The sequence below is a fragment of the Luteibacter sp. HA06 genome, assembly GCF_054061215.1.
Window position 1 is genome coordinate 4447501 of the sequence record NZ_JBSSDZ010000001.1, and the last position, 57454, is coordinate 4504954.

Consider the following 57454-nt stretch of genomic DNA (forward strand, 5'->3'; position numbering starts at 1 on the left):
GATGATCGTCGGCCACAACCATCCGGCCGTGCGCGAGGCCGTCGAACGGGCGATCCGTAACGGCCTGTCGTTCGGTACGCCCTGCCCGGCCGAGGTGACCATGGCCGAGACGATCGTCTCGCTCATTCCTTCGGTGGACATGGTGCGCATGGTCAATTCGGGCACGGAGGCCACGATGTCCGCGATCCGTCTGGCCCGTGGCGCGACCGGCCGCTCGAAGATCGTCAAGTTCGAAGGCTGCTACCACGGCCACGGGGACAGCTTCCTGGTGAAGGCAGGCTCGGGCGCACTCACCTTCGGCGTACCGACATCACCTGGCGTGCCCAAGGCCTCGGCCGACCTGACACTCACCCTGCCCTACAACGACATCGACGCTGCACGACTGCTCTTCAGCCAGGAGGGTAAGGAGATCGCCGGCCTGATCATCGAGCCGGTCGCCGGCAACATGAACTGCATTCCGCCGAAAGAGGGCTACCTGCAGGCGCTGCGCGAACTGTGCACTGAGCATGGCGTGCTGCTCATCTTCGACGAGGTGATGACCGGCTTCCGCGTGGCCCTCGGCGGCGCGCAGGCCTACTACGGCATCACCCCGGACCTGACCTGCTTCGGCAAGATCATCGGCGGCGGCATGCCGGTCGGTGCCTACGGCGGCCGACGGGACCTGATGGAACAGATCGCACCCTCGGGCCCGATCTACCAGGCCGGCACGCTGTCGGGTAACCCGGTGGCCATGGCCGCTGGTCTTGCCATGCTGCAGCTGATCCAGGCGCCTGACTTCTACGACGACCTGACAGCGCGAACCGTGCGCCTGACCGACGGCATCCTCGCCGAAGCGAACAAGGCTGGCGTCCCTTTCAGCGTGAATCGAGTGGGCGGCATGTTCGGCCTGTTTTTCACCGGGGAGACGGTGGAGACCTACGCGCAGGCGACGACGGCGGATGTCGCCGCGTTCAATCGCTTCTTCCACGGCATGCTGGAGCGAGGCGTGTATCTTGCGCCGTCGGCGTTCGAGGCGGGCTTCGTTTCGAGCGCCCACGATGATGACGTCATCGCCGCGACCGTGAAGACCGCGGGCGAGGTGTTTGCCTCGCTCTGAACGCAAAAGGCGAGGTCCCCGCTGATTCGGGGACCTCGCCATGCTGCCGTACTCTGAGCCGACCGGACTGTTACCAGCTCAAACCCGCGCCGACGCCAATCGTGCTTTCCGATCCGGACGACGACGCCCCGATCGATACGCTCGCCCGGTTCTCGTGGAACGCGCGCTGATAGCCCAGGGCGATGGCCGACTGGCCGCTGTAGTTGCCCGCACCCATGCCCACACGATTTTCGCCGGCAAGCCCCGACGTATTCATGCTCATCTGTGACAAGGCGGTCCCCATCGCGCCCACGCGATCGAGCCGCTGGTTGACCTGGTGGAACTGGTCATCCACGTGGGTGCGGAGCGAATCGAAGTCCGCGCGTGAGACGGAATTGCCCAGCTTGCTGTCGGTGTAAGCATTGGCTTTCGAGAGTGTCTGCTGATCCCCGTTGTCCGCGTAGGACTTGGCGGTGGCAAGGGCCTGGTCGACCTGGCTGACATTCGCCGCATCCGTGGGTGCCGATCCCGCGGCGACATTGACGACGCGACGCTGGTTACCCGCCGAACCGACCGACACCGTATTGGCCTGGTCGGCCACGGCATTGGCGCCGAGCGCCACGCTGTTCTGCGCCGTGGCCGAAGCGCCCTGCCCGATCGCGGTGGCGGACGCGGCCGTGACACTGGTATCCGCGCCGACTGCGACCGCGTTTGTCGCCGCGGCACTGATCGTCGCATTACTGCCGACCGCGGTACTGCCGTCGGCACCGATGGTGGCGTTGTGACCCACGGCGGTGTCCCGTGGATCGGTCGCCATGCTTCCGCCACCCACCGCCAGCCCATTGCCACCGCCCGAGGGCACGTTGCTACCGCCGTTGCCAGGCTGGCCACCACCCAGCTGCGACCGGATGTCCGCGATGCTCTGCAATGCGCCGCTCAGCGCTCCATCGACAGCCGTGAACGCATCGCCCGCGTTGCGATACGTCATGCCCTGCATGGCGTAGCTCGGCGGGACGAAACCAGCGAGACCGAGGCCGGCGCCGCCACCAAACGCGCCGGCCAGTGCGGCATTTACCGCGGAGTCGCCGACACTCACCTGCCCGATGGCTGCATTGAGCTGGCCGACATTCACCGCGTCGGTATCGAGTGTGCCCGCGCCTACATTGACGATCTGCCTGGTGAAGGCCGGCGTGTGCTCGCCATAGCGGTTCGGCACCGTCCCATCACCACCGACCGACACGGCGTAATTGCGGTCCGTGCTGGAGTCCGTGCCGAGGGCAACGCTGTGCTCGGTGAAATCGGCGACGGTTGCGTAATGACCCAGCGCCACCGAGTTATCGCCCTTCGCCAGAGCCAGGTCGCCAATGGCGATGCTGTTCACTCCATAAGCCCACGTGGACGAACGACTATCACCGCCGATAGCAATGGAGTTGGTACCGGTGGCCGCCGCGTTGTAGCCGATCGCGGTGTTGTTGGCCTCCTGCGCATAGGCGTTGTAGCCGACCGCAATGCTGGCGTTACCGGCGGCGTACGCGTACGAACCGATCGCCGTCGCGTTGTCGTTCGCCGCGCGTGCGGCCGCACCGATCGCCGTCGCCTGATAGCCGGATGCGATCGTCTGGTCATAGACGCCGGGAAACGGCTGGGCGAGGCCACCAATGGCGACGGCGCTCTCGCCACTCGCGGACGCCACGTTGCCGATCGCCGTGGTGTTGTCGCCGTTGGCCTGCGCTTCGTTGCCAAGCGTCACGGCGCCAAAGCCGTAGCTGCCCGCCGTTGCTCCGATTGCAATCGCGCTATCGCCCTGCGCCTGCGCGCTGCCACCGATGGCCATCGCGAGATTGCCCGCCGCCGTCGTGACCTGATCGGAGACGGGGGTGCCGCCGCTGTCGACGGCCTGGCCACCGATGGCGATGGCGCCTGCGTTGCCCGCGGTAGATCCCGTTCCCAGCGCCAGCGCATTGGTGCCCGATGCGGACGCGCCGTAGCCCACCGCTGTCGCGAAGTCGCCAGCGGTGTTGGCGGACTGGCCGACAGCAAGGCTGCCGACACCCTGGGCAATCGCTCCCGTGCCAACCGCGGTGCTACCGGCGTCGAACGCGACGGCGCCCGAGCCGATTGCCGTAGCGTCATCGCTACTTGCCAGGGCATTGGCGCCGATAGCGATGCTGTGGAAACCGTCAGCGTAGGCATCATCACTGCCATCGGCCGGACCGTTTGACGCGAAGTAGTTGGAGGTGGTGATGTTCTGCGCGCGAAGCACGCTGTGCGCGGCATCGACACGCGGTGCGACGGCGAGCGGTGCCGCGACGGACTGACCGGCAAAGGCGGCCGCGCACGCGGCGGCAAGCGCGGTGCTCAGGAGCGGGTTCTTGATCAAACGATTCATGGATGTCTCCGGAAAGGGCAAGGATCAGGGGGCGATGAAGCTCGCCTGCACACTGAGGTTCTGGGCGTCTTTCACGCCGAGCACGCGCACGAAATACGTTCCGGCGGCCGGACGTGCGAGCACGACCGACTCGGCGTTGCCGGCGTGGGCGGACTGGTAGTCGTAGCTGCTGTCGGACGGACGCGCGCCGAGCTTCACCTGCAACGTCACGTCGCCACTGCCGCCGAACGTGCGGATGACCAGACTGCGTGCGCCTGCCGGAACGGGAATCTGGTACCAGGCAGAGGTTCCGGCGAAGCTGTTGAGCCCGTTGAGCAGGCCACCATTCGCCAGCGTCGCGGTGTAGCTGTCGCCGAGCACGGCCAGCTGCACGGCAGCAGCCGCGTCGACGATCCCGGCGCCCGCAAGCGTCGCCGCGGGCGTCGGCACCTTCGGCCGATGCGCAGTCTGCTTCAGCGCCGCGAGCACCTGGGCAGGCGTCATCAGCGGCTGGGATGAGGCAAGGCGTGCGCTTTGCATCAGCGCGACGGTGCCGGCCACGTGTGGGGTTGCCTGCGACGTACCGGCGTAACCGCCATACGTCGGTTCACCCACCACGGTGGTGCCCGCGTTGAGCGCCTGGTAGACGAAGCCCGCGGTCACGGTGGCACCGCTGCTGGCATCTCCTGCGTATACGCCGCCGCCGGGTGCGGCGATGGCGACGATCGAACCGTAGTTCGAATAGAACGCCAGCTTGCTGGTGATGCCGACGGACGCGACAGCGATGGCGCCCGGGCAACTGGCAGGAGAGAAGTTGACGGCATCCGCCGCCGAGTTGCCTGCGGCCACGACGACCACCGTGCCGCGCGCATTGGCGAGCGCGATTGCCTGCGACTGCGGATCGTCCGCCGTGCATGCGCCTTCACCGCCCAGGCTCATGTTGATGATCTGTGCCGGATGCGTGTTGTCCGGCACCCCATCGACGTGGCCGCCGGCCGCCCAGACGATGCCGTCCGCGATGTCGCTGCTGTAGCCACCACAATGGCCGAGCACGCGGACGGGCAGCACCTTCGCACGATACGCCACGCCCGACACACCGACCGTGTTGTTGGTCAGCTCGGAGATGGTGCCGCTGACATGCGTGCCATGCCACGAACTGGCTTCGGGCTGGCAGCTGTCGACCCACGGTTCTTCGGTGGTCCAGTCGCCGGTATCCCAGCCACCGGGCACGCGACTGTCGTCCGCGCGACCGGAGACGAAGGGATCGCTGATGAAGTCGTAGCCAGCATCGGCAAGCGAGGTATCCAGATCGGGATGAGCCGTGATGCCGGTATCGACCACGGCCACGGTGATGCCTGTGCCATCGGCGAGCGACCACGCGTTGGCGACATTGGCACCGCCGTAGTTCGGGACCATGTCCGGCGTATCGGGCGTGCCATCCGGTCCGCGAAGATGCCACTGGTCCTTCAGGTAATACGGGTCATCCGGCACGAAGGCGTCAGTGGCACGGATGTCCTTCACCGCGTGCAGCATGCGGTCCGGCACGATGCTCTTCACCGAAGGATCGGCTTTCATGCTTGCGACGAAGGCGGCGGACTCGGTGGCATCAAGCTTGCGCGACAGCTTCAGCACGCGCGCGCCGATGGCAAGGCGACGCAGGTCCCTGACCGAAGGCGACGCGACACGCGAACCGTTTCCTGCCTTGAAGGTAATGCGGCTGAGCGCAAGCGACGCTGCCTGCGAGGAGACCGCGGCGTTCGTCTGTGCGGACGCTCCGTCGCGGTAGGTCACGATGTAGCGGTCGCCGTCTTGCGCGGCGAAGACCGGTGCGGAAGCGGCGATGGCGAAGACGCCGAGCAGGCGCATGGATAGGCAATGCATGGTGCGGTTGCTCCCCGTTGATGGATAGTTGGGCGCCTGTGCGGTCCCCTTCGCGTCCCTGTCCCCGTGACCGGTCGTGCCGGTCTTACAGCGCTGTGTCGAACGGATGTCAGATCCGTGTCGAGGGCCGACGTTATGCCAAAGCGTTCGTGCGATCACGCACCGTCACTGTCGAAACCTGTCGAAAACTCACCGACAGTTTTGGTGCGTGTATTGCGTTGAGGCCTGCGCTATACATCCCCGAACGGGCAGACAGATCGGAAGAAAACAGGGTGCTGAAGACCTATCGAAAAGCGGCCATCGCCTGGCTGCGAAACGTGCCCGGGCAGGATGAAACCGCGCGCGGAAACGGCATGGCGTTACAACTGCTGCTGATCATGATCGGCGTGACGATCCCGCTGATATGGCCCTACCGCATGGCCCTGGTGACCAATCCGCTCAACTCGGCCGACCTGCTTGACCTGGCGAGCGATTCGGTCGTCGTCATCGCGGCGTGGACCGGCGTGATCCAGATCCGCCGCGGCTTCGTGCATCGGGCAACGCGCATCTTCGTCGGTACGATGCTGGTCGCCCTGGGGGTCACATATATCGAACGCGGCCTCATGAGCTCGATGCTCGACCAGACCTACGTCGTGCTGACGATTGTGCTCGGTGGACTTATCCTGGGCCGTACCGCGTTGTGGTGGCTCTACGCGGCCCTCATCACGTTGTTCATTGCCGGTGGCGCGGTCGATGTTGCCCGGTTCGTTGCCAAGGGGGTGCATCACCCGCTGATGGGTGCCATCAACGTCCTTCCATTGTCGCTCAGCTACCTTGCCATAACGCTGGTAATCGACCAGTGCGTGTCGACGCTGCGCGGCAGCGTCGAGAGCGCCGAACAGCGCGAGTTGCGTCTTGGCGAAATCAATCGGGTACTCGAGGAAGAGATCGCGGCACACGGCAAATCGCGCGAGCAGCTGATCCATGCGCAGAAGGTGGAGGCCGTGGGCCGGCTCGCGGGCGGTGTCGCGCACGACTTCAACAACATCCTCAGCGTGATCGCCGGCTATGCGGAGGCTCGCGAGGACACCGATGACCCTGCCGTGCTTCGCTCGGCACTGTACGGCGTGGCCGCGGCAGCGAGGCGAGGTGGCGCGATCAGCCGCAAGTTGCTCAGTTTCGGTCGCCGCGATGTTTCGCGGAGTGAACTGATCGACCTCAAGCGCGCGCTCCGCGAAGTGAAGCACGTGCTGCGCCAGCTGTTCAGTCACGCCACCACACTGGTGGTCGAGGTCGACGAGGGAGCACGCTTCATTCGTTTCGATCCAGACCAGCTCGAACTGATGATCCTCAACATCGCAGCGAACGCGCGTGATGCAATGCAGGCTGACGGCATCTTCGAGATCCGGGTGCGCAGCGCCTCCGACGTCGGTCGAGTGCGTATCGAATTCCGCGACAATGGCCACGGCATGCCCGAAAGCGTGAAGCACGAGGTCTTCGAACCGTTCTTCACTACCAAGCCCTCAGACTCCGGCAGCGGCCTCGGCCTGGCCGTCGTACGGGACCTGGTGCAGGCTTTCGGTGGAGACGTGGACGTACGCAGCACGGAAGGCAGTGGCACGACGATCGGCATCGAACTGCCCGGTGCATCCGTGCTCGAAGGAGACGCGCTGCGTCACCAACCCATCGTGCACACCCTGCTCGTCGAGGACGAAGATGTGCTGCGCGAGATGTGGCGCCGGCGGCTGGAAGCGGACGGCTTTCTCGTCATCGAGGCGGGCAGCCGCGCGCAGGCACTGCGCATGACGATGGAGGCGGGCCACTCGCTGCATCTGGTCGTGACCGACCTCCGCCTGGGCGACAACGACCCCGCGACCTGGCTACAGGAACTGCGTGCGTGCCTTCCCGATGTCCCCGTGCTCGTCGTCTCGTCGCACTTTCCCGCGACGGTACGCCAATCGCACGATGTCGCCATCCTCAACAAGCCATGCTCGCCAGATACCCTCGTTTCCGAGGCACGCCGCTTGCTGGATGCCTCGCGTCGGACGGTGGCGGAACCGGTGTCACATGGTGAAAACGTAGCCACTTCCACGCACGGCGCTTAGCGGAAGCACAAGGCCCGAGGCGGTACCAACCTTGCTGCGAAGCCGATAGACCAGCACTTCCAGCCGGTGAGGATCGAACAGCTCGTCGCCGCCCAGCGCGGCGATGAGCGCGTCGCGTGTCACCGGCTCGCCTGGCAGCTCGAGCAGGGCGCGCAGCATGCATCGTTCATGGGCTTTCAGCGGTATCGACGTCCCATTTGGCGCCAGCAGGCACCAGCCCTGGTTATCCAGCTGCCAGGTTGGCGAGGACAACGGTGCATGAGGTGAGGGGCGTGGTTCGGGCCGAAGGCGCCGCATCAGGCTGCGCAGGGTCGCTGCCAACTCGGACATCACGACCGGTTTGGACAGATAGGCGTCCGCGCCGTTGCTCAGGCCGCGGACGCGATCCGCTTCGGCATGACGGCCGGAGAGCATCACGATGCCGACGCGGGAATTCAGGTGCAGTCGCTCGGCAATCGTGAAGCCGTCGCCATCCGGCAGGCCGACGTCGAGTACCACGATATCCGGCTGGTCTTCCTGCAGGACACGTTGCAACTGCCCGGCCGTGCCCAGCGCCGTGACGCGAAAACCGAAGTCACGCAATCCTGGCGCGACCAACTGGTCCCGCAGCACCTCGTCGTCTTCGACGAGGGCGATGTGTGGCTGTCTGGCGTCCTGCGTTGTTCGAGAGCGACCGCTTCCCGGCGGATCCTGGTGTGGCGTGAGCATGAGGGACATCATTCAAGCCAGGAAGAACTTGCGATGTTTCATATCAGGTAAACAGGAGGATGGGAAGGAACTCGTACTCCAAAAGAAATGCAACGCGCCGAATGACGGCAAGTTCGTTACGGGAGCCGCTTCAGCGGCGACAGGCAGATTGCGTCAAACCCATCGCCGGCACAGCCGGCTCCCACACGAAGCTCAGGCGACTTTCGTTTCCTGGGCGAATGCCGCGAGGGACGCGTGCAGCCTTTCGAGGCCTTCGGCGGTTTCTTCGTCGGTGATGGTCAGCGGCGGCACGATGCGCAGCACATCCGGCCCAGCCTGCAGGATCAGCAGGCCATGGGCGGCGGCGAGATCGAGGATTTCACCAGCGCGACCCTTGTGCGCGTCGTCCAGCACGGCACCGATCATCAGGCCGCGGCCACGGATTTCCGAGAACAGGTGGAACTCGTGGTTGAGCTTGTTCAGGCCATTGCGGATGTCGTTGGCCTGACGCTCGACGTTGAGCATGACCGCCGGCGAGGCGATCTTGGCCAGCGCCACGCGAGCGACCGCCGCGGCCATCGGGTTGCCGCCGAATGTGGTGCCATGGGAGCCGAACTGCATCACCTCGGACACCTTCGGGCCGACCAGCATGGCGCCGATCGGGAAGCCGGCACCGAGTGCCTTCGCAAGAGTGACGATGTCGGGCGTGACGTGGTCGTGCGTATGCGCGAAGAGCGTGCCCGTGCGGCCCATGCCGCACTGGATTTCGTCGAGGACCATGAGCGCGTCGTGTGCGTCGCACAGTTCGCGCACCTTCTTCAGGAAACCCTGCTCCGCCGGCATGACGCCGCCCTCGCCCTGGATGGGCTCGAGCATCACCGCAGCGACATCGCCGTGGGCCATGGCCTCTTCGAGCGCCGCGGTGTCGTTGAACGGCACGTAGCGGAATCCGCCGGGCAGCGGCTCATAGCCTTCCTGGTACTTCGGCTGGGCTGTCGCGGTGACCGAGGCCAGCGTGCGGCCGTGGAAGGAGCCCTTGAAGGTGATGATGACGCGCTTCTCGGGAGGACGCCCCAGCGAGGAAGCCCACTTGCGGACCAGCTTGATCGCGGCCTCGTTGGCCTCGGTGCCGGAGTTGCACAGGAAGACGCGCTCGGCGAACGGCGCCAGCTCGACGATTTCCTGGGCCAGCCGCAGCGGCGGCTCGGAATAGAAGACGTTGCTGGCATGCCAGAGCTTGTTCGCCTGGCCGACGAGGGCGGCGACAAGGTCCGGATCCTGGTGACCCAGCGCATTCACGGCGATACCGGCACCGAAATCGATGTAATCGCGACCTTCGGTATCCCAGACGCGGGAGCCTTTCCCGTGATCGAGGATGACATCGCGTGGGCGGTATACGGACAGCCAGTAACGCTTGCCCAAGCCAACGAGATCGGAGGGTTCGACGGGGTGCGACGACATGGTACGGACTCCTGTAAGTACGGATGGAATCGCACGGTACGCTCAGAGGTCCGACATCGATCCGAAGGGGTCATCGTATAAGGCGCGGGCCGCGCCGACAACGCGTGGCGCGGTGCGGCATGTACAGCCGCTGCAACGATTTGTTACACCCCGCTACACCGCCTGAACGCCCCGCCCGGAACGACGTGCCGGAAATTCCTTGCGAATCAAAGGAAGGCTCCCGTGGCACGGCGCTTGCTGCCGTATTGGGTAAGGCCCTGTGAAGCCGCGATGTTCGTTGCCCGACGACCCTGCCAAGCCGGACGACGAATGGGAACTCCCGGTCCCCAGAGGGCCGGGAGTTTTCTTTACGTCGCGTGTCGGCGAGGGCCGAACCCGCTCAGCGCAGCTGATCGAGTGCGAGCTGGTGCTTTTTGCAAAGGCGGTACACCGTCACGCGGGAGACGCGCAGGCGCCGTGCGCACTCGCTGATATTGAAGGCGCTCGCGCGCAGGCAATCGACGATCGCCTCGCGTTCGGCGGAGGTGCGGGCGCTGCCCAGGCTATCCCGGTCCGTGCCAGGGAGGTCGGCGATCAGCTCCAGGTCTTCCGGCGTAATCAGCGCATCGTCGGCGATGACGGCTGCGCGCTGCACACGATTCATCAATTCACGCACATTGCCCGGCCAGGCGAAGGCGTTCATCGCCTTGCGGGCCGCCGAGCTGAAGGCCCGGGCGCGCGTGCCATAGCTTTCGCGGAAGGTGTCGAGGAAATATTGGGCGAGCAGCTCGATGTCGCCATTGCGCTCGCGCAGTGGCGGCATGCGCAGCCGGAGGACGTTGAGGCGGTAGAACAGGTCCTCGCGGAACCGCCCCTGCGAAACGGCTTTCTCCAGGTCCACGTGGGTGGCGGCCAGGACCCGCACGTCCACCTTGATGGACTGGCAGCTGCCGATGCGCTCGATCGTGCCTTCCTGGAGCACCCTCAGAAGGTTGGTCTGGGCGTCGAGCGGCAGGTCGCCGATCTCGTCCAGGAAGACCGTGCCGCCGTCGGCGGATTCGAAGTGGCCGATGCGCCGCGCCGTGGCCCCGGTGAAGGAACCCCGTTCATGGCCGAAGAGTTCGGACTGGACGAGGTTGGCCGGCAGCGCCCCGCAGTTGATCGCCGCGAAGGGGCGCTCGTGCCGGGCGGACAGCTGGTGCAGGGCGCGGGCCGCCATCTCCTTGCCGGTACCAGTTTCGCCGGTGATCAGCAGGGGCAGTTCGACCGGCGCGAATTTCCGGATGTTTAAAGACAGCGTCCGAATGGCCGGGCTGTCGCCTGTCAGGACGCTCGGGCGGGTGTCGGCGGGCAGCGGGGCATCGCCCGGCACCCGTTGCAGTGCCTGGCGTAGCGCGCTGAACGAAGACACCCCTTCGATGATCTCCAGGGCCAGCGGCAAGGCCTGGCGGATCAGGGGTTCATGGGCGGGCGTACGTGAGCCGGTCAGCCCGATCCAGGCGATGCCCGGATGGTTTTCCCGCAACTGATGAAGGATGCGTACGGCCGCCAGCGCACTCGCCCGCAGGTCGACCACGGCGATCGCCGCGTCACCGCATTCTGGTAGTGCTTCGTTCTGGCTGGCCGGATCGGCAACCAAGGTGCGCCAGCCCGCCCGGAGCAGCCCAAAGTGTTCTTCAACGCTCGGCCTGCCTACCCAGACGACACAACGCCCCGACATTTCCCCGCGCGACATGCCTGCTCCTCACCCGTTACGTGGCCTGCTGCCGGCTTCGCGGATTCACTCCTGGACCCGCCGCCGGCACCCCCTGCAGGCCGGCAAGCCCCACATCGTCGCGCGTGTGTCAGACGACAGCGACGTGGATCGAAGTTATACCGGCGTGCCGGATGCGGCCATACACCAAACGGGCTAGCCTCCGGAGCCATACGGGTGCATCGACGCGCTAGCTACAGAAACAGATCCGGTAGTAGCGGCTGGCCAGGTGCCACGGCGTAGCGATCGAAATCGGTGACGCCCTCTTCGCGCAGCACGTCTTCGTCGATGTAGAAACGCCCGGTGTAATCACGCGAGGGGCGTGTAAGGACAGCGTGCGCCGCGTCCGCGACGATGTCAGGCGTCCGGCAATTTTCGGCACGAACGCCGTCGATCATGGCAATGGCTGCCGTGGCGATCACTGTTTTCGGCCACAGCGCGTTAACGGCGATGCCAAGTGATTTGAACTCGGGCGCCATGCCCAGCACGCACAGGCTCATACCGAACTTGGCAATGGTGTACGCGACATGTGGTTCATACCAGGCGGGATCGATGCTCGGCGGCGGCGAAAGCATGAGCACCTGAGGGTTCTCGGCCTTCTTCAGGAAAGGCAGGCAGGCCTGGGTGGTCAGGAAGGTGCCGCGCGTGTTGACCTGATGCATGAGGTCGAAGCGCTTCATCGGCGTGTTCTCAACGCCTGCCAGCCAGATCGCGCTGGCATTGTTCACCACGATATCGATGCCGCCAAAGCGTTCCGCGGCCGTGGCTGCGGCCATCTTCACTTCGGACTCTTCGCGGATATCCACCTTCAGTGGCAGGGCATGACCACCCGCTGCTTCGATCTCGGCGGCCGCACTGTGGATCGTGCCGGGCAGCTTCGGATTGGCGACGCTGCTCTTCGCGGCAATCACGATGTTGGCGCCGTCGCGCGCTGCGCGCAGGGCGATGGCCAGCCCGATGCCGCGGGACGCCCCGGTGATGAAGAGCGTCTTCCCTGCAAGTGACGTCATGGCAAATCCTTAAGGGCGCTGGAAGCGCGGGAGGATGTCACGCAATTCGGCGAGCCGCTCGAGTGGGTCGTCGAGCTCGAGCATATGCTGGCACTCGTTCGGATCCAGCGGCAGCAATTCGGAAAGGCGGAAGCCCACCCAGCTGGCATCGTCGGAACGGGTGGCAACGTCGTAGCGCCACGGCGGCTGCATCTGGTCGACGAGGCGTTCGAGGATGGTGGCGAGCAGGCCGAACTCCGGCGGCACCGGGGAAATCTCTTCCGCACGCCACGTGGCGATGTCGCCGCGAACCTGCCCATCGGAACGAATGCGCGTACGACTGACGCGGAAGCGCAAACCGCCCTCGGCGACGATACCGAGCAGGCCGTCGTCACCCGTGTGGAAGTCCGTAATCGTCGCCAGCGTGCCGACTGCCGCGGGCACGGCCGGTTGCCCGGCTTCGTTGCCTTCGAGAATCATGCAGACGCCGAAGGGTCGCCCCGTGCGTGCGCATTCGCGAACGAGGTCGATGTACCTCGGCTCGAAAATGCGCAACTGCAGCTGACCGCCCGGGAAAAGGACGTTCGACAGGGGAAACAGCGGGAAGTCTTGTCCGGGCGTCGTGGCAGCCATGCCCGCCAGTCTAACCTGCGTGCAGTGCGGTAAAAAAGCGCCTTGGTGCACCTTCGAAGCCACCGTTCGACATGAAGACGACATGGTCGCCCTCTTGCGCGTCGGCAGCGAGCGCCGCAACCAGCGCGTCGACGGTGGGCACGGCCGTGCCCCGGCCGTCGAGCGACGCCGTGACGCGCGCCGCGTCCCACGCAAGCTCCGGACGATGCAGGAAAACCACGCGATCGGCGTCGGCCAGCGACGGTGCCAGCGCATCCGCGTGCGCGCCCAGGCGCATCGAGTTGGAACGCGGCTCGAGGGCGACGACGATGCGCGCACTGCCGACCTTTGCGCGCAGGCCGGCCAGGGTCGTGGCGATCGCCGTCGGATGATGTGCGAAGTCATCGTAAACGGTCACGCCGCGCGCTTCGCCGATGACTTCCATGCGACGACGCACGCTGGTGAAGCTGGCGAACGCCGGCAGTAGCGCTACCGGATCGGCGCCCGCCGCGGTGGCCGCCGCAAGCGCGGCCAGTCCGTTCATCACATTGTGCCGGCCCAGCGAATTCCAGCGGATCTCGCCGAGTACGTGGTCGCCGCGAAGCACACGGAAGTGCGAACCGTCGGCAGCGATCAGCTCCGCGCGCCAGTCGCCCTTGTCGATACCGAAGGTTTCCACCGGCGTCCACGCACCCATCGCGAGTACTTCGGCGAGGTAGGCATCTTCGGCGTTGACGATAAGGCGGCCATTGGCCGGCACCGTGCGCACGAGGTGGTGGAACTGGCGCTGGATGGCGGCCACGTCCGGGAAAATATCCGCGTGGTCGTATTCGAGGTTGTTGAGGATGGCGATGCGCGGGCGGTAATGGACGAACTTGGAGCGCTTGTCGAAGAACGCGGAGTCGTACTCATCGGCTTCGATGACGAAGGGCTTGCCCTGGCCGCGACGGGCCGAGACATCGAAGTTGCCGGGCACACCGCCGATCAGGAAGCCGGGCGAGAGGCCGGCCGACTCCAGCAGGTGCGCGAGCAGGCTGGTGGTCGTCGTCTTGCCGTGCGTGCCGGCCACGGCCAGCACCTCGCGGCCGCCGAGCAGGGTTTCACCCAGCCACTGCGGTCCGGAGATATAGCGCAGGCCTTCGTCGAGCATGTACTCGACCGCCGGATTTCCGCGCACCATGGCATTGCCGACGACCACGAGGTCCGGCGCCGGTTGCAGGTATTCGGCCTTGTAGCCCTGCATCAGGCTGATACCGAGGGCTTCGAGCTGGTCGCTCATGGGCGGATAGACGTTGGCGTCCGAGCCCTCGACGGTGAGGCCGAGCTCGCGGGCGAGCGCAGCGACGCCGCCCATGAAGGTGCCGCAGATACCAAGGATATGGACGCGCATGGGTCGCTTCATTTGGGCCCGCCGGAGCGGGCCGTGAGGGTCAGGCGCTGGCGGCCTGGACGCCGCCGGGCAGCACATCGAGCACGCGCTGGGTCACGTCGTCGAGCTCGCCGACGCCGTCGATGACCTGCAGCTTGCCGCGCTGCTCGTAGAAGCTGGCGACCGGGGCGGTCTGCTCGGCATAGATGCCCAGACGCTTCTTGACGGTGTCCGGGTTGTCATCCGGACGGCCTTCCTTCTCGAAGCGCACTTCGCAGCGGCCGACGATAGCCTGGTCGGGCACGTCGAGCTTGACCACCACGTCGAGCGGCTGGCCGATGCGGGCGAGTACGTCGTCCAGCGCGGCAGCCTGGGCCAGGTTGCGCGGGTAGCCGTCGAGGATGAAGCCCGGCTTGGCGTCCGGCTGGCTGAGACGATGTTCGATGATGCCGAGCATGATGTCGTCGGACAGCAGGATGCCCTGGTCCATCAGGCCCTTGGCCTTGAGACCCAGCTCCGTGCCTTCCTTGATCTCCGCGCGAAGCAGGTCGCCCGTGGAGATATGTGGGACGCCGAGGCGTTCCTTGAGGCGGGTGGCCTGGGTACCCTTCCCGGAACCGGGGGCGCCGAATAGCACGAGTCGCATTGATGCTCCGTTACGTCGGACGCGCGGGGATAAACCCGTCGCCGGACACAAGAAAATGGGTCTCAAGGTAACGGCACGGCCGCGCTCGCGTCAAACAGCCGACACCGGAGCCGTGTAGGCAGCGGCCCGCTTCCAGCGCGGAGCGACCAGCCGGCCCCGTTTCCGGGCCAGCAGGAACAGCCCCAGGGAAACCAGGCTGCAGGCGACCAGGGCGACGATCGAGGCCTCCGCGCCGAACTCCCCGCCGGACAGCCAGTCCGGTCCGGCGAGGTGCGAGGCCACCAGGCCATGCATCCGGGTCCCCGAAGTAGGCACCCCATAAACCAGCGACTGGGTGATGTTCCAGCCAGCGTGCAGGCCCATGCAGGCCAGCAGCGAGCGGGTCGCCACGTAGAGCAGTCCCAGCATCACCCCCGCTTCCAGGGCGATGGCCAGGCTGGTGCCGACCGTAGCGTGGGGGTTGAAGGCGTGAGCGAAGCCGAAGAACAGGGACGAAATGAGCAGGGCCCAGCCCGTGCCCAGCGCCTCCTCGCAGGCCCGGAACAGCACGCCCCGGGAGATGAGCTCCTCACCAATGGCCGCACCGACGCCGGCGCCGAGGACGATGCCCGGCCAGTCGGCGGCGGTGTCCGGCCCGTCGACCACGTAGGCGCCGCAAAGCCAGAGGGTGCCGACAACAACGCTCATCAGGACCACGCCACCCACCAGCCAGACAAGACCGGCTGGCCATGTCGGCCGTGAGAATTCGAGCAGGGGCCGGCGTTCAACCAGGCGGACGAGGACGAGGTAGGCGATGATCGCCGGCACGGCTCGTATCAGCATCTCACCCACGGCACGTGCCAGGGTGCTCGCCTCCTTGCCCGCCAAGCCGATCGGCTTGAGCCCATGGGCGAGTGCCATGGTCAGCACGATCGTCATGATGGCGAAGAGGCCGATACGCGCCCCGGCGCTGTAAAGCAGCCCAAGCTGCCAGCGCGACGCGCCCGCGGGTGGCGCATATAACGTATTCGGTAAACGCACGGCGAGCCCCTTCCCCTGATACATACCTGAGTCTAGCGTGTCATCGTCATGCCGCACGCGCTACGCTCGGCACTCCCAAGGTGACGAGGAAGTACGCATGGCCGCCGGCAAAATCCTTTACGCCCAGTCGGGCGGCGTATCCGCCGTCATCAACGCCTCCGCTGCCGGTGTCATCGAGACCGCGCGCGACAAGGGCATCGTCGTTTACGCGGCGCGCAACGGCATCCTCGGCGCACTGCGCGAGGAGCTCATCGACACCTCCAAGGAAGCCAAGGCCAATATCGCCGCGCTGAAGCACACGCCGGGCGGCGCCTTCGGCTCGTGCCGTTACAAGCTCAAGTCACTGGAAGAGAACCGCGCGGAGTACGAGCGGCTCATCGAGGTGTTCAAGGCGCACGACATCCGCACCTTCCTCTACAACGGCGGCAACGATTCGGCCGATACCGCGAACAAGGTCTCGAAGATCGGCCAGACCCTCGGCTACGAGGTCAACTGCATCGGTGTGCCGAAAACGATCGACAACGATCTCGTCGTGACCGACACCTGCCCCGGCTTCGGCTCCGTGGCGAAATACACCGCCATCGCAGTGCGTGAGGCCAGCATGGACGTGGTCTCGATGATGGACACCTCGACCAAGGTCTTCATCATCGAGGTGATGGGCCGGCATGCGGGCTGGATCGCCGCTGCGGCCGGCCTTGCCGGATCCGCACCCGGTGACGCGCCGCATGTCATTCTTTTTCCCGAGAACGTGTTCAACCCCGAAACCTTCCTCGCCAAGGTCAAGGCCACGGTCGAGAAGGTCGGTTACTGCACGGTCGTCGTCTCCGAGGGCGTCAAGGACAGCGACGGTACCTTCCTCGCCGAATCCGGCGCGCGCGACGCCTTCGGTCATGCGCAGCTCGGCGGTGCCGCACCGGTACTCGCGGCGCTGGTGCGCGAGAAGCTGGGCTACAAGTACCACTGGGCCCTTCCCGATTACCTCCAGCGCTCCGCGCGCCATATCGCTTCGAAGACCGATCTCGAGCAGGCCTATGCCGTGGGCAAAAAGGCCGTGGAATATGCGGCCGAAGGCCTCAACGCGGTGATGCCGGTGATCGTGCGCATCTCCGACGAGCCGTACAAGTGGAAGATCGAAGCGGCGCCGCTGGACAAGATCGCCAACCATGAGAAGAAGATGCCGAGGAATTTCATCTCTAAGGATGGATTCGGCATTACCGCTGCGGCACGTCGTTACCTGGCACCGTTGATTCAGGGAGAAGCCCCCCCGCCCTACGGCCCGGACGGCCTGCCGATCTACGTGACGCTGAAAAATGCCTCGGTACCCAAGAAGCTGAAGAAGTTCAAGATCTGACTCCTGGCCTAATGTGGGAGCCGCTTCAGCGGCGAGCTCTACTGTGGGAGCCGCTTCAGCGGCGATTGCCCCCTTCACCGCTCCGTTGGCTTTTCGCCGATGAATCGGCTCCCACAAGAGCCGGTTACAGCGCGTCACAGCATGTCGCGCATCAGCTTGAGGTCGCGGACGAACTCGGCATAACCTTCTTCGCGCGCCTGCTCATCCGGCAGGCGCAGCAGGTACGACGGGTGCACGGTGGCCATGGCGCGCGCGCCGTCCGGCAGGTCGAGCCATTGACCGCGCTGCGCCATCAGGCGGAACGACGCACCGAAGACCGCCTGCGCCGCCATGGCGCCAAGACAGACGATCGCCTGTGGACGAATACGATCGATTTCGGCAGCCAACCAGGGGCGGCACGCTGCCTGCTCCTCGGCGTTTGCTCGCTTGTGCAGCCGACGCTTGCCACGCGGCTCGAACTTGAAATGCTTCACCGCATTGGTGACGTACAACGCGGCGCGATCCACGCCTGCTTCTTCAAGGGCTCGATCGAACAACTTCCCCGCCGGACCGATAAAGGGCTTGCCGGCGAGATCCTCCTGATCGCCCGGCTGTTCACCGATGACGACGACGCGTGCGTCAGCCGGACCGATGCCGAAGACCGTCTGCGTTGCCGGCTTCCAGAGGTCGCAGTTGCGACACTCCTTCGCCTGCTTGCGCAACGCCGCGAGGCTCCCTTCCGGCGCATCGATAGCCGCCTTCTGCAACGGCGTGATTTTCTTTCGCGGAATGGTGGGCTGCTTCTCGACCATCGCCTGCATCCTCGGTAATGCATCGCGCACCAGTTCGGGAATGAGCCGGGCTTCCGGAAGGTTCTTCCAGTATTTCACCGGCATCTCCCGGCGCATCGCATCCACCTTCAGGCGCGCAGGATTGAAGATGTTCGCGTAATACGTGCGCCAGAGGTCTTCGAGCGCGTCGGCGGTTGGCGCATCGCCGCGCTGCGCACCCGGTCCGAAGGTCAGCGTCGCGCCGTCCCAGTGGGCGCTGCGTGAGGGCGTCAGCAGGGACCAGCGCATGCCGGTGAAGCGACGCACGAAGAAAGGTGCGACGCGGGTAACGATGTCGTGGTCGGGCTCGAACCAGGCCACGTACACCGTGCCATCGTCGACCGGCAACTCGCGGAAACGCACGAAGGCCTTCATCTTATGCATGTCGCGATTGACCTGCTTCACGCAGGTGTGTGCCCAGGCCACGTCGTCATCCGTCGCGATGGCGAGCAGGTTGCGTTCGCCATGGGCGAGCCGCCAGAGCATCCGGTAAAGCGCGGCGTGCCGGCGCGGATCCGAATGCGCGAGCACGGTGTTGACCAGGTTGAGGAAGTCGCGGGGAACGGCGGGCGCCTGCGCATGAACCGGCGGCGGTATCGCCGAGCCGCTCCCACCATTACCCCCGAAGAGGCTCGTGTCCGGTCCGGCCATCCACGCCACGTCGGCCGGATCGACCTCCGCCAGCAGCAGCGCTCGTGCTTTTGCGCGCCACTCTTCCACATCCGACGCGTCGTCCAGCGTGACGCCGATCATCAGCCGAACAGGTCGGGCTGCGCCGGTTCGCGCAGGTCGCGCTGCAGGGCGGCACTTTCGCGGTCGCCACGAGGACGATGGTCTACCGTTTCAACGAACGGCGCGACCTTCTTCACCGGCACACGAAGTCGGATCAGGTCGGCATAGCGGATACGTTGATGCGCGCGCATCGCGATCATCCGGTCCACCGTTTTCACACCCAGGCCAGGGACGCGAAGCAACATGTCCCGCGACGCACGGTTGACGTCGACGGGGAAACTCTCGCGATGCCGCAGCGCCCAGGCAAGCTTCGGATCGACCTCCAGCGAAAGCATGCCGCTGTCGCCGGGCGGCGCGATTTCATCGGCACGAAAGCCATAGAAGCGCATCAGCCAATCCGCCTGGTAAAGACGATGCTCGCGCACCAGCGGCGGCGGTTTAAGCGGCAGGATTTTCGAGGCGTCGGGAATCGGGCTGAACGCCGAGTAGTAGACGCGGCGCAGGTGGTAGTTCGTATAGAGGTTGGTACTCGCCGTGAGCACGTCGCGATCCGTGGCCGCATCGGCGCCGACGATCATCTGCGTGCTCTGGCCGGCGGGCGCGAACTTCGGCGCCTTCTTCTCGGCTTTCGCTTCGTCGATAGACAACCGCAGGCGACCCATGGCGCTGCGGATATCGCCGAGGTCCTTCTCAGGCGCAAGCGACTTAAGGCCCTCGGCAGTCGGCATCTCGACGTTGATGCTCAGGCGATCGGCCCAGCGGCCGGCCGCGTCGATCAGTTCCGGCGAGGCGTCGGGAATCGTCTTCAGATGGATGTAGCCACCGAACTTATGCTCGGTGCGCAGGCTGCGCGCCACACGCACCAGCTGCTCCATGGTGTAGTCCGGCGACTGGATGATGCCCGAGGACAGGAACAGGCCTTCGATGTAGTTACGCCGGTAGAACTCCATCGTCAGCTCGACCACTTCCTCGGGCGTGAAGCGCGCACGCTGCACGTTGCTGCTGCGACGGTTCACGCAGTACACGCAGTCGTAAACGCAGAAGTTGGTCAGCAATATTTTCAGCAGGGAGATGCAACGCCCGTCCGGCGCATAGGCATGGCAGATACCCATGCCCTCGGTCGAGCCAATACCGCCCGAGCGCAGCGAGTTACGGCCCTTGCCGCCGCTCGACGAGCAGGACGCGTCGTACTTGGCCGCGTCGGCCAGGATGGCAAGTTTGTCGGACAGTTTCATGGGGAAAGCCATGGTGCCAAATGACGCCAGCCTCCGCGTGAAACCCCGAATCACAAACCGCCCGCAGCCCGGCAGGAACCGAGCTCTATGTGGGAGCCGATTCAGCGGTGATGCCCTGTGTGGGAGCAACTGTCTTTTTCAGACAGCCGCCTCATGCCGCCAGCCGACCTGGTCACGGACCATCGCATTGATCGCCGTGATCAGCCATCGCATGCAGGCGACGAGAGCCACCTTGGCCACTTTTCCTCGCGCCCGTAGGGCGCGGTAGCGCTCTCCGAGGGCGCTGCCTTTGGTTCGGATGGCTCCCCAAGCCGCCATATACAGCGCGCGCCGCACGATCCAGCGGCCGGCACGCACATGCCGGGCGCCGTCGCGGCGACCGCTCTGGTCGACGTAAGGCGCCACACCGACCAGGGCGGCAATCTGCTGCCGTGTCAGCTGGCCCAGTTCGGGTAAATACGCGATCAGCGTCGCTTGCACGACGGGTCCGACGCCCGGCACCTCGCGCAATCGCGATGCCGGATCAACGTCCTTCGTCGCCGTTGCAATCTGTCGGTCCAGGTCGCGGATTTGCATGCTGGCCGCATCGATCATGGCCTGTAACGCTTGGCGAGCCGCCGTCAGCCTCGTCTGCTTCAGCCGCCGGAAGTTATCGTCGCGCTGGCTCACCATCTGCAAACGGCAACGTACCAGCTCGGCCAGGTCGGCGCGCTCGGGTGCCGGCGTCTGATAAGGCTGCGGCGTGATATGCGCGGCCATCCGCGCCAGGATCTGCGCGTCGAGCGAGTCGTTCTTGGCGAAACGCCCCATCGCTCTTGCGTAAGCCGTGGCGCGATGCGATGCCAGCCGGGTGACGCAATAACCCGCTTGCGCCAAGGCATCGACGATGCCTCGCTCGTAACCGCCCGTCGCTTCGATCGCGATATGCGGCACGTCCAAAGGCGCCAGAACGTGCAGTAAAGCACGGTGGCCTTCGGCCGTATTAGCGAAGCGCTCGCAGCGCTCCCCAGGAAAAAAACCCACGTCCAGCATGGATTTACCGGTGTCGATTCCTACATGGATGCTCATGACTTCACTCCGGAGTACGATCGGAAGTGAGAGCACCTCCACCATGCCCCGGCTTGTGAATTCGAGGTACGACTCGGGCAACTGTTCGGGCTATTGGTGGAGGGAGTGCGGCAGCCCCAGCTCCCACACGTGCTCGCAGCACCGCCGATGACGGGCTTGCCGCACTCCGCTCTCACCCCTAAGCCTACGCCGGTCCTAAGACACAAGCCGATTCATCGGCGATTGGGTGCTAGCCTGATCCCGCCCCGTTAGCAGCCCCGCTGCCGCGGGATCGCCGATGAATCAGCTCCCACAGAAAAAAAGAGGCACGCCCCGCATGGATCTGATCGTCCGCCACGCCACCCTCCCCGACGGCCGCCGTGACGTTGATATCGGCATCGTCGATGGGCGTTTCGCGGCGATCCAGCCCGGGCTACCGGCGAAGGGGGCGGAGGAGATCGATGCGGGTGGCCGCCTGGTAACACCGCCCTTCATCGACGCCCACTTCCACATGGATGCGACGCTGTCGCTCGGCCTGCCCCGCCTCAATGCCTCGGGCACCCTGCTCGAAGGCATTGCGCTGTGGGGCGAGCTCAAGCCGGACCTCACGATCGACGCGCTGGTGGCGCGGGCCATGGCCTATTGCGACATGGCGGTGGCGCAGGGTCTGCTCGCCATCCGCAGCCATGTCGATATCTGCGACGACCGACTCCTCGCCACAGAGGCCCTGCTCGAAGTAAAACGTCGCGTGGCGCCCTACCTGCACTTGGAACTCGTGGCTTTCCCCCAGGACGGCCTGCTGCGCTCGCCCACCGCCAGGGCCAACCTGATCCGCGCGCTGGACATGGGTGTGGACGTGGTCGGCGGCATTCCCCACTTCGAGCGCACGATGGCCGACGGCGCGGCATCGATTCGCTGGCTTTGCGAACTGGCCGCGGAGCGCGGGCTGCGCGTCGACATGCACTGCGACGAGTCCGACGACCCGCTGTCGCGGCACATTGAAACACTGGCCGCCGAGACGATCCGCTGCGGCCTGCAGGGTCGCGTCACCGGTTCCCATCTCACGTCGATGCATTCGATGGACAACTACTACGTGCCCAAGCTGCTCCCGCTGATCGCAGAAGCGGGCGTGCACGCCATCGCCAACCCCCTGATCAACATCACCTTGCAGGGTCGACACGACACCTATCCCAAACGCCGCGGCATGACGCGCGTACCGGAACTGCTCGCCGCCGGCGTCAACGTCGCCTTCGGCCACGACTGCGTGATGGACCCCTGGTACGGCCTGGGCTCGGGCGACATGCTCGAAGTCGCGCATATGGGGCTGCACGTGGCGCAGATGACCTCGACGGCGGGGGTCGCCCAGTGCTTCGAGGCGGTAACGTCGAATGCCGCGCGCGTGCTTGGACTCGAGGACTACGGGGTCGCCCCGGGGAACCGGGCTGACTTCGTCCTGCTCCAGGCCGGCGATACCTACGAAGCCATCCGCCTCAAAGCGACCCGTTTGCTGGTCGTCCGGGGCGGAAAAATCCTTGCCTGCACACCTGAACGGCGCACTTCGCTAAATCTTGCGGAGCGGGCGCCAGAACTCACTCTGGAGTTCCGTCCAGGATCGATTTTCTGAACGCGCGGGTTCATTAGCTGTCGCGTCAGTGAATGCTTTCGCGAAACTTTCGATTCGTAGGACTTCGCGTTCAGGAAACTCTGCATATCTTCCAATCGTCGATCAGCCGTAGCGACTTGCGGCGTGATGATCGTCCTGGAGAGATGCGATGAAACTGATGCTGCGTACTGCGTTTGCCGCCCTTGCCCTGGTCGCCACGACAGCGGCCTTCGCCGACGATCACCACGATCACGATCACGATCGCGGCCGCGACAACCATGGTTACGACCGTGGCCATGACCGCGGCCATGACAACCGTGACTGGCATCACGACAACGGCTGGCACGGCAACCGCCCGCCGCCGCCGCGCTACTACGGCCACGGTTATGACAACGGCCCGTCCTATTACCATCGCCCGCCCCCGCCGCGTTATTACGGCCATTGGGAACGCGGTCATCGCTACTACGGTGGTAACACGGTTGTGTACGACTACGGCAGCTACCGCCTGCGTCCGCCGCCGCGTGGTTACCACTGGGTGCGCGAAAACAACGATTTCCTGTTGGTCGCCGTGGCGACCGGCATCATCTTCGACATTGCCACACGCTAAACCGGGAGAATCCGCATGAAACTGCTTAGCAAGATCGCTCTCACCATCGCCGCCTCGGCAGTCATCGCCCCTGCGTTTGCCTTCAGCCCGGCACCGTTCCAGCCGGCTGGCATCCAGCAGTATCACGATGACCACGGCAACGACCATGGCAACGACCATGGCAACGATCACCGTGACGACCATCGCGATGATCATCGTGACGATCACCGCGATGACCACCGCGACGGCCACTACGACAATCATGCCAACAACTGGCGTCCGGGCCCGGGCGGTCATTGGGAGCGTGGTCACCGCTACGACGGCCGCGTGGTCATCGTGAACGACTACCGCGCCCGCCACCTGCGCGAACCGCCACGCGGTTACCGCTGGCAGCGCGCCGACAACAACGACTTCCTCCTCGTCGCTGTTGCCACGGGCGTGATTGCGGACATCATTTCGCAGTAATGACGCGCTGAAGGCCGGGCTCCCGTTGCGGGGGCCCGGCTTTTTTTGTCTCATGCCGCGGCGGGTGTGGACGGCGTGGCGCAGAGCCCTAGGTGCCTGGACGTAGTGGCGCAGAGCCTTCGGTGCCCACCCTCGCTGCTCAGACACCCCTCCGCGTTTCGTACCGGAAGGCCGCTACCGCGGCTCATGTTCTTATCTGGCCTACGGCCGCTCCACTTGTCGGGAACTCGCCTCGAGGGTGGGCACCGAAGACTCTTCCCATCCCTGAGGTTCGTGTGGGTCGAGCGGATGGAGCAACGCCGCTTTGGCTGCTGGCTCTCCGTCCGGCTGACCGCATCGTCGTGAGAGACCTTGGTGTCCACCCTCGAGGCGAGTTCCGCACAAGTGGAGCGGCCGTAGGCCAATAAGAACATGGCCGCGGAGCGGCTTTCCTTTTCGAACGCGGAGGACGTGTCTGAGCAGCGAGGGTGGACACCAAGGTCTCCCCGCGAAACGCCCAAGTGTAGAAAGCGATGGCGAAGCCAAGCCAGCGAGGCCGGAGGCGAGCCGTCCCGCAGCGCACAACGCCTTCTGGCGCCTCCCCTGCCTATACTCGGGGCGAGCCCTTGGCGGGCTCCCACAATTCGGGGAGGCTTCGATGCTGCAACAGTACGGTTTATGGATCGCGCTGGCATGTGCGGTCGTTGCAATACTTTACGGCGCGTTTTCGGTCCGCTGGGTACTGGCCAAATCGCCGGGCAACGAACGAATGCAGGAGATCGCCGCGGCCATCCAGGAAGGCGCGCGCGCATACCTCAACCGCCAATACGCCACCATCGGCGCTGTCGGCATCGTCCTTCTTCTCCTTATAGGTATCTTCCTCGACTGGGGAACGGGCATCGGCTTCGCCGTGGGAGCGATCCTCTCGGGGGCTACCGGCTACATCGGCATGAACGTGTCGGTTCGTGCCAATGTTCGCACCGCCGAGGCCGCCAGAAGCGGCCTTTCTTCTGCCCTCGCGGTGGCTTTCCGCGGCGGCGCCGTCACCGGCATGCTGGTGGTCGGGCTGGCCCTTCTGGGCGTGGCAGGCTATTACGGCGTGCTCCTGCACATGGGCTACGAGCGCACGCACGCCCTGCATGCGCTGATCGGCCTGGCCTTCGGTTCCTCGCTCATCTCGATCTTCGCCCGCCTGGGCGGCGGCATCTTCACCAAGGGTGCGGATGTCGGCGCGGACCTCGTGGGTAAGGTGGAAGCCGGCATTCCCGAGGACGATCCGCGCAATCCGGCCGTCATCGCGGACAACGTGGGCGACAACGTGGGCGATTGCGCCGGCATGGCCGCCGACCTGTTCGAAACCTACGCGGTGACCCTGATCGCCACGATGCTGCTCGGCGGCGTGATGGCGACCGAGACCGGTCCGTCCGGCGTGCTGTTCCCGCTGGTGCTGGGCGGCGCATCGATCATTGCCTCGGTGATCGGCACGTTCTTCGTGAAGACCCGCGGCGGCAAGATCATGAATGCGCTGTACGCCGGCGTGTTTGTCTCCGCGCTGCTCGCCGCGATCGCTTTCTGGCCGATCACCCAGTCGATGATGGCCGACTCCGCCTATGGCGCCGGTCGCATCTACGGTTGCGCGATCATCGGCCTGGTGCTCACCGGGGCCATGGTGGTGATCACCGAGTACTACACGGCGACGGAATACGGGCCGGTGCGGCACGTGGCGCAGTCATCCACGACCGGCCATGCGACGAACATCATCGCTGGCCTCGGCGTCTCGATGAAATCCACCGCCCTGCCGGTACTCGCCGTCTGCGCGGCGATCTGGGGTGCCTTCGAATTCGCCGGCTTGTACGGCATCGCCATCGCGGCAACGGCCATGCTCAGCATGACCGGCATGATCGTGGCGCTGGACGCTTATGGCCCGATCACCGACAACGCCGGCGGTATCGCCGAAATGGCGGACCTGCCGCCCGAGGTGCGTGGCGTCACGGATCCGCTCGACGCGGTCGGCAACACGACGAAGGCCGTGACCAAGGGCTATGCGATCGGTTCGGCAGGTCTGGCCGCGCTGGTGCTGTTCGCCGACTACACGCACAACCTCAACGAACACTTCGGCGGCACGGAAATTCGCTTCGACCTCTCCAACCACTACGTGATCATCGGCCTGCTTATTGGCGGCCTGATTCCCTATCTGTTCGCGGCCATGGCGATGGAAGCCGTGGGTCGTGCCGCAGGTGCCGTTGTGGAAGAAGTGCGGCGGCAGTTCCGCGAGATCGCCGGCATCATGGAGGGCACGACCAAGCCCGATTATTCGCGCGCGGTCGACATGCTCACCCGCTCGGCGATTCGCGAGATGCTGGTGCCTTCGCTGCTTCCGGTGCTGGTTCCCGTCGTAGTGATTTTCGGCTTCAAATGGCTTGGCGGTCCTGAAGCAGGTGCGCAGGCACTCGGCGGTGTGCTGATCGGCACCATCGTGACCGGCCTGTTCGTGGCTATTTCGATGACCACCGGCGGCGGCGCCTGGGACAACGCCAAGAAGTACATCGAAGACGGCCACTTCGGCGGTAAGGGCTCGGACGCGCACAAGGCGGCTGTCACCGGCGACACCGTCGGTGATCCCTATAAGGACACGGCGGGGCCGGCGGTGAATCCGCTGATCAAGATCATCAATATCGTGGCGCTGTTGTTGATTCCATTTCTGTAAGCAGACATGTGGGAGCCGCTTCAGCGGCGAATGGGACATGTGGGAGCCGCTTCAGCGGCGAAAAGCCAACGGAGCGGCGATGCTGCAACTCCCATCGCCGATGAATCGGCTCCCACAAAGAGCCGGCTTCCACAGGTCCTGATTAGCCCGCCACAGGTCCTCGCTAGCCCGGAAGTCATGGGCTCCAGGGGCCGCCCGGTAAGCTAGGCTCGGGGTTCCGCTCAATCTCGGAACCCCGAACCATGCATCGACGCTGGATTGCGCTCGTCATCGCCCTTACCTTCAGTGGCATGACCCAAGCCCACGACACCCCGCATACCGCCGCTCCCGCCGCCCAGGCCGGAGCCGATGACGAAAACCTCTGGCTGGACGACATCGACGGCGCCAAACCGCTCGACTGGGTCAAGGCGCGTAACGCCGAGACCGTGTCGAAGTACGCCGAGAGCCAGGATTTCAAGACGCTGGACGGGCGCATCCTCGAGATGCTCGACTCGGATGCCAGGATCCCGATGGTCTCCAAGATTGGCGACCACTTCTACAATTTCTGGCGCGATAAGCAGCACCCGAAGGGACTGTGGCGCCGGACCACGCTGGCCGAGTACCGCAAGGACAAGCCGGCCTGGGAAACCGTGATCGATCTCGACGCACTGGCTGCGTCCGAGAAAGAGAACTGGGTGTGGCACAGCGCGCAGTGCCTGAAGCCTGAATACCGCCGCTGCCTCGTCTCGCTGTCGCGAGGCGGTGCCGACGCCGACGTGGTCCGCGAGTTCGACCTGACGACCAAGAGCTTCATCAAGGACGGCTTCGCGCTGCCGGAAGCCAAGAGCCAGGTCGCCTGGATCGATGACGACCATATCTATGTCGCCACGGATTTCGGCCCGGGGTCGATGACCACGTCGAGCTATCCGCGCATCGTCAAGGAATGGAAGCGCGGCACACCGCTGGCTTCCGCGCAGACGGTGTATGAGGGCAAGCCCGACGACATGTCGATCTACGCCTACCGCGACCTCACGCCGGGCTTCCAGCGGGACTTCGTCCAGCGCGCGCTGGAGTTCTATAACTCCGAGACCTTCCTGCGTGGCAAGGATGGCAAGCTGACCAGGATCGATGTGCCCAACGACGCCGAGACCGATGTCGAGCGCGAATGGCTGCTGGTCGAGCCGCGTACGGCTTGGACGGTCGGTGGCAAGACCTTCCCATCCGGCTCGCTCGTGGCGACGAAGTTCGATGACTTCATGGCCGGCAAGCGCGAGTTCACCGTACTGTTCACACCCGACGAACACACGTCGCTGGCGGGTCATTCGTGGACGCGCCACCATCTTATCCTCACCGTGTCACACGACGTGGTCAGCCAGATCAAGGTGCTGACGCCCGCCGCCAAAGGCGCATGGAAGGAAGATACGCTCAGCGGCGCACCCGCCCTGAGCAACATGCAGGCCGGCGGGATCGACGCCGACGAAACGGACGAGTACTTCCTCACCGTCTCGGGCTTCCTCCAGCCGACCACGCTCTACTACGGCACGCTGGGCCAGGGTGAGCGCGAGGAGATCAAGCACAGTCCCGCCTTTTTCGATGCCTCGAAGTTCGTCGTGAGTCAGCACTTCGCAACCTCGAAGGACGGGACCAAGGTGCCTTATTTCGAAATCGCGCCGAAGGCTCTGAAGACCGACGGCAACAATCCGACCCTGGTCTACGGCTACGGCGGCTTCGAGATTTCGCTTGAGCCCGCTTACGCGGCCGGCGCCGGTCGCGCCTGGCTGGAGAAGGGCGGCGTCTACGTCGTCGCCAATATCCGCGGCGGCGGTGAATACGGCCCGCGTTGGCACCAGGCGGCCCTCAAGGCTAATCGCCCGCGCGCCTACGAGGACTTCGCGGCGGTGTCGCAGGACCTGATCGACCGCAAGATCACCAGCCCGAAGCACATGGGCATGATGGGCGGGAGCAACGGCGGACTGCTCGCGGGCAACATGCTGACCCAGTACCCGCAGCTGTACGGCGCGGTGGTCAGCCAGGTGGCCCTGCTGGACATGAAGCGCTACACGCACATGTCCGCCGGCGCCTCGTGGATGGCCGAGTACGGTGACCCGGACAAGCCGGAAGAATGGAAGTACATCCAGACCTTCTCGCCGTACCAGAACCTGCACAAGGGTACGAAATACCCGCCGGTGCTGTTCACCACCTCCACGCGCGACGACCGCGTGGGCCCGGTCCACGCCCGCAAGATGGCCGCGCGCATGCAGGCCATGGGTTTCGACGCCAGCCTTTACGAGAACCTCGAGGGGGGCCACGGCGCAGCGGCGGACAACAAGCAATCGGCCTTCATGAGCGCCCTGGCTTATACCTACCTCTGGGAACACCTGAAATAAGCGGGCCCCAGACCGGCTCGGACGCCCGTCCGGAGCACCGGCTTTGCCGGAGGGCCGGACGGGCGTTATCCTATTCGGCCGACTTAACCCCCCGAATCACCAAGGAATCCCATGGGCCTGCACCTCGTTCCCGCCGGCAAGAATGTGCCGGACGAAATCAACGTCATCATCGAAATCCCCAAGGATGCCGAGCCCGTCAAGTACGAAGTGGACAAGGAAAGCGGCGCGATCTTCGTCGACCGCATCCTGTCGACCCCGATGCGCTACCCGTGTAACTACGGCTACGTGCCGGGCACCCTGGGTGGCGACGGCGATCCGCTCGACGCCCTCGTGATCCTGCCGCTATCGCTGGTGCCGGGCTCGGTGATCCGCTGCCATCCGGTCGGTATGCTGAAGATGACCGACGAAGCGGGCGCCGACGAGAAGCTCGTCGTGGTCCCGGTCGACAAGGTGTTCGCCGGTTACGCGCATATCAAGGATATCGGCCAGGTGTCCGGCCACTGGCTCGAGCGCATCGGCCACTTCTTCGAGCACTACAAGGATCTCGAGAAGGGCAAGTGGGTCAAGATCGACGGTTGGGTCGGCGCGGAAGAGGCGAAGGCTGAGATCGTTGCGGGCATGGGTCGTTACAAGGCTGATCACTGATCTGACGCGACCTGCTTGGTAGGAGCCGATTTATCGGCGATCCCTGCGAAGCCCGGCGACCATGATCGCCGATGAATCGGCTCCCACAAGGGAGCCGATTTTTTTCAACCGCGGCCTAACAACGTGCGCAGGTCGATGATCGCCGCGTTGGCGCGCGAGATGTAATTCGCCATCACCAGCGAGTGGTTCGCGAAGAAGCCGAACGGCGAGCCGTTCAGGACTACCGGGCTACCCAGCGCCTTCTGCGATTCTTCAAGTTCGCGAATGACCTGCTGCAGGCTCGCATCCGCATTCTTGCTGCGCAGGATCGGAGCGAAGTCGTGGCGGATCGCCTTCAACTGCTCCAGTAACGCCCAGGTGTATCCGCGGGCTTCGTAGAAGTTGTCGTCGATCTTGTTCCAGGGTGTCTTCACGTAAACCGCCTTCGACTGCCCGGCATTACCGGCGACATCGGCGTTCGGCGCCGCATCCACTTTCAACTGACCGACGCTCGCAGAGAGACGCTGCGAAAGCGAGCCCAGGCGCGCCGAAACGGTTTGCAGGTAATCGGCAAGATTGTCGGCGCGTGCATAGAAATGTGCGTTCGCATCCTCGCTGTCACTCAACCGCACGAGGTACTTCTCGAGGTCGTCAGTGGCCTTGCCGTACTGCGATTCGGAACTCGGCAGCAGCCAGCGATCGTTCGGGCTGTTGAGCAGGGGATCGGCTTCGCCAAGGTCCTTGTCTTCGGTGGACTGGGTCTGCGAGCGGCTGAAGCTATTGCGAAGGGCCTGGGCGAGATCGCGCGAGGCCATGAGGGATCCGAATTCCCAATTGGGAATGTTATCCATGAACACGCCCGGCGGCAGCTTGTCGTTGCTCAGGTAACCGCCGCGCTTGTCCAGCAGCGTCTTCACCGATGCGATCAGCGTGTACGTCGTCACCGCGCCGGTGGCCATCGGTCGCCCGATCTCCTTCATGTGCGCCGTAGTCACGGTGACCGGGTCGAACTGCTCCGGCTCCTTGTCCCACCACCACATGGTGATCAACACCCACAGGATCAGCAGCGCGATCACGACGGCCACGGTGAGGCTGATGGGGTTGCGTCGGCGACGGGTGGGCGATGGCGAGGGGGCGGCGTTCGCGTTCATGCCTGTCCTTTATGTGGGGGAACGTGAGGGGCTTAGCTTACCCCGCCGGCATTCGGTCGATGCTTACGAATTTTCTCGATATGGCTGGTAACAGCGGGTGAAGAGGCACGCCAGCTCCCTGTGGGAGCCGATTCATCGGCGAAAAGCTGACGGAGCGGAGATGCCCGAAGAGCATCGCCGCTGAAGCGGCTCCCACAGGGGCGAAGAGCATCGCCGCTGAAGCGGCTCCCACAGTGCGTTTAGGCTTTGCTGTAGACCTCGCTTCCCTGGGCGCGGAATTCCTGCGCCTTCCCCTCCATGCCGGCTGCCTTTTCTTCCATGCCGGCGGCGTAGTCGCGGACGTCCTGGGTGATTTTCATCGAGCAGAACTTCGGCCCGCACATCGAGCAAAAGTGGGCCGACTTGTGCGCGTCTTTCGGCATCGTCTCGTCGTGGAATTCGCGAGCCTTGTCCGGATCGAGGCCGAGGTTGAACTGGTCGTCCCAGCGGAACTCGAAACGTGCTTTCGACAGGGCGTTGTCGCGCACCTGTGCGCCCGGGTGTCCCTTGGCGAGATCCGCCGCGTGCGCGGCGATCTTGTACGCGATGATGCCGTCGCGCACGTCCTGGCGGTTCGGCAGGCCGAGGTGTTCCTTGGGCGTGACATAGCAGAGCATGGCCGTGCCAAACCAGCCGATCATCGCCGCGCCGATCGCGCTGGTGATGTGGTCGTAGCCGGGCGCGATATCCGTGGTCAGAGGGCCCAGGGTGTAGAACGGCGCCTCGTCGCATACCGCCAGCTGACGATCCATGTTTTCCTTGATCAGGTGCATCGGCACGTGCCCGGGACCTTCGATCATGGTCTGCACGTCATGCTTCCAGGCCAGTTTGGTCAGTTCACCCAATGTGTCGAGTTCACCGAACTGCGCGGCGTCGTTGGCGTCGGCTATGCAGCCCGGACGCAGGCCATCGCCGAGACTGAAGGACACGTCGTAAGACTTCATGATCTCGCAGATGTCTTCGAAGTGCGTGTAGAGGAAGTTCTCGCGATGATGCGCAAGACACCACTTGGCCATGATCGAGCCGCCACGCGAGACGATGCCCGTCACACGCTTTGCCGTCAGCGGAACGAAGCGCAGCAGCACGCCGGCGTGGATGGTGAAGTAATCGACGCCCTGCTCCGCCTGTTCGATCAGCGTGTCGCGAAAGATCTCCCAGGTGAGGTCCTCGGCAACGCCACCCACCTTCTCCAGCGCCTGGTAAATCGGTACCGTGCCGATTGGCACCGGCGCATTGCGGATGATCCATTCGCGCGTTTCATGGATGTGCTTGCCGGTGGAAAGATCCATCACGGTATCGCCGCCCCAGCGTATCGCCCAGACCAGCTTCTCCACTTCCTCGGCGATCCCGGAGCTCACCGCACTGTTGCCGATATTCGCGTTGACCTTGGTCAGGAAGTTGCGGCCGATGATCATCGGCTCGACTTCCGGATGGTTGATGTTGGCGGGAATGATCGCGCGGCCACGCGCCACTTCGTCGCGCACGAATTCGGGTGTGATCCGGTTCGGCAGCGAGGCACCAAAGGATTCGCCCGGATGCTGCACGCGAAGCGCGCTGTCGACGAGGGCATCCAGACGCTGGTTCTCGCGGATGGCGATGTATTCCATCTCCGGTGTCACGATGCCGCGGCGGGCGTAGTGCATCTGCGTGACATTGGCTCCCGCCTTCGCGCGCAGGGGCATGCGAGGGAAGGCAAAGCGAATGGGGTCCAGGCGCGCATCGTCGGCACGCGCCCGCCCGAAGGCGGAAGACAGGCCATCCAGACGCTCGACATCACCCCGCTCGGCGATCCATCGCGCGCGCAGTGCTGGAAGACCGCTGGCCAGATCGACGGCGTGCTCGGGATCGGTGTAGGGACCAGAGGTGTCGTAGACCACGATCGGGGGATTTTCTTCGCCGCCGAACAGGGTCGGCGTGGGGGCCTGGACGATCTCTCGCAGCGGCACGCGCAGATCGGGGCGGCTACCGGTCACGTGAATCTTGCGCGAGCCGGCGATCGGCGTGGTAACGGCTTCGGAGAGCTCGCGCGCGGCGCGGGCAAGATCGGAGGGCATGGCGTTCATTGGCTTCTCGTTCCTTGCGGATAAGGGGAGAAGCGGACGGCGCCGCCACGGAAGCACACGTGCGCGGACGCACGTTACCCGTGGACGAAGCTTCCTACGCCGGTACGGACCGGATCAGGTTCGAAGGGACTCTCTCAGCCCACGCAATTGCTTGGGCACCCCCGCTTCGAGGCGGATTCAACCACGAAGCGGGTGCCGGAAGCGAGTGCTCAGCAGTTCGGACGCGGCTCGTAGGCGAGAATGAACATCTCGACGGCCGCCAGGGCGTTGGCCTTGACCTCTTCGCCGAACTGCACGGCGCAGTCTTCGCAACCGAACAGGCGGCGGAGCAGGAGATCACCCTTGAGCAGGGCGAGGAACTGCGTGGTGGCGCGAGAGGTGTCCGCGATTTCGAGCTGGCCGCGCGCCGTGGCGCCGTCGAGCAGGCGCTGCATCAGCTTGTGCATGCGCACCGGGCCTTCTTCCCAGACCAGCCGGCCGAAACGCGGGTTACCACCGGCCTGGCAGTCCGAGAGGATGGCGCGGAAGGTGCCAACCGATTCGACGTTGGTTTCCATCGCCGCATGACGGCTGGCGATGTTATTCAGGGTGACGCGAATATCCGCGCCCGGGCTGAAGTCGAAGAGATCGTCCGGCAGGCGTTCCTGCACATGGGCGCGGATGACCTCGCGGAAGAGGTTGTCCTTGTCGCCGAAATGGCTGTAGACGGTGAGCTTGGATACGCCGGCGGAGGCCGCGACGGCGTCCATGCTGGTTCCCGCGAAGCCGCCCTGGGTGAAGAGCGCCTTGGCGGCATCGAGGATGGCCGCGCGCTTCTCCATATCCTTCGGACGCCCGGGACCCTGCGTTTTCATTTTCGGGCTGGCGTTCATGGCTACACCTTCACAAACAAAAATTATGACTTTATTATACGCAGCGGTTCAGTTATTTCCAGCACGTCATGGTTGTCATCCACGCCGCAGGAAAAAGTGAGAGCCTGACCACCCGTCTACCTTAGAATGAAGTGGGGCCAGCCGACTCGGTTCCCATGGGCATCAGGGACTTGCGCCATCAGGCCGTTCAGGCGCCAGCGAGCCACAGTAGGGGATGGGGCATGACTTCCGTCAGCCCCGTCCGGTGACTTCCGGCACTTAGTAGCAGCGGTACGGGGCCCTCAGCCTTAACACATTGGGAAAGCAGGCTCCGAACGCTTATCCTTTCGAACCTTTTCATAGCTTTTCGTACGGAATCCAACACCATGGCGATGAATTTCGAGCAGGCCCGGCAGAACATGGTTGAGAACCAGGTTCGCCCGTGGGAAGTCCTGGACTTCGACGTCCTCGAGACCCTGAAGGGTATCCGCCGCGAAGACTTCGTCGCAGCGGCCCACCGCAACGTGTCTTTCGCCGACCTGACCCTGCCCCTGGGCCACGGCGAAGTGATGATGAAGCCGGTCGTGGAAGGCCGCGTGCTGCAGGCCCTCGAGCTCAAGAAGTCCGACGCCGTGCTGGAAATCGGCACCGGTTCGGGCTTCCTGACCGCCTGCCTGGCCCGCCTTTCTGCCCACGTGACCAGCATCGACATGCACGCCGACTTCGTCGAGGCCGCTCGTCAGCGCCTTGCCGCCACCGGCGTGACCAACATCTCGCTGGAGACCGCCGAGGCCGTCAACGGTTACAACCCGACCGGCGTTTTCGATGCCGTCGTGATCACCGGTGCCGTCCACACGGTTCCGGAAAAGTTCGTGCGCTGGCTCAAGCCGGGTGGGCGCATGTTCGTCGTACGCGGCGATTCCCCCGCGCAGACGGCAGTGCTCCTCACCCACGAGGGTGAAGGCCGCTTCCGCGAGGAATCGCTGTTCGAAACGGACCTTCCTTACCTGGCGCACGCTGCGCCGGTGAAGCGCTTCGTGCTCTGACCCACAGATTACCCATCACCCACGAGGCGAAACCATGCGCTTGAAGCTGCTCACCGTCGCGCTGGCATTGGCCGCGACGCCGTTCGCGAGCCATGCTGAAGATCTGCTCGACGCCTACCGCCAGGCCCGCGCAAACGATCCGGTGCTGTCGCAGGCCGATTCCACCCGTCTCGCCACCGGCGAAGGCGTGGACCAGGCACGTGCGTTGCTGCTCCCGCAGGTCAACGGCTCGCTCGGCATCACCCAGAGCAATCCCGCCGGCCCCTCGCGTGAGGTGCTGACCGACGCCGCCGGCAATCCGCTGGTCGACGGCGCCGGCAATCCGCTCCTGTCGAGCGACATCGGCCACACCCGCCAGCGCACGCTGAGCGCGACCGTGACGCAGAGCGTGTTCAACCTGAGTCAGATCGCCGACCTGCAGGCCGCCCATTCATCGGCGGACTCGCAGAACGCGACCTATGAAGCAGCCGTCCAGCAGCTTCTGACGCGCGTCGCCACGGCCTACTTCCAGGTCCTGACCAACGACGACGCCCTGACGTTCGCCAAGGCCAACGAGCAGGCCCTCGCCCGCCAGCTCGAGCAGGCCCAGCAGCGTTTCGACGTCGGCCTGTCCGCCATCACGGACGTGCAGGACGCCAAGGCCCAGCACGACACTTCGGTCGCCTCCGTCATCACGGCCGAGAACACGCTTGCCGATTCGCGTGAAGCGCTCACCCAGATCACCGGCAAGCCGGCAGACAACCTGAAGAAGCTGCGCGAGCAGCTGCCGATGGATGCCCCGACGCCGAACGATCCGAAGGCCTGGGTCGCCGAAGCGGTCAAGAGCAGCCCGAGCATCCTCGCCGCGCAGTACAGCGTCGACTCGAGCGAGCACAGCATCTCGTCCGCGCGCGCCGGCCACCTGCCGACGATCGACGCCTCGCTGGGCTACAACAAGACCACGGCATGGGCGCAGAACGGCGGCGTCGGTTCTGCTGCCACCGCGGGCACCCTTGGTTCGTCGTCCGGCAGCAACGGCCGTGGCGCGACTTCGGTCGGCCTCACGCTCAACGTGCCGATCTTCTCCGGCGGCCTCACGCAGTCGCGTGTCCGCCAGTCGATCTACCAGCGCGACGCCGCCCAGGACTCCCTGGAATCGGTACGCCGCCAGGTGGTCCGCGACACGCTGAACTTTTACCGCTCCGTCGTCGCCGGCATCAGCAAGGTCGGCGCGACCAAGGCGGCCGTCGAGTCGTCGGAGAGCGCCCGCGACGCCACGCAGGCCGGCTTCGAAGTCGGTACCCGCACTATCGTCGACGTGCTGATCGCCCAGCAGAACCTCACCTCGTCGCTCAGCGACTACTCGCAGGCCCGCCACCAGTTCATCCTCGACAAGCTCCTGCTCAAGCAGACAGCCGGCACGGTGGACATCAAGGACCTCGAAGCGGTGAACTCGCTGCTGCAGTAAGGGCCACGTTCCATCGCGCGATGAAAAGGCGGGCCTTCGGGTCCGCCTTTTTTATTCCGCTTCTTATTCCTGCAGCAGGCGGTCGACCAGTTCCATCACTTTGCCGACGGAGCCGCGCTCGCTGTCGAAGACGTGGCGGGCGGCGGTGCCCATGGCCTGGCGGCGCTCGTGGTCGCGCAGGAGGGCGAGCACCTGCTCGCCGAGTTCGCCGCCGCTGGCGACACGCTGGCCACCGGATTCATCGAGCAGGGCCTGGGTGATCTCTTCGAAATTGAACGTGTACGGGCCGACCAGGACCGGCTTCGACAGTGCCGCGGGCTCGAGTACGTTATGGCCGCCGATAGGGACCAGGCTACCGCCGACGAAGGCGACATCGCAGGCGGCGAAGAAGCGCAGCAGCTCGCCCATCGAGTCGATCACGAAGCACTGGGTGTTCTGGCCGGGCACGCCATCGTTGCTGCGCGTACCCACGTGGAAACCCAGGCTGCGCACGGACGATTCCACCGCCTTGAAGCGCTCGGGGTGTCGCGGGGCGATCAACAGCAACGCATCCGGCAGGCGCCGCATCACGTCGAGGTGTGCTTCGAGCACGCTCATCTCTTCGCCCTCGTGCGTGCTCGCCGCGATCCACACCGGGCGTCCGGTGCCCCAGGCCTCGCGCATGGTCTTGCCGGCCGCCCAGGCATCCTCGGGGACAGGCATGTCGAACTTGAGGTTGCCGCAGACAGTGAGCTGGCTGGGTTCGGCGCCGAGCAGGCGATAACGTGCGGCGTCCGTGCGCGACTGTGCGGCGATGTGGCTGACGCAGCGCAGTGCACCCTTCACCAGCGAACTCATGCGCGAATAACCACGCAGCGAGCGCTCGGAGAGACGCGCGTTGGCGATCAGTAGCGGAATGCCGTGCCGGCGGCAGGCGAAGTACAGGTTCGGCCAGATCTCGGTCTCGACGATCACGGCCAGCCGCGGGCGCGTGTTGCGCAGAAAGCTCCGCACCGCGAACGGCAGGTCGTAGGGCAGGTAGACGCTGTGGACGCGGTCGCCGAACAACTGGCGGACACGTTCGGATCCCGTCGGCGTCACCGTCGTGACGAGCATGGGCGCCTCCGGATAAGCCTCCATCAAGGCCTTGACCAGGGGCTCGGCCGCATTGACCTCGCCGACCGACACCGCGTGCACCCAAAGACACCCATGCAGGCGCGGCAGCGGGAAGCGGCCGAAGCGCTCGCGCCAGCGCACGTGGTAGTCGCCGTAACGCATGCCGCGCGCCATCAGCCGCAGCATCACCAGCGGCGTGAACAGGTACATGGCGCAGTTGTAGATCAGACGCAGCAGCACGCGGTTCCCTGGGACTTCCCGGTGACCCGGCAGTATAGCCGCCCCCATTCGTTACAATGCCGGGACATGCCCGGAATGCCCCGCCCCTCCTTCACCCTGCGCCTGCTTGCTCCTCGTCACTGGGCGGCGTGGATCGGCGTCGGCGTCATCTGGCTGATCGCCCACCTGCCCTTTCGCGCGCTGATGCGCCTGGGCCGCACGACGGGCCGGCTCGCCCTGCACCTGAATCCCGAGCGCCGGCGCATCGCCGCGACCAATATCGCCCTCTGCTTCCCCGAACTGGGCGAAGCTGCCCAGAAGGCCCTGCTGCGGGCCAACCTCTTCGATGTCGGCATGATGCTGGCCGAATTCGCGCTCGGCTGGATGGGCTCGGACCGCGCCATCGCGAAGGTCCCGGTCACCGTCGACGGTCTCGAGCACCTGGAGGCCGCGCGCGCCGCGGGTCGTGGTGTCCTGCTTGTCGGCGGACATTTTTCGCATCTGGAACTCAGTGCGCGCCTGGTTTCCTCGCGCATCCGCATCGCCGGGATGTACCGGCGCATGGATTCGGACGTGTTCGAGTTCGCCGTGCTGCGTTCGCGCCTGCACTATGCCGATGCGATGTTCGAGAAGGACGATATCCGCGGCACCGTGCGCTACCTGAAGAAAGGCGGCACGCTGTGGTACGCGCCCGACCAGGACATGCGCAGCAAGGACAACGTCTTCGTGCCGTTCTTCGGCGTCAGGGCGGCAACGATTACCGCTACCCACCACCTTGCCCGCTTGTCCGGCGCACTGGTGATTCCGTTCTATCACCGCCGACTGCCCGACGACGCCGGTTACGCCATGCGCCTGGGTGCACCGCTTGCGGATTTTCCGAGCGACGATGCCGAGCGCGACACGGCGTCGGTCAACGCACAGATCGAAAGCATGGCGCGGGAAGCACCCGAGCAATACCTCTGGGTGCACAAGCGATTCAAGACGCGCCCGCCTGGCGAGCCGAAGATCTACTGATCCCGCACGATCGCGTTTAAGTACGGTCCTAGGCAACTATTTCCCGTCAGCCACGACGAAAGCTCCGCGAAAAAATGCGAGCGTAAATAAGGTTCGTCTTCCCCCTTAGACGGACCTACCCCATGCAGTCGCTCTTCCGCTTCGCGCGATCCCTGCGCGGCCGGGCCGAATGGCATAGCTCGCGCTCACGTGGCTTCAATGCCACGATGACCTATGTCGCTCGCTCCCTGCTCAACTGGCGGCAGCACGCGGCATGGCTGGCTTTCCTGGAAACACGGGCCATGTTCGGCGTCTCGGTACTCGATCGCACGTTGATCGAGCGCTACCAGCACCGTTACATGAACCGTCACTGGTCGATGCGCCAGCGCCTGGTCGCGACACGCGAACACTATGCGTTCGCGCTCGAGCGCTTTCCCGGCAAGCTGTTCGATCGCCTTTACCGGGCACGTAGCGTGCCTCTGGGCCGACTGGTGCTGCGCGATGGCAGCAACCTGTCGCTCGTCCTGAAGGCACCGACGCTTCGCGCACGCGAAGGCGAATTGAGCATCTCGCTGATGAACGAGGAGGGACTGCAGATATCCTGCGCCACGATTTCGTTCGTGGACGCAGGCCGCACCGTGATCATCGGCTGCCTGCAGGGCGCCGCCAACAACGCGGGGCGCGATGCCATTCGCGAACTCACGCGGCAATGCCATGGCCTGCGTCCGAAGAACCTGCTCCTGTCCATGGTTCGTTCGCTCGCCGAGGCCATGGGCGCGGAACGCATCCTGGGCATCGGCAACGAGGCGCACCCGTTCGCCAGCAGGAAAAAAATCAAGGCGGACTACGACGGGTTCTGGCAGGAGAACGGCGGCGTGGCCGATGCACATGGCTTCTTTGCCATGCCCGTGCACGAGCCGATCCGGGACGAATCGACGGTGGAGAGCAAGCGTCGTAGCGAGTTCCGGCGCCGGGAGGCGCTGCGCCGCGAAGCCTGCGAGCTACTGGTCGCCGCGTTCGGCGTGCGAGGCGCCGCCCTTGCCCGCGCGGCGTGAGACCCGGAGCTCGTAGAGCTTCGCGTACTTCAGGAATGCGTAAAAGGCGTGCACGCGCGCCGCGATGAAGCCTGCCCAGCCGCCACGCCAGTGGCCGCGCCACAGGTAGTAACGGAGGAAGGCCACCGCGGGATACACGACCATGCGTGCGCGCAGGTAGCGCGGTGTGCGTGTGTGGCGATCATGCACCTGCAGCGATGAGTAGCGATTGGCCTTATCGACCCGGCCTTCGATATCGCGTTCGCCGTAGTGATCGATGATGGCGTCGAGGCGACGCACCGGCCCGTCGACCACGACGCTCTCATGCACCTCATGCCCGCTCATGCGAGCGCGGGTGCGATCGAACAGGCGCACGTAGTGATTCAGCCGTGCGCGTTCGGGCTGCCAGCGCCAGAACACCCACTCGCGACGAAGCAGTTCGAACCCGGCGACTTCTGGCGATTCCAGCGCCGCGCGAACACGGTCCGCAGCGGCGGCGGGGAGGGCTTCGTCCGAGTCCAGCAGGAGCACCCACCGGTGTGCGGCCAGATCGATTGCTGCCTGTTTCTGCGCGCTATAACCGGCAAAAGGCTGCACTTCAACGCGTGCCCCCCGTCGCGCGGCGATGTCGCATGTCGCGTCCGTGGAGCCGGAATCGAGGACCAGGATATCGTCGGCGAAGCTCGCGGATGCCAGGCAAGCATCGATCGTGTCGGCGTTGTTGAACGTCGTGACGACGACCGACAGCGGCTCACGCGCCATCCCGCGGCTCCAGGTCCGGCAGGTCCGCGAAGAGCGCGGCGCACCACACCGACAAAAGCCACGCGGCGAGCAGACCCCACCAGGCCGAATAGAAGGCCATATGGGTGTTCAGGGGAAAGAGGATGACGACCAGCGACAGCGTGGCGGGAAAGGCGCGGTAGCGTGCGACCACGCCGGCGCGCCACCACGTACGCACGGCCAGGACGACCGCCGCCAGCCAGGCCAGCAACCCGATGATGCCTGTCTCGGTCGCCACTTCCAGCACGACCTGGTGCGCATGACAGGCACCTTCGCCGTCCGCGCATTTTTCCATCGTCAGGAAATGGTCGCCCGCTGGCGCCACCGCCGGATAGGCATAGCGGAACCCGCGCACGCCCACGCCGTTCACCGGATGCGCGGCGAACATGCGCAGCGAGGTGGTCCAGATGTCCAGGCGCCCGGTCAGCGCGGCGTCGACGCCTGCGCTGGTGCCCGACAAGACCGGCAAGGTATGCGCCACGCGATCGCGGAAGCGCGGCGATACCTGCCAGGCGAGCAAGGCGACGAGGGCGAGTGTCGCTCCGGCGGCGAGGCAGGCCACGGCAAACCGGCGCGGCGTTTTTGCTTCGTTCCAGAGGAAGCCCAGGGCGACGAGGCCGTAGCAGAGCCATGACGCGCGGGAACCGGAAAGGAGTACGGGTCCCAGCGCCAGCAGGAAGGCGAGGATCAGGCCGCGACGTCCCCAGCGCTCACGGGCACCCCAAAGCAGAAACGGCGACAGCGCAGAGAGCGCCGGACCGAGCTTGAGATTGTCGGCGCCGAAGATGCCCGACAGACGCTCGGCATTGGAGGCGCCCGCCAGGCTGTAACCGGTGAGGGCCTGCACCCAGGCATCCGCCACCCAGATCGCGACGACGACGGCGGTGGCGAGATAGAGGGCGCGGACCTTGCCCGGCCGACGCATGGCGAAACAGGTGTACACGCCAAGAGGTGCGAAACGCAGGATTCCTGCCAGCGTAAGCCAGGTTTTCCCTGGTGCCACGGCGTCGATAGCCGATACCAGGGCGGCGCCTGCGTAGGCTGCGAATAACCAGAGGAACAGCTTCGCGCCGGGGTGGTGACGAATCGCCTGCGGCTCGCGGACCAGCAGCAGGATCGCCCCGACGAGGGAAAGAAAGACGCCCAGTTCCGCACTGCGCCCGAACGGCAACAGCGCCGGCACGAGCCAGATGGGCAGCAGCGGAGACGCGAGGCCGGCTTTGATCGAACGGGCGATAGTCCCACTCACGCGGCGGGGACGCCCTGGAGAACGTCGGCATAGAGCGCGAGCGTGGCCTCCTGCATGTCGACAAGGCGATAGCTGCGCGGGGGCGGGATCGGCGGAGCGAAGCGCAGCAGCTCGGCGGCGCGCTCGACCAGCTTTTCACGGTCGCCCAGGGGGACGCGGCCGGCCGGATAGAGCTCAGCCAGCAGTTCGCCGACGCCGCCGTGTGCGTAGCCCATGACCGGCCGACACAACGCCAGCGCCTCGACCACGGTCCGCCCGAACGACTCGGGGCGCACGGAAAGCTGCAGGACGAGCGCCGACATGGCGAAGACATCACGTACGTCGTCGCGGGCGGGAGAGATCACGACCTTGTCGTCCAGGCCTCGGGTATGGATGAGCTGGCGCAACTCGGTAACGTAGGCCTCGCGACCGGGCTCGTCCGCGCCGAGCAGGAGCAGGCGCGCGTCGATAGCCCGATGCTGGAGGTCGGCGAGCAACTCGATCGCGTCCGCATGGCCCTTCAGGCGCGTGCCGCGCCCGGGAAGGGTCAGCAGCGGCGCGCCGGCCAGCTGCGGGTATTCCTCGAAGAAACCGCGCTGCCAGGTGTCGTCCGGACGATATCCATAGGGGAAAGCGTCGGTGTCGATGCCGCGAGGGATGACGGCGACGCGTGCCGTGTCGATGTCGTCCGGATAATGGCGCAGGACATAGTCGCGCAATGTCTGCGAGACGACGATGACGCGCTCACCCCTCAGGAGGATGGCGCTGTAACGCCCTGGCGAATTCAGCCCGTGCACCGTGGTGACGAAGTGGGGGCGCGGCTTCACGCCACGCATGGCCCACCAGCCGATCCACGCCGGCAGCCGCGAGCGGGCGTGGACGATGTCCGGCTTCACCTCGCGAAAGATGCGGCGAAGCTTGCCGACGGTGAACAACGTGCCGAGCGACTTGTGCCCGATCGGCAAGATGACATGCTCGCTACCCTCGGCCTCGAGCTGCGCAACCAGCCGGCCTCCCGCGGAGACCACGACCGACCGATGCCCGGCAGCAACCAGCGCCCTGGCAATTTCCAGGGTCGAACGCTCGGCACCACCCGAATGAAGGGCGGGGATGAGCTGTACGACGGTCATCGTCCGATCGGGAAAGACGGTGGCCATGGGCGGTCCGAGAGGAAGGAGTGTCACGGGCAATGCATCAAGCATGCCCGCGCGGGGCCGTTCAGTCTTTCAACACGTAATTGGCGCCGCAATAGGGGCACTTTGAGGTACCACCGTCGTCGACAATGGGCAGGTAGACCTTGGGATGCGAGTTCCAAAGGTACATGCCCGGCATGGGGCAGGACAGCGGAAGGTCCGCTTTGGTCACTTCGTAGCGGTTCTCGGCGTTGGCCGGGATGAGCTTGGCGGCCGCGGGATTGGCATGCATGGGGAAACTCCGGACTGGGCCGTGGAACGTGGGTCTGCGATGGTAGCAAAAAACGCCATTCGCTCTTGGCGGAATCGCTGGACCTGGGGGGGGTCCGGACGTCACGGCGCAGAGCCTTCGGTGCCCACCCTCGCTGCTCAGACACCCCTTCGCGTTTCGTATCGGAAAGGCCGCTGCGCGGCCCATGTACTCATTTGGCCTACGGCCGCTCCACTTGTCGGGAACTCGCCTCGAGGGTGGGCACCGAAGACTCTCCCGAACCCTGAGGTTCGTGCGGTCGAGCCGACGAAGCAAAGCCGCTTCGGCGGTCGGGTCATCGCCATCGTCAAGCGGTCAACTGTCTCGCCAGTCGCGATCGTTCGCGCGAGGCGGCGCAGCGGCGAGGAAGTCGCTCAGCGCGCCGGAATGTACGTACCAGCACGACGGCCGTGACGACCGGCTTCGGCAGCGACACCGCTCAACGGCTCTCCTTCCCGCTGACCGTATCGTCGTGAGAGACCTTGGTGTCCACCCTCGAGGCGAGTTCCGGACAAGTGGAGCGGCCGTAGGCCAATAAGTACATGGCCGCGGAGCGGCTTTCCCTTTCGAACGCGGAGGACTGTCTGAGCAGCGAGGGTGGGCACCAAGGTCTCCTCGCGAGACGAAAAACCCGCGCCGTTGCCGGCGCGGGTCTGGAAGCATGAAACCTGGTGCTTGCTTACTTCTTGTCAGCGGCCGCAGCGTCGTGCGCTTCGGTGGTGATGCGGATCTTGATCTCGTCGGAGACGTTCGGCACGTAGGCGCCGACGCCGAAGTCCGAGCGCTTGATCGTCGCCGTGGCGTCGAAGCCGGCGGTCTGGACCTTCATCATCGGGTGCGGGCCGACCTTGTTGACGGTGACGTGGAGGGTGACCGGCTTGGTGACGCCGTGAACGGTGAGGTCGCCGACGACCTTGAGCTTGTCCTTACCCGCCGAGGTGACCTTGGTGCTCTTGAAGGTCACGGTCGGGAACTTGGCGGCATCGAGGAAATCAGCCGACTTCAGGTGCTCGTCGAGCTTCGGCACGAAGGTGTCGAGGCCGGCCAGCGGCAGGGTCGCTTCCACGGTGGACTTGGTCGGGGCGGCTTCGTCATAGACGAGGGTGCCGTCGACCTGGCCGAGGTTGGCGGTCGGGTTGGAGAAGCCGAAGTGGTTCCAGCTGAACAGGACCATGGTGTGGCCCGGGTCGAGCTTGTAGGTGACCGGAGCGGCGGCGGCGGTGCCGGCGGTGGCGAGCAGGCCCGCGAGGGCGACGTAACGGAGAGCGCGCATGGTGAATCTCCTGCAGTGGGATGGGTACTGCTGATGGCAGCGGGACCGGTTGGTCACCGCGGGAAGTGAGGTCAGGCTATTTGTGCCGCTTCGTCGAAAGAAAGACGCGGCAGCCGGTCGAAAAGATTCTTGTCCGGATTGCCGTAGCCGATGTTGATCAGGAAGTTCGACTTGATCTGGGTGCCTGCGAAGAACTCCGCGTCCACGCCGGCCTGGTCGAAACCGGACATCGGGCCGCAATCGAGGCCGAGTGCGCGGGCTGCCATGATCAGGTAGGCGCCCTGCAGCGAGCCATTGCGGGTACCGGAAGCCTGGACCAGCGCTTCGTTGCCGACGAACCAGCTGCGGGCATCGGCATGCGGGAACAGCTTGGGCAGGTGCTCGTGGAACGCGAAGTCCGTTGCGACGATGGCGGTGACCGGGGCCAGCATCGTCTTCTCGGCGTTGCTCTCGGACAGATACGGCTTGAGGCGCGCCTTGGCGTCCTGCGACTTCACGAAGACGATGCGCATGGGCGAGGAGTTGGCTGCGGTGGGACCGAACTTGGCCAGCTCGTACAAGCGGCGGATCTGCTCGTCGGTCACTTCCTTCGGGAGCCACGCGTTGTAGGTGCGGGCAGTGAGGAAGAGCTGGTCAAGCGAAGCATCGGACAACGGAGCGCTCATGGATATCCTTGTACAGTGATGGATCGCCGGGGCCCCGGCATCCCGACAGTGTAAGCGTCATGGGCGGGTCCGTGACCGGTCAGCCAGGGAACGAACTGTGGCAAATTCGACAACAATGCTGCCCCAGGATGCCTGCTGGGTCGTGACAGACGGCGCCGCCGGTAATCGCCGGCAGGCGCTGGCCCTGGCTGAGGCGCTGACCCCCACGATCCGCGAGATCGTGGTCGAGCTGCGCGCGCCCTGGTCCTGGTTCGCGCCGCGGCAGCTGCCGGGTTCGCGCATCGCCCTGGACCGCAACAACGACAGTCTCCTGCCGCCCTGGCCTAATCTGGTCATTGGCTGCGGCCGCAGCGCCGCCTGGGCGACGCGACAGATCCGCCAGTGGTCGGACGGCAAGACGCTGGCCGTGCAGGTGCTCGATCCGCGGATCGACCCGGTGCACTGGGACCTGGTGATCGCGCCAAAGCACGACACCCTTCGCGGCGAGAATGTCCTCAATCCTCTCGGCTCACTGCACCCGATCGACGATGCCTGGCTGGCCGACGGTCGCGATGGCTTCGCGCAGTTCGCCGGATTGCCGTCGCCGAGGCTCGGCGTGCTGATCGGCGGCGCCCGGCGCGGCGCGCCGTTCGACGACAACGCGGCCGCCGCCTTTCTTGCCGCAGTGAAGGCACGGCATGCTGTCGATGGCGGGTCAGTGTTGGTGGCGGCCTCACGTCGAACACCGGGCACGCAACGGACGCGGATCCGCGAAGCGTTCGCCGGGCTGCCCGGCGTGGTCTGGGCGGACAGCACGGACGGCGCGAACCCCTATCCTGGCATCCTTGGTTGGGCTGACCGGCTCGTGGTCACGCCCGACTCCGTGAACATGCTTTCCGAGGCGTGCGCGACCGGTCGGCCGGTACATACCTTCGTGTCCCGGCCGCTGCCGGAGAAGCTACAGAGGTTCCATCAGGAACTGCGCGCAGCGGGGTTGCTGCACGATATCGATGCGCAGACGCCGCCGACGCAGACACCACTGAGGGAAACGGCGGCGATCGCCTCGGAAGTGCGCAGACACCTGGGCCTGGCCAAGCCGCCGCTCGCCCGGTAAGAGCATCGCCGCTGAAGCGGCTCCCACAGGGTTTGTGTGGGAGCCGCTTCAGCGGCGATGCCTCAGGCGTCGACGTAGCGCGCCGCGTCACCCACCCAGCGCGCGATCAACTGCTCACACCGCGCCGGATGCCCCTTCATCATCGCTTCGGCAACGCGCTGCACTTCCGGCATGAGATGCCCGTCGCGGGTGAGGTCGGCGATACGGAACTGCAGCTGCCCGGTCTGCCGGGTGCCCAGGACTTCACCTGGGCCCCGCAGTTCGAGATCCTTCTCCGCAATGCGAAAACCGTCGTTCGTCTCACGCATCACCTGCAGGCGTTCGCGTGCGAGTCGCGACAGCGGATTCTGGTAAAGCAGCACGCAGTTCGACGCGATCGCACCACGGCCCACGCGGCCGCGTAGCTGGTGCAACTGTGCCAGGCCCAGGCGCTCGCTGTTCTCGATCACCATGAGGCTGGCATTGGGCACATCCACGCCGACTTCGATCACGGTGGTCGCGACCAGCACAGCCAGTTCGCCGGCCTTGAACGCGTCCATCACGGCCTGCTTTTCTTTCGGCTTCATGCGGCCATGAATCAGGCCAACAGCGAGATCCGGCAAGGCGACCGTGAGTTCCGCATGCGCGACTTCCGCCGCCTGCGCATTGAGCTGCTCGGATTCTTCGATGAGCGTGCAGACCCAGTAAATCTGCCGCCCTTCCATGCACGCGGCGTGGATGCGCTCCATCACGTCGTAGCGGCGCTCGTTGGAGATAGCGACGGTCTGCACCGGCGTGCGGCCCGGCGGAAGCTCGTCGATCGACGAGACATCGAGATCCGCGTACGCGCTCATGGCAAGCGTGCGTGGAATCGGCGTTGCGGTGAGGACAAGCTGATGCGGAATGAGATCGCCCTCCGCACCTTTGTCGCGCAAGGCGAGGCGCTGATGGACGCCGAAGCGATGCTGCTCGTCGACGATCACGAGTCCGAGTTTCGCGAAACTCACTCCTTCCTGCATGAGCGCGTGCGTGCCGACGAGCACATGCGCGCCACCAGCGGCACGCGCCAGCGCGCTCTTGCGCGCCTTGCCCTGCACCTTGCCGGCGAGCCATTCCACCTCGAGGCCAAGTGGCTCAAACCACGCACGGAAGTTGCGCAGGTGCTGTTCGGCAAGGAGTTCAGTCGGCGCCATCAGCGCGACCTGGTAACCACTTTCGATCGCCGCCAGCGCAGCGAGCGCGGCAACGACCGTCTTGCCACTGCCTACGTCACCCTGGACCAGACGCAGCATGGGGTGCGCGCGGGCAAGGTCGCGGGCGACTTCTTTCGATACGCGGGACTGGGCCTTGGTGAGTGCGAACGGCAGCGACGCGAGGAGTTGGTCGCGGAGCGTACCTGCGCTTTTCAGCGCCGGCGACTTTCGTTTCTTCACCGCAGCGCGCATGCGCCGCAAGGTCAGATGCTGGGTGAGCAGTTCTTCGAACGCGAGGCGTTGTTGCGCGGGGTGCGTGCCTTCGCCCAGTTGCCGCAGGTCCACGTCGGGCGGCGGGCGATGCACATGAAGCAAGGCATTGCGCAGCGAGGTCAGCCCCATGGGCCGACCGATCTCGTCGGGGATCAGTTCCAGCCGGTCGTCTGTCGGCAAATGGGCGAGCGCACGCGAGATCACGCTGGCGAGGCGTCGCGGCCCGAGACCTTCCGTCGTGGGATACACCGGCGTCAGGCGCTCGTCCACGAGTACCTGCTCGTCGACTTCGATGCGCTGGTATTGCGGATGGACAATCTCGAAACCTTGCGGCCCCTGCCTCACTTCACCGAAGCAGAGTAAACGCGTGCCCTTGGCGAGCAGGTCCACCTGCGACTTGCGGAAGTGGAAGAAGCGCAGCAGCAACGGACGACCGGAGTCGTCGCCGATAATCACCTTGAGCTGCGGTCGAAAGCGGAAGCCGCGCTCCACATGCTCGACGATGCCTTCCACCTGCGCGCGATCGCCCGGGCGGAGGTCGGCGATAGGCACGACCGTGGTGCGATCTTCGTAGCGCAGCGGAAGGTGGAACCAGAGGTCCTGCACCTCGCGGAGGCCGAGTTTGCCCAACGTGTCGGCAAGCGCGGGCCCGACACCACCGAGCGTTGTCAGCGGTGCGCGTCCGGGATCCGCCGGCGATGTCACCGGCGTGGTCACTGCGCTTCGGGCCACGGATCGTGCCGCGGATTACGGCAGGACGAGGATCGCGTCGACTTCGACCTGGGCGCCCTTGGGCAGGCCCGAGACCTCGATCGTCGAGCGCGCCGGATACGGCTGCTGAAAGTATTCGGCCATCACCGCGTTCACGGCGGCGAAGTTGCCGAGGTCCGTCACGTAGATGCCCACGCGAACGATATCCGCCAGCTTGCCGCCGGCGGCTTCGGCCACGGCGACGAGGTTGTCGAACACGCGGCGCGTCTGCAGGGTGATATCGCCCTCGACGAGATTGCCAGTAGCCGGATCGAGCGGGATCTGGCCCGAGAAATACACCGTGTTGCCGGCGCGAACCGCCTGGGAATACGGGCCGATGGCCGACGGTGCCTTGTCAGTGGCGATGGTGCTGCGGGTCATGGGGCGTCCTCGGCAAATGATCCCCAGAGTCTATCGCATGCTCCCTGGCTGAATGCTTTGGCTGAATGCCTTGGCTGAATGCTTTGTCGCTGAATGCTTCTTGTGGGAGCCGCTTCAGCGGCGATTGGGTGCTTGCGTACACCTGGCCCGCTGCCGCGGGATCGCCGATGAATCGGCTCCCACATTCAGAAGGCCCTTACAGCCGAAGGGTCTACAGCGGGTGGCGGTAGACGCCGCTGACTACGCCGGTACGGCGGACGCGGCGCATCACATCGGCCAGGTGCTTGCGGTCCTTCACCTCGATGGCGAAGAGCAGCGTGGCAGCCGTGCTGTCTCGTTCGATGTACTCGACGTTCTCGATGTTCGAGCCGGCGTCCGCGATGGCCGCCGCGACCGTGGCGAGTACGCCCGGACGGTTCAGGACCTCGATACGCAGTTCGGCGCGGTAGTCGCCCTGCACGTCGCGGTCCCATTCGATGGCGACGATGCGCTCGGGGGTCTTACGGAACTCGACGACGTTCGGGCATTCGACCCGGTGCACCACGATGCCCTTGCCTGAAGACAGGAAGCCGACGATTTCATCGCCGGGCAGCGGATGACAGCAGTTGCCGAAGCTGAGCACGCCGCGCTCCGCACCACTGATGCGAATCTTCTCGGCGTTGTGCTCCGGCGGTGCCTGCGGGTGGCTACCCTCCCTAGGACCGAGCAAGGCGACGAGCTGCGTGGCGACCTGGTCGGCGAAGCGGTTGCCGAGAGCGATTTCGGAGAGCAGTTCCTCAAGGCGCTTGAGCTTGGCGTCGTCGAGGAAGCGATCAAGCGCCGCGGCGGGCACCGAGTCAAGACTCAGGCCGCGCGCGTCGAGGGCGCGATCGAGCATGCGGTGACCGAAGTCCACTGCATCCTCGTGCTGGAGATGCTTGAGGTACTGACGGATGGCCGTACGAGCCTTGCCGGTGACGACCGCTTCCAGCCAGGCTGGGTTCGGCACGGCGGACGGCGCGGTGATGATTTCCACCTGCTGGCCGGAAACCAGCCGCGTGCGCAGCGGCACCAGCTTCTTGTCGACACGCGCCGCGACGGCGTGATCGCCGACGTCGGTGTGCACGGCGTAGGCGAAATCCAGGGCCGTGGCATTACGCGGCAGCGAGAAGATCTCGCCGCGCGGGGTGAACAGGTAGACCTCGTCCGGGAACAGGTCGATCTTGACGTTCTCGAGGAACTCGGCCGCCGAAGGCGTGTTGGCCTGGCTGTCTGCGAGGGCGGAGAGCCATTCGCGTGCACGGGCCTGCGCGCTATTCGCGGGACCGGAATCGGACTTGTACGCCCAGTGTGCCGCGACACCGCGCTCGGCGACGGACTCCATCTCCGAGGTACGGATCTGGATTTCGATCGGCGCACCGAAGGGCCCGAGGAGCACGGTATGCAGCGACTGGTAGCCATTGCCCTTGGGAATGGCGATGAAATCCTTGAAGCGGGCGTCGACCGGCTTGTAAAGGCCATGCACGGCGCCGAGCGCCATGTAGCAGTGCATGGCCGAATCGGTGATGACGCGGAAACCGTAGACGTCCATCAGCTGGGCGAACGATTTGTGTTCGCCGCGCATCTTCGAATAGATGCTCCAGGCCGACTTGATACGACTGACCGCGCGACCGGGAATCTTCTCGGCGGCAAGGCGCCCTTCCAGCGCCATCTCGATCTTGGCCATCGCTTCGCGCCGATTGCCCAGCGCGGCACGGATACGCTCGCCGATAATGCGATGGCGATCCGGATACAGCGCCTTGAAGCCGAGATCCTGAAGCTCGGCCTTGAATTTGTTCATGCCCAGGCGCTGCGCGATCGGGGCGTAAATCTCCAGCGTTTCGCGCGCAATGCGGCGGCGCGAGGCGCCGTCCTTCGCACCCAGCGTACGCATGTTATGCAGGCGATCGGAGAGCTTGATCAGGATGACGCGCAGATCGCGCGCCATCGCCAGCAGCATCTTGCGGAAGCTTTCGGCGTCCGCTTCCTGCCGGCTGGAAAAACGCATCTTGTCGAGCTTGGTGACGCCGTCGACCAGCTCGGCCACGGTTTCACCGAACTCGCCGGCGAGTTCCTCTCGCGCGAGCTTGGTGTCTTCCAGCGTGTCGTGGAGGATCGCGGCGATGATCGTTTCGGCGTCCAGGCCGAGTTCGGCCAGCACCTGCGCCACGGCCACGGGATGCGTGATGTACGGCTCGCCGGACTTGCGGGTCTGGCCGTCGTGCGCGGCAGCGCCGATGAGGAAGGCGCGGCGGATGCGCAGCACCTGGTCGCGCGGCAGGTACGCGCCCACGCGATCTTCCAGCGCCTGCACATAGGGCGGCACCGATCCATCGTCGACCACGTCGGTCAGTTTTTTCGCAGGGACGACTTCCATGGGAGGGTCTCGCGCCTTAAACGGCGCAGCCTCCCGCGCGCGGCCTCAGCAGCCGCGCGTCAACATGCGCAGTGTTCCATTGATGACAGGGCCGACAGCGACCCGGGGTCATCAGTCATCCCCACCCTTCGAGAGGTCGTCGTCCACTTCCGTGGCGGCCCACTCGAGGGCTTCACGCTCGGCACGCTCGCGGGCGGCACGGTCGATTTCGTCGATCATTTCGTCGTTGACGCGACGGTCGGCGATCTCGCGCAGGGCCAGCACGGTCGGCTTGTCGTTGGCGGGATCGATGGTCGGCTCGGCGCCCTTGGAGAGCTGACGGGCACGCTTGGTCGCCATGAGCACCAGCTCAAAGCGGTTGTCGACTACCTCTAGGCAGTCTTCGACGGTAATACGGGCCATTTCAAATCCTTGACAATAAAGACACTTCTGGTTGTGCAGTTTAGCGGTCCGGCCGGTTGGCTGGCAATCAGGGGAGGGGTATCATGCGCGGTTCTGGCCAGGACGGACGGGTATTAGTGCAAATAATAAAACCAAGCGGTACACTAAAGTATCGCCCTACCCGCAAAGTCGCCTCGATGCACCTCAATCTGATTTCCCGGTTCGCCAGACCCGCGCTGGCAGCGCTCGCCACCGCCCTTCTCGCCGCGTGCCACATCGCGCCGCCGCGGACGGACGACCCGAACGAGCACTTCAACCGGAACATGTACGCCTTCAACGACAAGCTCGACAAGGCGGTCATCCGCCCCGTCGCTGTGGGCTATCGGAAGGTGACCACGCCCGCGGTGCGTACGGCGGTCAGCGACTTCTACACCAACATCCGACTGCCGATCACGGTGGCCAACGACCTGCTCCAGGCTCGCCCGAAGCAGGCCCTGCAGTCGACCAGCCGGTTCGTCGTGAACCTGACGATCGGCTTCCTTGGCTTCAAGGATCCCGCCAGCCTGCTCGGTATTCCGCTGGAAGACAACGACTTTGGCGTGACCCTGGCCCGCTGGGGCGTGCCCGAGGGCGATTACCTGGTCCTGCCGCTGGTCGGCCCGACCACGGCCCGCGACGTCTGGCGCCTGCCGGTCGACAGCTACTTCTTCGACCCGCTCAGCTACTACTCGCGTAACCACAGCTACAAGTACGGCCAGGAATACATCCCTTCGGCGCTCTATCTGGTGACCCTGCGCTCGCGCGGTATCGACGCGGAGAGCTTCCTCGCCTCGGCCTACGACCCGTACGTGTTCATGCGTGATGCCTACCGCCAGCAGCGTCTGTACCAGATCTACGACGGCAACCCGCCGGACGCGGTCATCGAACAGATGCAGGGCCTGAACGACAATCAGGGCTTCGATCCCGACAAGCTGCTCGACGAGCAGCACAAGTGGGAACAGAAGAACGGCGAAAAGCCGGAATAAAAAAGGGCCCCTCGGGGCCTTTTTTATGTCTGACTTTCAGGGTGACGGAAAACCCTGTGGGAGTCGCTTCAGCGGCGATCCCGCGGCAGCGGGAGGGGTTGCGGCAAGCACCCTATCGCCGATGAATCGGCTCCCACAGAAAGCGTAGGCATCTGCAGAGAAAGCAGGCCGCCGTCAGAGCAGGTTTTCTACGCCTGAAACGCGCGCCAGGGCTTGCAGGCCTTCCGGCGTGTGGGTGACGACGAGCGCCTTGCCCTGCGTCCGGGCGTGCGCGAGCAGGGCCAGAAGCGTCGCCAGGCCGGCGCTGTCGGCGTGCGTGACACCGCTCAGGTCCAGCGTGGTCTGGCCGCTACGATCCAGTTCGGCACGCGCCGACTGCAATGCCTCGGCCGCCGTGGCGAACGTGAGTGCGCCGGACACCCCGAGGGTGCCCGGCACCGTGGTCGTCAGCGAGAACGACGCCGGGATCACTTCTGCGCGCCGCCCTTGCCGCCGCCGTCTTTCTCGAGCTGGTCGATGGCCGCACTGCCCTTCGACTCGAGATCGACGGTCAACTTGTCGAGGCCCTCCTTCTTGATCTCGGCATCCACCTGGTTGCGGTAGTTGGTGATGTACGAGATGCCCTCGATGATCACGTCATATGCCTTCCAGTCACCGCTGGCGCTCTTGCGGAACGCGTAGTCGACCGAGACCGATTTGCCGTCGTCGAGCATGACCTGCGTGCGGACAATCGTGCGCTTGTTGTTGAGATCCCCACTGAACGGGAGCACCTTGACCCGGCCGCGGGTGTAATTGAGCAAGCCCTCGGCATAGCGGTGCGTGATCGAGTTGTAGAACGCCTTGGCGAAACGCTGGCGCTGTTCCGGCGAAGCCTTGCTGGCGTTCTGGCCGAGCACGAGGATGGACGCGTAGTCGATGTCGAAATGCGGCAGGAAGGTGTCGTCGATCACCGCGATCAACTTTTCCTTGTCGTTCTTGAGCTCGGCCTGATGGCCTTCGATGGCCTTGGCCAGGTCATCGGAGATCGTCTGCACGATCTGCTGGGGACCCTGGCCCTGGGTAGCGGACGCCGGAGCCGCATCCTGGGCGAACGCGGGAGCGGCGATGACGCCACCGACGGCGAGGGCAATGGCAAGGGAAAGCTGACGCAGCATGCGATGTCTCCTGGGGTCCGGCCTTACTTCTTGCCGGAGTTGTCGGGTTGGGTGCCGCCCTGGGCGCCACCGGATTTGTTGTCGCTCGGCGAACCGTTCACGAGGAACTTGCCGATCAGGTCTTCAAGCTGGAGTGCGGACTGCGTGAGGATCAGCTCATCGCCTTCGGCGAGGAAGGTCGGCGAGCCACCCGGCTGGATCGCAACATACTGGCTGCCGATCAAACCGCTTGTGAACACCGCGCCAGCCGAGTCATCAGGTATCTGGGAGTAGCGCTTGTCGATCGCAAGGGTCACCGTGGCTTCGCTGCTGCCCGGCTTGATGACCACCGAATCGACGCTGCCGATAGGTACACCGGCCATTTTCACGGCCGCACCCGGCTGAAGGGCACCGACGTTGGTGAAGTTGCCGGTGACATGGAACGTGCCGCCCAGGCGATCCGGCGCGCTGCCGCCGCCGAAGAACTTACCGATCATCTCTTCCAGCTGCTGGGCCGGACGGGTCAGGCCGATTTCGCCGCCTTCCTTCACCGGGGTCTTGGACTGACCGAACTGGATGCCTACGTACTGGTCGCCGAGCAGGCCGCTGGTGAAGATCGTGGCCACGGAATCGACGGGGATGTCCTTGTGACGGTCGTCGATCGACAGGGTGACCTTCGCCTCTTCCTTGCCGGGAACGAGGTCGATCGCCTGCACGGAGCCGACGCGAACGCCGGCGATCTTCACCGGGGCGCGGTTCTTCAGCTGGCCGATGTTGGCGAAATGGGTTTCGACCGTGTAACTGGAGCCCTGGCTGGCGTTGGCCACCGAGGTGGTCTGGGTCGCCAGGTAAGCGAGGGCGGCAAAGCCGAGCACGATGAACAGGCCGGTGCCGAAGGCATAGGAACGTCTCTGGGTCACGGCGCGGTCCTCGAACGGGTAAAGAAGGAAGGAGTAGTCATGGCGGGTCTCCGGTGCCTCAGATCAGGAACGAGGTGAGGACGAAGTCCAGCGCCAGGATGGCGATGGACGAAGCGACCACCGTGCGGGTCGTCGCATAGGCGACGCCCTCGCTGGTGGGCGGCGTGGTGTAGCCCTGGAACACCGCGATCAGGGAGACCACGATGCCGAAGGCGATGGATTTGAGCAGCACGCCGTCGATGATGTCCTTGTGGACATCCACCGTGGCGGTCATGTTCGACCAGAACGTGCCGTTGTCGATGCCGAGCCAGGTCACCCCGACCAGGTGTCCACCGAACACGCCCATGGCGCAGAACACCACGGCAAGCAGGGGCAGCGCGATGACGCCGGCAAGGAAACGTGGTGCGATGACGTAGGCGATCGGATCGACCGCCATCATCTCCATGGCGTCGAGCTGGTCGGTCGCGCGCATCAGGCCGATCTCGGCGGTGACCGAGGTGCCGGCGCGGCCAGCGAACAACAGCGCGGTTACCACCGGCCCCAGCTCACGATAGATCGCGATGGCGACCACGGTACCGGTGGCCGAGGTGCCGCCGAAGATCGAGAGCACGTCGTACAGCTGCAGGCCGAGCACCATGCCGACGAACAGGCCGCAGGTCATCACGATGGTCAGGCTCATCGCGCCGACGAACCAGATCTGCCGTATGGTCTCGCGACCATGACGGAAGCTGCGCGGGATCGCCGCGAGGATCGTCAGCAGGAAGATGCCACAGGCACCGATCTGGCTGAGGCTGCGGACGACGACATTGTCATTCCTTGCCGTCGTCATGCCTTTTCTCCGGGAAAACCAAGCGCCGTGGCGTAATCGCCGGCGGGATACTGGAACGGCACCGGACCGTCGATCTGGCCGCCGAAGAACTGCGCGGTCCACGGCGAACCGTCGTTGGCCAGCGTGGCCGGCGCACCCTGCGCCACGACCTTGCCGTTGGCGATCAGGTACACGTGGTCAGCCACCTTTTGCACTGCCGCCAGTTCGTGGGCCACCAGCACGGAAGTGATGCCGAGCGTGTGGTTCAGCGTGCGGATAAGCAGCAACACCTGGTTGAGCGAGATGGGATCCAGGCCGACGAAGGGCTCGTCGTAGAGGATCAGGGCGGGGTCGAAGACGATGGCGCGGGCCAGCGCCACGCGCCGGGCCATGCCGCCGGAAAGCTCGGTAGGCGACAACTTCGCGGCGCCGCGAAGGCCGACCGCTTCGAGCTTGTTGAGCACGATGTTGCGGATCAGTTCTTCCGGCAGCTCGGTGTGCTGGCGCAGCGGGAAGGCCACGTTCTCGAAGACGTCGAAGTCGGTCAGGAGGGCCGAGTTCTGGAACAGGTAACCGATACGCTCGCGCAGCTCGAAAAGCTTCTCGCGCGACAGCGACGGCACGTTCTCACCGTCTACCTCGATCGTGCCGGCATCGCCACGCATCTGCCCGGTGATGTGCTTCAGCAGGGTGGTCTTGCCGGTACCGCTGGGACCCATGATCGCGGTGACTTTGCCGCGAGGGATGTCCAGGTCGAGATTGTCGAAGATGGTCTTGCCGTTGAGGACCGTGGTCAGTCCGCGTACGCGGACGATGGCGTCGTCGGTCATGGTGCGAGAAGCTCCTCGATCAGCGCCTCGTGGCGGCGAGCCGACGCAGGCGTGCGCTGGCGGACGGCGCGAACGATCGCCTGGAGGTCCGCCAGGGCGTCCTCGAAGCGGTCGTTGACGATGATGTAGTCGAACTCGTGCGCGTGGGCGATTTCCTCGCGCGAATTGAACAGGCGGCGTTCGATGACCTCGGGCGCGTCGGAACCTCGACCGCGCAGGCGGCGTTCGAGTTCCTGGCGCGACGGCGGCAGGATGAAAACGCTCACGCAATCCGGCTTGCCCTTGCGGACCTGGCGCGCACCCTGCCAGTCGATTTCCAGCAGCACGTCCGCGCCCTCGCACAGCTTTCCCTCGACGACGGTGCGCGAGGTGCCGTAGAGGTTGCTATGCACCTCGGCGTGCTCGAGGAAAATGCCTTCGGCAATTTCTTTCTCGAAGTCGGTGCGCTCGACGAAGAAGTAGTGGCGTCCGTACTGCTCGCCCACGCGCGGCGGCCGCGTCGTATGCGAAATGGACAGCGAGATGTCTGGCTCGCGCTCGAGCAAGGCGTTGACGAGCGTGGACTTTCCGGCTCCCGAAGGCGCGGCGACCACGAACAGGGTGCCGTCGATCATCCGAGGGTCTCAGGTTGGGCGTGCATGGATTCTCCCGGCGCTGGCATCGCGAGCTGGGCAAAACGCGATTGTAGCGAACTCTTCCATGTGGGAGCCGCTTCAGCGGCAATCGGACCATGTGGGAGCCGCTTCAGCGGCGAAAAGCCTACGGAGCGGCCTAGCCGCAGCCCAATCGCCGGCATAGCCGGCTCCCACATAGAGCCGGACGCTGTCAGGAAGAGGCCCGGTCGCCGGCGTATCGGCTGGGCGATACCCCAACGATCCGCTTGAAGGCATGGCTGAACGCGCTTTCCGACGCATAGCCCAGATCCCTCGCCAGCACCGCCACGGGCACCTCGCCCTGGCGCAGGGCGCGCTCCGCAAGCCGCATGCGCCACCGCGCCAGATAGGCCAGCGGAGCCACGCCTGCGGCCGCCTTGAACTGGGAAGCGAAGATGGTGCGCGACATCGCTGCCGCGCCGGCCAGCTGATCAAGGCGCCAGGGCTTGCCCGGCTCCCCGTGCATCAAGCGCAGGGCTGCGCCCAGGCGCGGATCAGCCGCCGCCCGCAGCCACCCCGCCTGCAACGGACCTCCCGCCGAGAGGTGCGCCCTCAGTATCTGTACGAACAACAGGTGGGCCAGCTGCGTCCTGGCCATGCCGGAACCCGGAAGGTCACCACGACTTTCCTCAACCATGCGGTCGAGAATCCAGCGCATGGTGGTCGCTTCCGGTGCCGAGCCACGAACGTGGATCAGCGACGGCAAGGCCTCATGAAGCATGGGCGCATACGTAGGGTGTAGCCGCACGTGGCCGCCGATCTGCAGGACGTCATCACCCTCGCCTACCGGGACGATCGGGGTCGTACGGCCTGCGAATACCTCACGCGCATCTATCGTCGGCAGCGAGAGATCGCTGGCCAGAACGAATCCGCGCTCAGCGATGA

Annotated in this window: 49 protein-coding genes and 1 riboswitch (2 of these 50 running past the window's edge); of the genes, 15 read left to right on the forward strand and 34 right to left on the reverse strand. The window is 65.2% G+C overall.

Going from position 1 to position 57454, the window contains the following annotated elements:
* Window positions 1–1096 carry the 3' portion of a glutamate-1-semialdehyde 2,1-aminomutase gene (hemL, locus tag ACVWWJ_RS20590; protein ID WP_159896018.1) on the forward strand. The gene continues 182 nt to the left of window position 1, outside the view, so only the last 1096 of its 1278 coding nucleotides appear in the window; its start codon lies beyond the left edge, outside the window; its stop codon occupies window positions 1094–1096.
* Between the two features lie 70 nt (window positions 1097–1166).
* Here hemL and ACVWWJ_RS20595 read toward each other — a convergent pair whose 3' ends face one another.
* Both ACVWWJ_RS20595 and ACVWWJ_RS20600 read right to left on the reverse strand, forming a co-directional pair.
* Window positions 1167–3464, reverse strand: coding sequence for a YadA family autotransporter adhesin (locus ACVWWJ_RS20595; RefSeq protein ID WP_456969293.1), 2298 nt, complete (start codon window positions 3462–3464; stop codon window positions 1167–1169).
* Between the two features lie 24 nt (window positions 3465–3488).
* Entirely contained in the window at window positions 3489–5324 is a 1836-nt protein-coding gene (locus ACVWWJ_RS20600) for a S8 family peptidase (protein ID WP_456969294.1), read from the reverse strand.
* A gap of 272 nt (window positions 5325–5596) precedes the next feature.
* Between ACVWWJ_RS20600 and ACVWWJ_RS20605 the strand changes: the two genes are divergently transcribed.
* A complete protein-coding gene (locus ACVWWJ_RS20605) occupies window positions 5597–7408 on the forward strand; it encodes an ATP-binding protein (RefSeq protein WP_456969295.1) in 1812 nt (603 codons plus the stop codon).
* Here ACVWWJ_RS20605 and ACVWWJ_RS20610 read toward each other — a convergent pair.
* The 8 genes from ACVWWJ_RS20610 to ACVWWJ_RS20645 form a co-directional block, all read right to left on the reverse strand.
* On the reverse strand, window positions 7367–8116 hold the full coding sequence (locus ACVWWJ_RS20610) for a response regulator transcription factor (protein ID WP_456969296.1): 750 nt from the start codon (window positions 8114–8116) through the stop codon (window positions 7367–7369). The genes ACVWWJ_RS20605 and ACVWWJ_RS20610 overlap by 42 nt on opposite strands.
* A gap of 192 nt (window positions 8117–8308) precedes the next feature.
* Window positions 8309–9556, reverse strand: a complete 1248-nt coding sequence (locus tag ACVWWJ_RS20615; protein WP_456969297.1) for an acetylornithine/succinylornithine family transaminase — start codon at window positions 9554–9556, stop codon at window positions 8309–8311.
* A gap of 379 nt (window positions 9557–9935) precedes the next feature.
* Window positions 9936–11270, reverse strand: a complete 1335-nt coding sequence (locus tag ACVWWJ_RS20620; protein ID WP_456969298.1) for a sigma 54-interacting transcriptional regulator — start codon at window positions 11268–11270, stop codon at window positions 9936–9938.
* 212 nt (window positions 11271–11482) lie between these two features.
* On the reverse strand, window positions 11483–12298 hold the full coding sequence (locus ACVWWJ_RS20625) for an SDR family oxidoreductase (protein WP_456969299.1): 816 nt from the start codon (window positions 12296–12298) through the stop codon (window positions 11483–11485).
* A 9-nt stretch (window positions 12299–12307) separates the two neighbouring features.
* Window positions 12308–12910, reverse strand: coding sequence for an LON peptidase substrate-binding domain-containing protein (locus tag ACVWWJ_RS20630; RefSeq protein WP_159896032.1), 603 nt, complete (start codon window positions 12908–12910; stop codon window positions 12308–12310).
* Between the two features lie 10 nt (window positions 12911–12920).
* Window positions 12921–14279 (reverse strand): UDP-N-acetylmuramate:L-alanyl-gamma-D-glutamyl-meso-diaminopimelate ligase, encoded by a 1359-nt coding sequence (gene mpl / locus ACVWWJ_RS20635; RefSeq protein ID WP_456969300.1) that lies wholly within the window; start codon window positions 14277–14279, stop codon window positions 12921–12923.
* A 40-nt stretch (window positions 14280–14319) separates the two neighbouring features.
* Window positions 14320–14904 carry an adenylate kinase gene (locus ACVWWJ_RS20640; RefSeq protein WP_456969301.1) on the reverse strand — a complete coding sequence of 195 codons (585 nt, stop codon included), beginning with the start codon at window positions 14902–14904 and terminating at the stop codon, window positions 14320–14322.
* Window positions 14905–14994: 90 nt separating this feature from the next.
* Window positions 14995–15924, reverse strand: coding sequence for a CPBP family intramembrane glutamic endopeptidase (locus tag ACVWWJ_RS20645; protein WP_456969302.1), 930 nt, complete (start codon window positions 15922–15924; stop codon window positions 14995–14997).
* A 97-nt stretch (window positions 15925–16021) separates the two neighbouring features.
* Between ACVWWJ_RS20645 and ACVWWJ_RS20650 the strand changes: the two genes are divergently transcribed.
* Window positions 16022–17275, forward strand: coding sequence for a 6-phosphofructokinase (locus ACVWWJ_RS20650; RefSeq protein ID WP_159896908.1), 1254 nt, complete (start codon window positions 16022–16024; stop codon window positions 17273–17275).
* Window positions 17276–17409: 134 nt separating this feature from the next.
* Here ACVWWJ_RS20650 and ACVWWJ_RS20655 read toward each other — a convergent pair whose 3' ends face one another.
* The 3 genes from ACVWWJ_RS20655 to ACVWWJ_RS20665 all read right to left on the reverse strand — a co-directional run bounded on the left by ACVWWJ_RS20655 (window position 17410) and on the right by ACVWWJ_RS20665 (window position 21119).
* Window positions 17410–18837, reverse strand: a complete 1428-nt coding sequence (locus ACVWWJ_RS20655; RefSeq protein ID WP_456969303.1) for a UdgX family uracil-DNA binding protein — start codon at window positions 18835–18837, stop codon at window positions 17410–17412.
* Window positions 18837–20051 carry a putative DNA modification/repair radical SAM protein gene (locus ACVWWJ_RS20660; RefSeq protein WP_159896912.1) on the reverse strand — a complete coding sequence of 405 codons (1215 nt, stop codon included), beginning with the start codon at window positions 20049–20051 and terminating at the stop codon, window positions 18837–18839. Before ACVWWJ_RS20660 ends, ACVWWJ_RS20655 begins: the two co-directional genes overlap by 1 nt.
* A 138-nt stretch (window positions 20052–20189) precedes the next feature.
* The gene (locus ACVWWJ_RS20665) at window positions 20190–21119 is read right to left on the reverse strand and encodes an IS110 family transposase (RefSeq protein WP_456966652.1); all 930 of its coding nucleotides are present in this window, start codon (window positions 21117–21119) and stop codon (window positions 20190–20192) included.
* A gap of 316 nt (window positions 21120–21435) precedes the next feature.
* On the opposite strand from ACVWWJ_RS20665, the gene ACVWWJ_RS20670 reads away from it, so the two are divergent.
* The 6 genes from ACVWWJ_RS20670 (at window position 21436) to ppa (ending at window position 29449) form a co-directional block, all read left to right on the forward strand.
* A complete protein-coding gene (locus tag ACVWWJ_RS20670) occupies window positions 21436–22722 on the forward strand; it encodes an amidohydrolase family protein (RefSeq protein WP_456969304.1) in 1287 nt (428 codons plus the stop codon).
* A gap of 148 nt (window positions 22723–22870) precedes the next feature.
* Window positions 22871–23308 (forward strand): RcnB family protein, encoded by a 438-nt coding sequence (locus ACVWWJ_RS20675; protein ID WP_456969305.1) that lies wholly within the window; start codon window positions 22871–22873, stop codon window positions 23306–23308.
* Between the two features lie 15 nt (window positions 23309–23323).
* Entirely contained in the window at window positions 23324–23752 is a 429-nt protein-coding gene (locus tag ACVWWJ_RS20680; protein ID WP_456969306.1) for an RcnB family protein, read from the forward strand.
* Window positions 23753–24389: 637 nt separating this feature from the next.
* A complete protein-coding gene (locus tag ACVWWJ_RS20685; protein ID WP_456969307.1) occupies window positions 24390–26438 on the forward strand; it encodes a sodium-translocating pyrophosphatase in 2049 nt (682 codons plus the stop codon).
* A 242-nt stretch (window positions 26439–26680) separates the two neighbouring features.
* Window positions 26681–28804, forward strand: coding sequence for a prolyl oligopeptidase family serine peptidase (locus ACVWWJ_RS20690; protein WP_456969308.1), 2124 nt, complete (start codon window positions 26681–26683; stop codon window positions 28802–28804).
* Between the two features lie 111 nt (window positions 28805–28915).
* Window positions 28916–29449, forward strand: a complete 534-nt coding sequence (ppa, locus tag ACVWWJ_RS20695) for an inorganic diphosphatase (protein WP_063572247.1) — start codon at window positions 28916–28918, stop codon at window positions 29447–29449.
* Between the two features lie 104 nt (window positions 29450–29553).
* On the opposite strand, the gene ACVWWJ_RS20700 is transcribed toward ppa, so the two are convergent.
* From ACVWWJ_RS20700 to ACVWWJ_RS20710, 3 genes are all read right to left on the reverse strand, one after another.
* Entirely contained in the window at window positions 29554–30579 is a 1026-nt protein-coding gene (locus ACVWWJ_RS20700; RefSeq protein WP_456969309.1) for a DUF2333 family protein, read from the reverse strand.
* Window positions 30580–30818: 239 nt separating this feature from the next.
* Window positions 30819–32681 carry a phosphomethylpyrimidine synthase ThiC gene (gene thiC / locus ACVWWJ_RS20705; RefSeq protein ID WP_456969310.1) on the reverse strand — a complete coding sequence of 621 codons (1863 nt, stop codon included), beginning with the start codon at window positions 32679–32681 and terminating at the stop codon, window positions 30819–30821.
* A gap of 74 nt (window positions 32682–32755) precedes the next feature.
* A riboswitch (TPP riboswitch) is annotated at window positions 32756–32854 on the reverse strand.
* Window positions 32855–32890: 36 nt separating this feature from the next.
* Window positions 32891–33553, reverse strand: a complete 663-nt coding sequence (locus ACVWWJ_RS20710; protein WP_456969311.1) for a TetR/AcrR family transcriptional regulator — start codon at window positions 33551–33553, stop codon at window positions 32891–32893.
* 365 nt (window positions 33554–33918) lie between these two features.
* Between ACVWWJ_RS20710 and ACVWWJ_RS20715 the strand changes: the two genes are divergently transcribed.
* Window positions 33919–34578, forward strand: a complete 660-nt coding sequence (locus ACVWWJ_RS20715; RefSeq protein ID WP_159895785.1) for a protein-L-isoaspartate O-methyltransferase family protein — start codon at window positions 33919–33921, stop codon at window positions 34576–34578.
* A 34-nt stretch (window positions 34579–34612) separates the two neighbouring features.
* Window positions 34613–36025 carry a TolC family outer membrane protein gene (locus ACVWWJ_RS20720; RefSeq protein ID WP_159895783.1) on the forward strand — a complete coding sequence of 471 codons (1413 nt, stop codon included), beginning with the start codon at window positions 34613–34615 and terminating at the stop codon, window positions 36023–36025.
* Window positions 36026–36088: 63 nt separating this feature from the next.
* On the opposite strand, the gene waaA is transcribed toward ACVWWJ_RS20720, so the two are convergent.
* On the reverse strand, window positions 36089–37354 hold the full coding sequence (gene waaA / locus ACVWWJ_RS20725) for a lipid IV(A) 3-deoxy-D-manno-octulosonic acid transferase (protein ID WP_456969748.1): 1266 nt from the start codon (window positions 37352–37354) through the stop codon (window positions 36089–36091).
* A gap of 81 nt (window positions 37355–37435) precedes the next feature.
* Between waaA and lpxL the strand changes: the two genes are divergently transcribed.
* The gene (lpxL, locus tag ACVWWJ_RS20730) at window positions 37436–38353 is read left to right on the forward strand and encodes an LpxL/LpxP family Kdo(2)-lipid IV(A) lauroyl/palmitoleoyl acyltransferase (RefSeq protein WP_456969312.1); all 918 of its coding nucleotides are present in this window, start codon (window positions 37436–37438) and stop codon (window positions 38351–38353) included.
* Window positions 38354–38475: 122 nt separating this feature from the next.
* Entirely contained in the window at window positions 38476–39387 is a 912-nt protein-coding gene (locus tag ACVWWJ_RS20735) for a VirK/YbjX family protein (protein WP_456969313.1), read from the forward strand.
* Here the strand turns inward: ACVWWJ_RS20735 and ACVWWJ_RS20740 are convergent.
* From ACVWWJ_RS20740 to ACVWWJ_RS20765, 6 genes are all read right to left on the reverse strand, one after another.
* Window positions 39334–40128 carry a glycosyltransferase family 2 protein gene (locus tag ACVWWJ_RS20740; RefSeq protein ID WP_456969314.1) on the reverse strand — a complete coding sequence of 265 codons (795 nt, stop codon included), beginning with the start codon at window positions 40126–40128 and terminating at the stop codon, window positions 39334–39336. The two genes, ACVWWJ_RS20735 and ACVWWJ_RS20740, sit on opposite strands and share 54 nt — an antisense overlap.
* Window positions 40118–41395 carry an O-antigen ligase family protein gene (locus ACVWWJ_RS20745; RefSeq protein WP_456969315.1) on the reverse strand — a complete coding sequence of 426 codons (1278 nt, stop codon included), beginning with the start codon at window positions 41393–41395 and terminating at the stop codon, window positions 40118–40120. Before ACVWWJ_RS20745 ends, ACVWWJ_RS20740 begins: the two co-directional genes overlap by 11 nt.
* Window positions 41392–42504, reverse strand: coding sequence for a glycosyltransferase (locus ACVWWJ_RS20750; protein ID WP_456969316.1), 1113 nt, complete (start codon window positions 42502–42504; stop codon window positions 41392–41394). Before ACVWWJ_RS20750 ends, ACVWWJ_RS20745 begins: the two co-directional genes overlap by 4 nt.
* Window positions 42505–42592: 88 nt before the next feature.
* A complete protein-coding gene (locus ACVWWJ_RS20755; protein WP_046979305.1) occupies window positions 42593–42799 on the reverse strand; it encodes a zinc-finger domain-containing protein in 207 nt (68 codons plus the stop codon).
* A 697-nt stretch (window positions 42800–43496) separates the two neighbouring features.
* A complete protein-coding gene (locus tag ACVWWJ_RS20760; RefSeq protein ID WP_456969317.1) occupies window positions 43497–44090 on the reverse strand; it encodes a YceI family protein in 594 nt (197 codons plus the stop codon).
* A gap of 71 nt (window positions 44091–44161) precedes the next feature.
* The gene (locus ACVWWJ_RS20765) at window positions 44162–44755 is read right to left on the reverse strand and encodes a malonic semialdehyde reductase (RefSeq protein ID WP_456969318.1); all 594 of its coding nucleotides are present in this window, start codon (window positions 44753–44755) and stop codon (window positions 44162–44164) included.
* Window positions 44756–44870: 115 nt separating this feature from the next.
* Between ACVWWJ_RS20765 and ACVWWJ_RS20770 the strand changes: the two genes are divergently transcribed.
* Window positions 44871–45848, forward strand: a complete 978-nt coding sequence (locus tag ACVWWJ_RS20770; protein ID WP_456969750.1) for a mitochondrial fission ELM1 family protein — start codon at window positions 44871–44873, stop codon at window positions 45846–45848.
* A gap of 62 nt (window positions 45849–45910) precedes the next feature.
* Here ACVWWJ_RS20770 and recG read toward each other — a convergent pair whose 3' ends face one another.
* The 4 genes from recG to rpoZ form a co-directional block, all read right to left on the reverse strand.
* Entirely contained in the window at window positions 45911–48025 is a 2115-nt protein-coding gene (recG, locus tag ACVWWJ_RS20775; protein WP_456969319.1) for an ATP-dependent DNA helicase RecG, read from the reverse strand.
* Between the two features lie 15 nt (window positions 48026–48040).
* Entirely contained in the window at window positions 48041–48424 is a 384-nt protein-coding gene (locus tag ACVWWJ_RS20780) for a RidA family protein (protein WP_456969320.1), read from the reverse strand.
* Between the two features lie 211 nt (window positions 48425–48635).
* Window positions 48636–50819 carry a RelA/SpoT family protein gene (locus tag ACVWWJ_RS20785; protein WP_456969321.1) on the reverse strand — a complete coding sequence of 728 codons (2184 nt, stop codon included), beginning with the start codon at window positions 50817–50819 and terminating at the stop codon, window positions 48636–48638.
* Between the two features lie 111 nt (window positions 50820–50930).
* On the reverse strand, window positions 50931–51221 hold the full coding sequence (gene rpoZ, locus ACVWWJ_RS20790) for a DNA-directed RNA polymerase subunit omega (RefSeq protein WP_046968048.1): 291 nt from the start codon (window positions 51219–51221) through the stop codon (window positions 50931–50933).
* Between the two features lie 176 nt (window positions 51222–51397).
* Here rpoZ and ACVWWJ_RS20795 point away from each other — a divergent pair, with 176 nt between their 5' ends.
* On the forward strand, window positions 51398–52225 hold the full coding sequence (locus tag ACVWWJ_RS20795) for an MlaA family lipoprotein (protein WP_159890107.1): 828 nt from the start codon (window positions 51398–51400) through the stop codon (window positions 52223–52225).
* A 174-nt stretch (window positions 52226–52399) separates the two neighbouring features.
* On the opposite strand, the gene ACVWWJ_RS20800 is transcribed toward ACVWWJ_RS20795, so the two are convergent.
* From ACVWWJ_RS20800 to ACVWWJ_RS20830, 7 genes are all read right to left on the reverse strand, one after another.
* Window positions 52400–52696 (reverse strand): STAS domain-containing protein, encoded by a 297-nt coding sequence (locus tag ACVWWJ_RS20800; protein WP_456969322.1) that lies wholly within the window; start codon window positions 52694–52696, stop codon window positions 52400–52402.
* Window positions 52693–53379 (reverse strand): MlaC/ttg2D family ABC transporter substrate-binding protein, encoded by a 687-nt coding sequence (locus tag ACVWWJ_RS20805; protein WP_456969323.1) that lies wholly within the window; start codon window positions 53377–53379, stop codon window positions 52693–52695. The genes ACVWWJ_RS20800 and ACVWWJ_RS20805 overlap by 4 nt, the downstream gene beginning before the upstream one ends.
* 23 nt (window positions 53380–53402) lie before the next feature.
* Window positions 53403–54278: an outer membrane lipid asymmetry maintenance protein MlaD gene (mlaD, locus tag ACVWWJ_RS20810; RefSeq protein ID WP_159890101.1), complete on the reverse strand. Its 876-nt coding sequence runs from the start codon at window positions 54276–54278 to the stop codon at window positions 53403–53405.
* Window positions 54279–54336: 58 nt separating this feature from the next.
* Entirely contained in the window at window positions 54337–55107 is a 771-nt protein-coding gene (mlaE, locus tag ACVWWJ_RS20815; protein ID WP_159890099.1) for a lipid asymmetry maintenance ABC transporter permease subunit MlaE, read from the reverse strand.
* Window positions 55104–55916 (reverse strand): ABC transporter ATP-binding protein, encoded by an 813-nt coding sequence (locus ACVWWJ_RS20820; RefSeq protein ID WP_456969324.1) that lies wholly within the window; start codon window positions 55914–55916, stop codon window positions 55104–55106. Before ACVWWJ_RS20820 ends, mlaE begins: the two co-directional genes overlap by 4 nt.
* Entirely contained in the window at window positions 55913–56530 is a 618-nt protein-coding gene (gene gmk, locus ACVWWJ_RS20825) for a guanylate kinase (protein ID WP_159890095.1), read from the reverse strand. Before gmk ends, ACVWWJ_RS20820 begins: the two co-directional genes overlap by 4 nt.
* A 211-nt stretch (window positions 56531–56741) precedes the next feature.
* On the reverse strand, window positions 56742–57454 hold the 3' portion of the coding sequence (locus ACVWWJ_RS20830) for an AraC family transcriptional regulator (RefSeq protein ID WP_456969325.1). Its footprint extends 223 nt past the window's final position; only the last 713 of its 936 coding nucleotides appear in the window; its start codon lies beyond the right edge, outside the window; its stop codon occupies window positions 56742–56744.

What these genes read in the sequence shown, in the direction of transcription:
- ACVWWJ_RS20595 (WP_456969293.1), bottom strand. Translation starts at nt 3,464, where the DNA reads ATGAATCGTTTGATCAAGAACCCGCTCCTGAGCACCGCGCTTGCCGCC.
- ACVWWJ_RS20600 (WP_456969294.1), bottom strand. Translation starts at nt 5,324, where the DNA reads ATGCATTGCCTATCCATGCGCCTGCTCGGCGTCTTCGCCATCGCCGCT.
- ACVWWJ_RS20610 (WP_456969296.1), bottom strand. Translation starts at nt 8,116, where the DNA reads ATGCTCACGCCACACCAGGATCCGCCGGGAAGCGGTCGCTCTCGAACA.
- ACVWWJ_RS20615 (WP_456969297.1), bottom strand. Translation starts at nt 9,556, where the DNA reads ATGTCGTCGCACCCCGTCGAACCCTCCGATCTCGTTGGCTTGGGCAAG.
- ACVWWJ_RS20620 (WP_456969298.1), bottom strand. Translation starts at nt 11,270, where the DNA reads ATGTCGCGCGGGGAAATGTCGGGGCGTTGTGTCGTCTGGGTAGGCAGG.
- ACVWWJ_RS20625 (WP_456969299.1), bottom strand. Translation starts at nt 12,298, where the DNA reads ATGACGTCACTTGCAGGGAAGACGCTCTTCATCACCGGGGCGTCCCGC.
- ACVWWJ_RS20630 (WP_159896032.1), bottom strand. Translation starts at nt 12,910, where the DNA reads ATGGCTGCCACGACGCCCGGACAAGACTTCCCGCTGTTTCCCCTGTCG.
- mpl (WP_456969300.1), bottom strand. Translation starts at nt 14,279, where the DNA reads ATGCGCGTCCATATCCTTGGTATCTGCGGCACCTTCATGGGCGGCGTC.
- ACVWWJ_RS20640 (WP_456969301.1), bottom strand. Translation starts at nt 14,904, where the DNA reads ATGCGACTCGTGCTATTCGGCGCCCCCGGTTCCGGGAAGGGTACCCAG.
- ACVWWJ_RS20650 (WP_159896908.1), top strand. Translation starts at nt 16,022, where the DNA reads ATGGCCGCCGGCAAAATCCTTTACGCCCAGTCGGGCGGCGTATCCGCC.
- ACVWWJ_RS20655 (WP_456969303.1), bottom strand. Translation starts at nt 18,837, where the DNA reads ATGATCGGCGTCACGCTGGACGACGCGTCGGATGTGGAAGAGTGGCGC.
- ACVWWJ_RS20660 (WP_159896912.1), bottom strand. Translation starts at nt 20,051, where the DNA reads ATGAAACTGTCCGACAAACTTGCCATCCTGGCCGACGCGGCCAAGTAC.
- ACVWWJ_RS20665 (WP_456966652.1), bottom strand. Translation starts at nt 21,119, where the DNA reads ATGAGCATCCATGTAGGAATCGACACCGGTAAATCCATGCTGGACGTG.
- ACVWWJ_RS20670 (WP_456969304.1), top strand. Translation starts at nt 21,436, where the DNA reads ATGGATCTGATCGTCCGCCACGCCACCCTCCCCGACGGCCGCCGTGAC.
- ACVWWJ_RS20675 (WP_456969305.1), top strand. Translation starts at nt 22,871, where the DNA reads ATGAAACTGATGCTGCGTACTGCGTTTGCCGCCCTTGCCCTGGTCGCC.
- ACVWWJ_RS20680 (WP_456969306.1), top strand. Translation starts at nt 23,324, where the DNA reads ATGAAACTGCTTAGCAAGATCGCTCTCACCATCGCCGCCTCGGCAGTC.
- ACVWWJ_RS20685 (WP_456969307.1), top strand. Translation starts at nt 24,390, where the DNA reads ATGCTGCAACAGTACGGTTTATGGATCGCGCTGGCATGTGCGGTCGTT.
- ACVWWJ_RS20690 (WP_456969308.1), top strand. Translation starts at nt 26,681, where the DNA reads ATGCATCGACGCTGGATTGCGCTCGTCATCGCCCTTACCTTCAGTGGC.
- ppa (WP_063572247.1), top strand. Translation starts at nt 28,916, where the DNA reads ATGGGCCTGCACCTCGTTCCCGCCGGCAAGAATGTGCCGGACGAAATC.
- ACVWWJ_RS20700 (WP_456969309.1), bottom strand. Translation starts at nt 30,579, where the DNA reads ATGAACGCGAACGCCGCCCCCTCGCCATCGCCCACCCGTCGCCGACGC.
- thiC (WP_456969310.1), bottom strand. Translation starts at nt 32,681, where the DNA reads ATGAACGCCATGCCCTCCGATCTTGCCCGCGCCGCGCGCGAGCTCTCC.
- ACVWWJ_RS20710 (WP_456969311.1), bottom strand. Translation starts at nt 33,553, where the DNA reads ATGAACGCCAGCCCGAAAATGAAAACGCAGGGTCCCGGGCGTCCGAAG.
- ACVWWJ_RS20715 (WP_159895785.1), top strand. Translation starts at nt 33,919, where the DNA reads ATGGCGATGAATTTCGAGCAGGCCCGGCAGAACATGGTTGAGAACCAG.
- ACVWWJ_RS20720 (WP_159895783.1), top strand. Translation starts at nt 34,613, where the DNA reads ATGCGCTTGAAGCTGCTCACCGTCGCGCTGGCATTGGCCGCGACGCCG.
- lpxL (WP_456969312.1), top strand. Translation starts at nt 37,436, where the DNA reads ATGCCCCGCCCCTCCTTCACCCTGCGCCTGCTTGCTCCTCGTCACTGG.
- ACVWWJ_RS20735 (WP_456969313.1), top strand. Translation starts at nt 38,476, where the DNA reads ATGCAGTCGCTCTTCCGCTTCGCGCGATCCCTGCGCGGCCGGGCCGAA.
- ACVWWJ_RS20740 (WP_456969314.1), bottom strand. Translation starts at nt 40,128, where the DNA reads ATGGCGCGTGAGCCGCTGTCGGTCGTCGTCACGACGTTCAACAACGCC.
- ACVWWJ_RS20750 (WP_456969316.1), bottom strand. Translation starts at nt 42,504, where the DNA reads ATGACCGTCGTACAGCTCATCCCCGCCCTTCATTCGGGTGGTGCCGAG.
- ACVWWJ_RS20755 (WP_046979305.1), bottom strand. Translation starts at nt 42,799, where the DNA reads ATGCATGCCAATCCCGCGGCCGCCAAGCTCATCCCGGCCAACGCCGAG.
- ACVWWJ_RS20760 (WP_456969317.1), bottom strand. Translation starts at nt 44,090, where the DNA reads ATGCGCGCTCTCCGTTACGTCGCCCTCGCGGGCCTGCTCGCCACCGCC.
- ACVWWJ_RS20765 (WP_456969318.1), bottom strand. Translation starts at nt 44,755, where the DNA reads ATGAGCGCTCCGTTGTCCGATGCTTCGCTTGACCAGCTCTTCCTCACT.
- ACVWWJ_RS20770 (WP_456969750.1), top strand. Translation starts at nt 44,871, where the DNA reads ATGCTGCCCCAGGATGCCTGCTGGGTCGTGACAGACGGCGCCGCCGGT.
- ACVWWJ_RS20780 (WP_456969320.1), bottom strand. Translation starts at nt 48,424, where the DNA reads ATGACCCGCAGCACCATCGCCACTGACAAGGCACCGTCGGCCATCGGC.
- ACVWWJ_RS20785 (WP_456969321.1), bottom strand. Translation starts at nt 50,819, where the DNA reads ATGGAAGTCGTCCCTGCGAAAAAACTGACCGACGTGGTCGACGATGGA.
- rpoZ (WP_046968048.1), bottom strand. Translation starts at nt 51,221, where the DNA reads ATGGCCCGTATTACCGTCGAAGACTGCCTAGAGGTAGTCGACAACCGC.
- ACVWWJ_RS20795 (WP_159890107.1), top strand. Translation starts at nt 51,398, where the DNA reads ATGCACCTCAATCTGATTTCCCGGTTCGCCAGACCCGCGCTGGCAGCG.
- ACVWWJ_RS20805 (WP_456969323.1), bottom strand. Translation starts at nt 53,379, where the DNA reads ATGCTGCGTCAGCTTTCCCTTGCCATTGCCCTCGCCGTCGGTGGCGTC.
- mlaE (WP_159890099.1), bottom strand. Translation starts at nt 55,107, where the DNA reads ATGACGACGGCAAGGAATGACAATGTCGTCGTCCGCAGCCTCAGCCAG.
- ACVWWJ_RS20820 (WP_456969324.1), bottom strand. Translation starts at nt 55,916, where the DNA reads ATGACCGACGACGCCATCGTCCGCGTACGCGGACTGACCACGGTCCTC.
- gmk (WP_159890095.1), bottom strand. Translation starts at nt 56,530, where the DNA reads ATGATCGACGGCACCCTGTTCGTGGTCGCCGCGCCTTCGGGAGCCGGA.